The sequence below is a fragment of the Peribacillus cavernae genome, from assembly GCF_003989135.1.
Lineage (GTDB): Bacteria > Bacillota > Bacilli > Bacillales > DSM-1321 > Peribacillus > Peribacillus cavernae.
Window position 1 is genome coordinate 1 of the sequence record NZ_RYZZ01000042.1, and the last position, 57,671, is coordinate 57,671.

A 57,671-nucleotide genomic window follows, 5' to 3' on the forward strand; every position below is an offset into this window, starting at 1 on the left:
TCTCCCCCTGTGAGAGTAGGACGTCGCCAAGCAAAATGGAAAGACCAGTCGATGAGGCTGGTCTTTTTTGATGTTTCAAGCATGCAGGAGTAAAAAGCATGATAGAGACTTCTGTTCGAGGTGGGAACCGAATACATGAAGCTAATAGTAGTCCGTTTTCAGATTTAAGAGCGATAGGCCAAATGTATGAGCGATCATCGAAATTTATGATCGATTGTCGTTTTTCTAATAGGAAAATGAAAATATTGAGGAGAATTCCTATGGTTTGTGGAAGAAACCTTACCGGAATCCTACCATATTCCCAGTTAAGAGCGATTATTCAAGAGGTAAGAGCGATTATTCGGATTTAAGAGCGATCATCGAAGTTTATGATCGATCGTAGTTTTTCCAATAAGAAAAATGAAATATTGAGGAGAAGTCCTATGGGTTGTGGAAGAAAACCTTGTCGGAATACTACCGTTTCCCCATTTAAGAGCGATTATTCGGATTTAAGAGCGTTAATCCAAATGTAAGAGCGATCATCGAAATTTATGATCGATCGTCGTTTTTCCAATAAGAAAAGTGAAATATTGAGGAGAATTCCTATGGGTTGTGAAAGAAACCTTGCTGGAATCCTACCATTCTCCCAATTAAGAGCGATTATTCAGATTTATGATCGTTTAGGGGAATTTATGATCGGACAATTGATGATTTGGGCAGATTCATATTCCTCCACTAAATTGAATGGAGGAGGAGCAAGAAGTATGAGGACCGGAGCGAAGGAAGCTGACGAAGAGATCCGCCGCTCATCGCTATCCATGAGTCCGAACACGGAAGGTAAGCTCGAGCGCCGATGGTAGTTGGGGGGATTAAGGAGCTTCTCCTAAAACCGCCACATCCATGTGGCAACGGAGAAGTCAGCACATCCTGTGCAAGTCCTGTGAGATTAGGACGCCGCCAAGCAAAATGGAAAGACCAGTCGATGAGGCTGGTCTTTTTTTGATACATCAAAACCGAAGGTTGAGAAATACACGAAAGAAGTAGAATGCAACTACAAATAAAATAAAGAAAACGTAGACCTGGATGGGGAGGAGCAAGGAGGTCGAGGAAGCGAGAGAGCGAGGACCGGAGCGAAAGCGCACTTTTATGAGGTTCTGGAAGAAACCTTGCCGGAATACGAACCTTTTTACAGTTAAGAGCGATTATTCGGATTTAAGAGCGTTAATCCAGATTTATGATCGATCGCGGTTTTTCAAAAAAATGGTTGAATTCATCAGTCATTAGGTTGGACTATAGTGTTAGGTTGAAATCTGATGAGTGAAATTATGGCTACCGGGAAGTGTGAGTTTAAACCAGCAAACCTCTATACAATTTCATCGCAAACTTCTTCCTATGTTATACTACAGGTATAATCAGCCAGCTTAAGGCTTGTGCGGGAGGTTTGTTTATGGGATTGACAGATCGTGAAATACAGGTATGGAATGGGATTAGCGAGTGGGAAGAAAAGCTGTTTCAATATGAGCGGACCGATTTTGCCTCGCTTTATGACAAGTGGCTGGAGCAAGGTTTTTCACTGCTTCCTGAAGAGGCACAGAAACAATTTTTCGAGAAGCTTGATAGTTCGTTATTCCATTTACACGCAATGGTGCAAAGCTCTCAAATTCAGATGGATGCACGTGATCGAATTTTAGGAACGGCCCGGGTTTTTCATCAAGATATTTCAGCTATTTCCGATATGAAATCATTGACAATTGATCAGTTAAACTATATAGCAGAGCAGCAAATTGCAAAGCACAAGCTTTATTCGTTTGCGCAGGGTGGTGCAAGCGGCTTCGGCGGTTTCCTGCTTTTTGGCGGTGATATCGCGGCGATGGCTGTTATTAATGTTAGAGTCGTTCAACTTATTGCGATGTCTTATGGATATGAAGTAAATACTCCATATGAGATGATGATTGCCCTGAAGGTTTTTAATGTTGGGATGATTCCGAAACGCCTGCAGGGAATAGCATGGGAAACTCTTATACAAGAGACAAAGAATACGGAGAATTATTATTTTTACGAAGGAAATGAAGAGTTAACGAATGTATCCTGGCTTGAACAGCCAATGAAGCAGTTGTTAAAAGCAATGTCGATCACTGTTTTTCGTAAAAAGCTAATTCAGGGCGTTCCGCTCATTTCAATGGCGATTGGAGCGGGAACGAATTATCAATTGACACGGAAAGTGAGCGAGTTTGCCCAACGATATTATCAATACAGGCATTTGCACGATAAAAGAGAGGGACGGGAATGAGTGTAACAGAGCATAAAAAAGATGTGCCAAATCGGATACGCTGCATGGTTATTACCATAAGCGACACAAGGGATAAAGATACAGATAAAAGCGGAAAACAAATGATCGAGCTTTTACAGGCAAACGGGCATGGCGTGATTGAATATGAGATCGTAAAGGATGAGCGCGAAGAAATCCGAAAAGCGATTGTAAAGGGAACTGAAAGTATCGGAATCGATGTGATCCTGACGAATGGTGGAACAGGGATTGCTAAGCGAGATGTGACCATTGAAACGGTTAAGGAGCTTATCGATAAAGAAATCCCCGGGTTTGGTGAGTTGTTCCGAATGCTTAGCTATCAGGAGGATATCGGCTCTGCGGCTATTTTATCAAGGGCGGTAGCAGGTGTGGTACAGAATAAGGCGATCTTCTCCACCCCCGGCTCTACTGGTGCAGTACGGCTTGCCATGATCAAGCTGATCTTGCCGGAGTTAGGGCACGTTGTGAAGGAATTAAATAAGGATCTATGAAAGAAAAAGGCTCGGAGATTTTCCAAGCCTTTTTTTACGTATGCTTTTTTTCGGTTATACCCTGGTTAACCCGGTACCAGAGCCACAGGTCAACGATCGCGGATGCAAGATTGGCAATTTCCGAATTAAGCTGACAGGAAATAGCGAAGTCACTTTCATCAGAAAGCTGGTCCTGTTTGATATTTATTAGCTTTTCCAATTCTTTAATCCGGTCGGGAATGCTGCCCCTTATATTCTCCCATAACAATAGTATTTCCTGTTGTTCTGCCTCGCCGTATTCACTCCACTCTTTCGTAAATATCGGAACCGGAATCCCGAGCCGTTCATCAACTGAAAATATCTCCTTCATCACTTTGCTCCTAACCACTGCATAATATGGTAAGTGTACTATATTTATTTTCATACTTCTAGTATCATATTGCTTGACTCAATGGGCATGTTAATCTTAAAAAATCAGCAAAAACACCTTGCATTTCCAAATAAAAGCTGATAAAGTTTTAATCAGATGAATTGAATAAAAATAATGTAAAGTGAATTTTTATTCAAACAGGGAGGACGACTAGCATGGATAACAAAAAAATTGTTTTAGCTTATTCCGGAGGTTTAGATACTTCTGTGGCGATAAAGTGGTTGCAAGAACAAGGATATGATGTGGTGGCATGTTGCCTGGATGTTGGCGAAGGAAAGGATTTGGAGTTCATTAAAGAAAAAGCGTTGAAAGTAGGGGCTGTTAAATCCTACGTAATTGACGCTAAAGAAGAGTTTGCCAATGAATTTGCACTGGCAGCGCTGCAGGCTCATACATTATATGAAGGGAAATATCCGCTCGTCTCGGCCTTATCACGCCCGCTGATTGCCAAAAAGTTAGTTGAAGTAGCCGAAATGGAAAATGCGGTTGCCGTTGCTCATGGTTGCACTGGGAAAGGGAATGATCAAGTCCGTTTTGAAGTTTCCATCCAGGCTTTGAACCCAAATTTAAAGGTAGTGGCTCCTGTACGTGAATGGAACTGGTCACGTGAAGAAGAAATTCAATATGCCATGGATAATAACATCCCAATTCCGATTAATCTAGACAGCCCGTATTCGATTGACCAGAATCTATGGGGCCGTTCTAATGAGTGCGGTGTTCTGGAAGATCCATGGGCAGCACCGCCTGAGGGAGCTTATGAGCTTACTGCCAGCTTGGAAAAAACACCGGATATTCATGACATGATTGAAATTGGTTTCGAAAACGGTGTACCGGTCACATTGAACGATATTCCTTATACACTTACTGATTTAATCCTGGAACTAAACCAATTGGCAGGAAAGCATGGCGTTGGCAGAATCGACCATGTAGAAAACAGATTGGTCGGAATCAAATCCCGTGAAGTGTACGAGTGCCCTGGTGCGATCACATTAATTCAAGCGCATAAAGAACTTGAGGATATTACATTGGTAAAAGAAGTAGCCCATTTCAAACCTGTCATTGAAAAGAAACTGACAGAACTGATTTATGAGGGACTTTGGTTCTCGCCTTTAAAAGATGCATTAATGGCCTTTATAAAGCAGACACAACAGACAGTAACTGGTACGGTACGTGTAAAATTGTTCAAGGGCCATGCAATTGTGGAAGGAAGAAAATCAGATTATTCCTTGTATGATGAAAAGCTGGCAACCTATACCGCCAGTGATGAATTTGACCATAGTGCTGCTGTCGGATTTATCTCACTCTGGGGGCTTCCGACTAAGGTTTCAAGCATTGTAAACCAAAAGAAGGTGACAGTGTGAGCAAACTGTGGGGCGGGAGATTTACAAAATCTGCCGAAGAATGGGTAGATGAATTCGGGGCCTCGATATCTTTTGATCAGGAGCTCGTGATGGAGGATATCCAGGGAAGCCTTGCACATGTAACGATGTTGAAGAAATGCGGCATTCTTCCAGAAAGCGATGCTGAAAAAATTATCGAAGGCTTGGATGTTTTACAGGATAAAGCAGAAAACGGACAGCTATCTTTTTCGGTTGAGATGGAGGATATCCATCTCAACCTTGAGAGCATGCTGATTGCAGAAATCGGTCCGGTTGGAGGAAAACTTCATACCGGACGGAGCCGCAATGACCAGGTTGCAACCGATATGCATTTGTATTTGCGCAGCCAGACAGAAGAGGTCCTCATACTTTTAAATAGTTTGCAGGAAGCGATCCTGAATCAGGCAGAAAATCATATAGAAACATTGATTCCTGGATACACACATCTGCAGCGGGCCCAGCCTATTTCGTTCTCACATCATGTGATGGCCTATTTCTGGATGCTTGAGCGTGACAAGCAGCGCTTTACAGAAAGCTTGAAAAGAATTAATATCTCGCCGCTTGGGGCTGGCGCGCTTGCTGGTACTACGTTTCCGATTGACCGGGAATACACCGCCGAACTGCTTGAATTTGAAGGGATTTATGAAAATAGCCTTGACGCTGTCAGCGACCGTGATTTTATCCTTGAATTTCTAAGCAACAGCTCAACACTTATGATGCACCTATCGCGTTTCAGTGAAGAAGTCATTCTTTGGTCGAGCCAGGAATTTCAATTTATTGAACTGGATGATGCCTTTTCAACTGGAAGCAGTATCATGCCGCAAAAGAAAAATCCTGACATGGCGGAATTGATCCGCGGAAAAACAGGCCGTGTATATGGGAACCTAACCGGCATGCTCACGGTTTTGAAGGGCTTGCCGCTTGCTTATAATAAAGACATGCAAGAGGATAAAGAAGGAATGTTCGACACCGTCAAAACAGTGCTTGGATCTTTGAAAATATTCGAAGGCATGATCTCAACCATGAAGATCCGAACTGAAGTGATGGACAAGGCCACAAAATCCGACTTTTCCAACGCGACGGAGCTGGCGGATTATCTCGCTGCCAAAGGAATGCCATTCAGAGAAGCGCACGAAGTAGTAGGGAAGCTCGTCCTTTCCTGCGTACAGAAAAATTGTTATCTTGCAGATTTGACAATAGAACATTTTAAATCAGCCTCATCTCTTTTCGAGGAAGATATTTATACGGCCTTGAATCCGTATGAGGCAGTGAAACGCCGCAATAGTGCAGGCGGAACGGGGTTTGAACAGGTTAAATTGGCAATTGAAAAAGGAAAAAAACTTGTAGCAGAATACAAATAAGTTTTATTAAGTTGGGGATTTGGGAACACTTTTCTTTATATGAGCCTAATCCTAATAAGAGGGTAGAGTGAAACAGTCAGTGTCTGTTTTACTCTACCCTCTTTGTTTATTCTTCCTTTATTTCCAACTTCAGGATAAGCGGCTTAATTGTCAGACCTTGCACAAGAAGGGAGAATAAAACAATACTAAACGTAAGGATGAGCACATCATCCTGGCCTTTGTATGAATGGGGCAAGCTAAGTGCCAACGCTAAGGATAGGCTGCCTTTAAGACCTCCCCAGTTTAAAATAATCTTATGCTTTGGAGAGAAATCCTTCACAAATAGTAAGCTAGCGTACAATGCTACCGTTCTTCCAATTAAAACAATTAGTATCGCCACTACAATCACTTCCCACTTTTCAAACATATTGATGTTTCTTATCTCAAGCCCGATCATGAGGAAGATTAAAGAATTCCAACAAAATGGGTTATTAGTGGATGATAGCATTCTACCCACTTGATTTGTCTGATACTCATGAAGCCTTAAATTGAGGAAAACCATGGGAAGTATTTAGTGAAAATCAGGAACCGCAGGAACATTTTTTTGCAATTGTGACATTGATATATAAACGATATATTAAGAATTGTAAAACCCCATTGACAATAATCGGAAAGGGCATTATGATAAATTTCGTGAATTTCATTGTTGCAACTTTCTATTTTCAAGCGTGATCTCATAGCAAGCAAGGGGTTGCAGAAGCTCAAAGTTTATCAAAAAAATCGTAAAACAGCTTACGGAGATGCATGGCAAAATACATTTAAAAAGGTGGGTAATTATGGGGAATACATCTTGTAGATATGTTATTAATGCTGTAGGTAAAGGTGGAGAAACATATTTAACCCATTGTCAGGATAAACATGCGCTAAGGAAATGGATAGCAGACCATGAGGATAAGCTGGTAATGAATGAGTTAAAGATCGTTGATAAGAAAAAGCATCCATTCTTAAAATTGTTTTCTTTAAAAAGATAATATCACCTGAATTGGTACGCCATTCTAATCAGAATGGCGTTTTTACTTTTATGAATTTCGAAATGAAATATAGAAACAGAATAGAACGAGGAGGGGAGAGTAGATGACATTTTGGTTTATACGGACAAAAAGACAGAAATAGCATACTATATAAGTTGAAATAACCATTTCCTATTTCCGTTAAAGTTTTGGTGTCACTTTTATTGTTTTCGCGTCTTTTTTTCTAGTTTTGTCGTCTCTTGTAATTCCAAGTATTGACCGATTTATGTTAGATGCAATTCTTAATCTCAACTTATATAGTAAATAAACCAAACATGATGAGGCAGCTAAAGGGGCTTAGATAATGAAAATTGGGGTTCCTAAGGAAATCAAAAATAATGAAAACAGAGTGTCATTGGCCCCGTCAGGAGTGGTACACCTGGTTGATTCAGGACATGAGGTTTATATTGAAATCGGTTCCGGTCTTGGTTCGGGATTTAGAGATGAAGATTATACAGTTGCAGGTGCGTTCATGGTCCAGTCTGCCGCAGAGGCGTGGTCAAAAGAAATGGTGATGAAGGTCAAAGAGCCATTGGCAGAGGAATATAAATTTTTCAATGAAGGTTTGATTTTATTCACCTATCTTCACCTTGCACCTGAACCGGATTTGACAAAGGCATTGAGTGAGAAGAGAGTGACGGCTATTGCCTATGAAACGGTTCAGCTTCCAAACCGTTCCTTACCGCTTCTAACCCCAATGAGTGAAGTAGCCGGAAGAATGGCTCCGCAAATCGGTGCGCAGTTCCTCGAAAAGGTGTATGGCGGAAAAGGCATCCTTCTTTCTGGTGTACCTGGTGTCCGCAGGGGGAAGGTGACAATAATTGGAGGCGGAACAGCGGGAACAAATGCGGCAAAAATCGCCGTTGGCCTTGGGGCAGATGTTACGATACTCGATGTCAATCCAGACAGGCTGCGCAAGCTTGATGATATATTCAGAAATGACCTTACTGCGATGATGTCTAATCCGTATAATATTGCTGAATCTGTAAAGAACTCCGATTTGGTGATCGGTGCTGTTTTAATACCGGGGGCCAGGGCGCCGAAGCTTGTGACAGAAGACATGATAAAGGAAATGGCGCCAGGCTCTGTCATTGTTGATATAGCAATCGATCAGGGAGGCATTTTCGAAACGACCGATAAAATGACAACCCATGATAACCCAACATACGAAAAGCATTCAGTCATTCATTATGCGGTGCCAAATATGCCGGGGGCCGTCCCGAGAACGTCCACCATCGCTTTGACAAACGTGACCGTACCTTACGCGCTGCAGATTGCCAATAAAGGAGTAAAGCGGGCAACCCTTGAAAATGAGGCCCTGCTATTGGGGTGCAATACAATCAGCGGATATGTCACCTATCAGGCTGTGGCCGAGGCACATAGCATGGAATATAAAGACGCGAAGAGAACAATCGAGCAATTACCTGAATAAACTACCTCCACTTACCGCTATGGGTTGATTTGATTTATATAGCTGATTCGAGAAATAGGCTTTTTTCATCTTTTCCCACATACTCCAGAAAAACATGCTACCTTATATTTATTTTATATCTCAAACATATGTTCTGTCAAGTGTTACCTTGGACTACCAAAAAGCAGCCCCTCTCCACCTTCGCTACGCTTAGAGGAGGGGGCTTCTCGGCTATTATTTAATGATTTGCAGTGTTTTTGGATATTTCGTTAATACTTCAAAACCATTTTCGGTGATTAAGATATCATCCTCAATCCGGACACCTGCAACATTCGGTACATAGATACCCGGTTCGATCGTGTAAACCATCCCTGGTCGTAAAATCAACGGATTGGTTTCGGTCAACGACGGATATTCATGGACGCTGATGCCCAGCCCGTGGCCAAGGCGGTGCGGGAAATAGTCTCCATAGCCCTTTTCGGCGATTAATCTCCGTGCGGTCAAATCGATTTCAGAGCAAGAGGTGCCTGCGAGACTTGCTGTGACAGCAGTTTCCTGTGCTCTTAACACCGTTTCATATATCTCACGCTGCTTGTCATTGATATCTCCATAAGCAACCGTCCTTGTAATATCGGAGCAATAGCCTTCATAAACAACCCCAAGGTCAAATAGCACCAAGTCCCCGCGCTGAACCTTCGTCGTGCCGGGTGTACCGTGGGGTGAAGCGGCGTTCTTTCCAGTCAGGACCATCGTTGAAAAAGACATTTCGTTAATTCCTGCTTTTTTTAGTTCAAATTCGATTGCCGCAAGGATTTCCATTTCTGTTTTGCCCTCATTGATTTCACTTACGCCAACTTCAATCGCATAATCGGCAAGTCGGCATGCCTCACGGATTTTCATCATTTCTTCTTCTGTTTTGATCATGCGGAGCTGCCGCAGTTTTTCTTCTGCAGAAACAAATTCAGGAACAGAAAAGACCACATTTACTTTTTCATAACGTTCGACATTCATATGTTCTTTCTCAATCGCAATCCTCTTTATTGTCAGCGAACGGTTTTCCACAGATTGTTTAATTTGCTCCCATGGGTCTTCAATGTCCGTATAGCCAATGATTTCAGCATCCCAGCCGGATTCCTTCGCTTCTGCTGCTTCCATTTTTGGAACGACGAGAAACGGTTCGGCATCCTGGAAGACAGCTAATGCAAGCAATCGTTCATGGGGATTGCTCAAATATCCGCTAAGATAGAAGACATTTTCAGGTGCTGTAATCAGCGCGGCATCAATCGTATTTTGGTTTAACCATTCCTTAACTGCTTCCATTCTTTGGTTCATAGATAAACTCCTTCACTATTACCGTATAAAACGACCTTATCAATAAGAAAATCAATTGTAAACTGTTAGATATTTTGGAAAAAGGGTAGAAAAAGAAAGTGTGCATCTTTTTTAGAGGATTATCCGCATATCATAAAGAATTATATTTTAGTGTACACAAAGAAGGGAGAATGAATATGAAAGTTTCTTATCATGGACATTCCGTCATTAAAATTGAGACGAATGGAAAAACAATTTTATTGGATCCGTTTATTACCGGAAATGAATTAACGGATCTGAAAGTGGAAGACGTGAAACCAGATGTAATTATTCTGACCCATGGGCATGGTGACCATCTCGGGGACACGGTCGAATTGGCAAAAAAGAATGGCTCTTTGGTAATCGGCACTGCCGAGATGGCGGCGTACATAGGCTTCCAGGGTGTGGAAAAAACACATGCGATGCACATTGGCGGTTCCTATGAGTTTGATTTCGGCAAAGTAAAGCTTACACCCGCCTTTCACGGCAGCGGCTTTATTACGGATGATAACCAAATCATCTATTTGGGGATGCCGGCCGGGGTCTTATTTATGGCAGAAGGCAAAACAGTATATCACGCAGGCGACACGGGTGTTTTTTCCGATATGAAATTAATTGGGGAAAGGCACCCAATTGATCTGGCCTTTTTGCCAATCGGCGATAACTTTACGATGGGACCTGAGGATGCCGCGCTTGCAGCCAAATTCTTAAATCCGAAACAGGTTGTCCCGATTCATTACAATACGTTCCCTCCTATTAAGCAGGACCCGCATAAGTATGTCGAGATGCTTGATGAGGGAATTGGGAAGGTCTTGGAAGCCGGGGAATCGGTTGAATTATAGCCGATACCTTCCTGTAGGGGGTTACTCTGCACCGGCAAGCATATGGATCAATCTTTCATGAAAATATGGATCAACAGCCAGGGAATCTAATCGTCCTGGCTGTTTTTATTGCGGATAAAAAGTCTGCCATTGGTGACTTGCATCGACGAAACAGGGTGTAATACTACCAACGAAGATATAAGGGCGTGGCACTATTAGTCAACATGCCTTTTTACAGAACGTCTTCGCTTTTCTAATCGGCGCCGTCTTTTTGAAGGTAGACGAGCATAAAATAGAGCGCAGGAATATCGAAAGGAGGGATGATTATTGAAGCAAAGATTATTACTTTGTCTGCTGTTAATTGGCGTGATGCTTTATTATGCGGTACCAAGGCTTTCGTTTACTGGAACAGACCTGGAAAGCCTATTTGCTGCCAGCTGGCTGCTCCTTGCCCTGTTTGCCGCTGCCGGCAACCTGACAGGGATGCTTTATGCCCCCGGTAAGCGTAAGAATGCCGGAGCGGCAAAAAAGCAGCAAGTGCGTAAAAGAATCCATTATTATCAGTAGTTGCGTTGAATAGCCAATTCTTTCCCCTTATAATGAAGGGAAAGGAAATTCGCGAAAAGGGTGAAGGACTTGGCTACTAAGCATGAACAAATATTAAAATATATCGATGGACTGCCGGTTGGCGAGAAAATTTCCGTACGCCAGATTGCAAAAGCTTTGATTGTAAGTGAAGGAACCGCATACCGGGCCATAAAGGATGCGGAGAATAAAGGATACGTATCTACCATTGAGAGGGTAGGTACGATCAGGATTGAACGGAAGAAAAAAGAAAATATCGAAAAGCTTACGTTTGCAGAGGTAGTTAACATCGTGGACGGTCAAGTTTTGGGCGGACGCGCCGGACTTCATAAAACGTTAAATAAATTTGTAATCGGCGCCATGAAACTGGAGGCAATGATGAGATACACGGGTGCGGGAAATTTATTGATCGTCGGCAACCGGGACCAGGCCCACGAACTGGCATTAAAAGCGGGAGCCGCTGTTTTAATAACCGGTGGCTTTGACATGGAAGAACAGGTGAAAAAGCTTGCCGATGAACTGCAGATGCCGGTCATTTCCACCAGCTACGATACGTTTACTGTGGCGACGATGATCAACCGTGCCATCTATGATCAGCTGATTAAGAAGGAAATTCTACTGGTGGAGGATATCCTGACACCGATTCATGAAACCATCTTCTTACAAACCGCTGATCCCATTTCGGTATGGCTTGAGCACAATAAAGAAACAAAGCACAGCCGCTTCCCTGTCGTGGATGAAAACATGAAGATACAGGGGATGATCACATCTAAGGACGTCATGGGAGAAGACGAAAATATCCCGATTGAAAAAGTGATGACCAAAAACCCGATGGCGGTAGGTCTAAAGACAAGTGTGGCATCCAGCGCTCACACGATGGTTTGGGAAGGTATTGAGCTGCTTCCCGTTGTCAATGACAATCATATGCTGCAGGGGATTATCAGCCGGCAAGACGTTTTAAAGGCATTGCAAATGAGCCAGAGGCAGCCCCAGGTTGGGGAAACGATCGATGATATTATTACAGGCCAGCTGTCCATGAACGAAAACCAGACCAAGGGTGAGGAAATATACCGGTATGGAGTGTCCCCGCAGATGACCAATTATCTCGGTACGCTTTCCTACGGCGTATTTACGACCATCGTCACCGAAGTCGCCAATAGGGTACTTAGAAGCTATAAACGCGGCGACCTCGTCGTTGAGAATACTACAATCTATTTTATTAGACCGGTGCAGATTGACAGCATGCTTCAAATCATTCCAAAGGTACTCGAAGTCGGCAGAAAGGTCGGGAAAGTGGATATCGAGGTTTACAATGAAGGTAAGCTTGTCGGAAAAGCGATGATGACCTGCCAGCTCCTTGACCGATCATAAGTTATACTTTCCTATCCTTTTAAAAAACACCGGGCACAGCCCGGTGTTTTTTAACTAAGAATTTTTTGATACGTATTCCGCTTCTTCAATGGCATGGGGAAGATAGAATCTGTAAGCTTTATAACCGCCATATATGCTGAACGCGCCAATTACGATGAAAATCGCGGCAACAAAATACGTTATTTTTGTTTGATACAAAAAAAGCTGATTGATTCCGAAAAGGGCGACAAACAGACCTAAGGCAATCGAGGATTTCGCGGAAAGCCACTTTTTCTCCATCGGAAGATGCGTCCTGAAAAATTTAACTTTATAAAAAATATAGAACATGAGCGAAATGACAATTAAAATGGCAAATAACAACATGATGAATAGGCCCCCATTTTCCGAAAGTACCATTATATTGTAACGGGAAATCAACGAGAAAGCCACCATTAAAAGAGATCTTAAAGGAGCTCCCTCTTTCCATTCTTTTCTTTTTTTGCTTAAATAGACTTATAAGATAGGTTTACAAAAGGAGACATTTTTATGAAAGCGGAAATTTTAAAAGAGATAGAGCGTTATGAAACGATCATCATCCATCGGCATGTCCGTCCAGATCCCGATGCTTACGGATCGCAATGCGGCCTCGGTGAAATCCTGAAAACCTCCTTTCCGGAGAAGAATATTTATCTGGCAGGAAAACAGGAAGAATCGCTGAACTATTTAAAAAGGCTTGATACCATTTCTGATGATACATACAAAGGTGCCCTGGTCATCGTCTGTGACACAGCAAATACAGCACGTATTTGTGACAGGCGCTACACCCAGGGTGATAAGCTGATAAAAATCGACCATCATCCAAATGAAGATCCATACGGGGATTTGTTGTGGGTTGACGAGGATGCCAGCTCAACAAGCGAAATGATTTACGAATTCTACCTATCTGGAAAGGATAAGGGATTGAAGATGAGCGATGAAGCCGCCAGGTTATTATTTGCGGGGATTGTCGGCGATACGGGGCGGTTTTTATTCGCCAGTACAACGGAAAAAACGTTCAGTTATGCCGGCGAGCTGATTCAATACGATTTCTCCCGGCCGGAATTATTCAATGGGATGTATGACGTGGATGAAAATATAACCCGATTAAACGGGTATGTTCTGCAAAATTTTGAAATCCTTGAATGCGGTATCGGAAAAATGGTGATAACGAAGGATATTATGCGGAAATTTAACACAACCCCAGCGGAAGCCTCGTTGCTAGTAAGCGCTCTCGGCTCTGTAAAAGGGGTCAAGGCCTGGGCCTTCTTTATCGAAGAAGAAAAAGAAATCCGTGTACGTCTTCGTTCCAAGGGCCCTGTCATTAACGGAGTTGCCAGGAAGTATAATGGCGGCGGGCACCCTCTGGCTGCCGGTGCCTCGATTTACTCATGGGACAGGGTAGATGAGGTGCTAAAAGATTTAGAGGATGTGTGCCGATAGTAATATCCGGCTTTCAAGGGCCTTGCCGTAGCGACAGGCCCCTTGAAAAACATACTGTGATCTGGATTCAGCTGGTTATAAACGTACCAGGCGGACTTCTATATTCATGTTTGTGTAAAAAAGTATTTCAGCCACCTCTAATTTGTAGCGCTTTTTGTTAATCTCAATAACCTTGTTTTCAATCGATTTTTTTAACAATGCTTTTCCGTTATATATCGTCTCTACATCTTTGGCAATAAGGGAAGCAAAATCATCATGGATGGCATCTTCAGCTTCTGCTATGCTTAAATGGTCCAAACGATACCTGCTGCCATTTAAAATGGCAACTTGAACTTCTTGAACCTTCAGTTTTCTTTCTGCTTCTTCGTTTAACTTTTCATAGTCCTCTTCCCAGATTTCATTTCTATCCATGAGATCTCCAATAACTTCCTTCTGATTAGATATTTTCTGGATCTGTTTTTCTTGAAGGATGCCGAACATATACAGGAAAACGAGCCAGCCGATTATCCCGCCGATTGCTACCCCGGCAAAGAAACGCTGCCACCCCGGTTCCCGATAATATGGAGGCACCCTCATGATGAAATATGCTCCTGGGTCAGCCAGTAAATCAGCAATGCCCCTGTTTGGGCACCTCCTAAAGCAGAGAGGATCAATAGAAATTGCTTAATAATATCCTTTGTTTCTCCATTAAAGAGCCCTCGTTCAAAAACATAGACTGTGTCAAATGTACCGCCTATGGCGGCAATAATAGCCCAAATTCTCAGGGAATCTGATAACCTGGATATGACTGTAAGCGGCGCCTGCCCTGTAAAAAAGGCACCCAGAGCGCCAATAAGCGAACCTCCCAGCAGCACACCAAGGGATATGAAATAACTGTTAGCAAAGGCGGGGAAAAATGCCTCCTTCATCGCTATCATCCTTTTGTAAAATATTTGTTCAAAGATAAGTATAGCTTTTTCAATGAGTACTGGTGTCGCGCAAGCAGCCCAGCCCCGACGCACAGGACGTGCTAGTGCCGACGAAGACATAAGGAAGTGGCGATCTTAGTCGGTCTCGAGGTCATAAGCCAGCTCCCTACAGAAGGCAAAAAACGCCTTCTTTCGGGATCTGTCTTATGCTTGTCGGACTTGCGCAGGGATGCGCTGACGTCGGTGTTCGCCACAGGACGCGGCGGTTCTTAGTCGACGTTCCTTTTTACATGGCGCTTGCGCTTTTCTTAAAAGATAAGAAAGTATAACTTTTTGAACTAAGCCAAGGACCGGTGACGGTTTTTCTTATATGGTTATATATATGGACAATCCTGAACACATATGATTGCCATGGAAAAATAGCATGATTTTTAAAATGAGAACATATTTTCTTTTTCAACGATTAGGCTCTATAATGAAAGCAAGAAAGCTTTGAAAAGGTGTGAGGAAAACGTGTTCATTCATCTCCATATCCAAAGCGCGTACAGTTTATTATCAAGTACAGTAAGAATAGATGAACTGGTGTCACAAGCGAAAGTGAAGGGCTTTTCAAGTCTTGCTTTAACTGACAGAAATGTGATGTACGGTTCCCTTTATTTTTATAAAGAATGCAAGAAGCAGGGCATTAAGCCTATTATCGGATTGATTGCCGATGTTCTTGATGGCCAGGGTGAGCCATACCCGCTTATTCTTTTGGCCAGGAATAACAGGGGCTATCAGAACCTGTTGAAAATCAGCAGTGCGATTAAAACAAAGGCCTCGGAAGGGCTTCCTTTAAAATGGCTCAAAGCCTATTCAGGCGGACTTATTTCCATTTCACCGGGGGCAGGGGGAAGGATTGAGACATACCTGGCACAGGGGATGCTTGAGCAGGCCAAAGAAACTGCGCTATTATATCAAAGCATGTTCGGGGAAAAATCCTTTTATCTATCGATGCAGCGTCTTTCGCTGCCGGGTGAAGAAGAAGCCGCAGGGCTTGTGAAGCTTCTTTCCGAAGAAACGGGCATACCGATGGCAGCTACAAACCCTGTCTTTTATTTAGACGAGAAAGACGCTCTTGCCAGGGAAGTACTCGTGGCGGTCAAAAACGGCGAAAAATTGGCAGATGAAAATCGTCTTGGACCTGCTTCGGGCGAGTATTATCTGAAAACTGGAAATGAAATGGCCGAGACCTTTAAGAAATATCCTAATTTGCTGGAAAATACTCTGAAGATAGCGGAACAATGTGAGGTCAGTATCCCATTTAACCGGTCATTGCTGCCAAAATATCCTGTCGACGGTGACATGACAGCGGATGAAATGCTCACTGCTGCCTGCAGGGACGGTTTGAAAAAAAGAGATCACAATCCGCCTGCTGCCTACGAAGAAAGGCTTGATTATGAATTATCGATCATCAAAAAAATGAAATTCAGCGATTATTTCCTCATTGTCTGGGATTTTATGAAATATGCACGGCAAAACCAGATCCTGACCGGACCGGGCCGGGGATCTGCGGCAGGTTCGATGGTCGCGTATGTCCTGGAGATTACTGATGTCGACCCGATCAAGCATAACCTGCTGTTCGAAAGATTCCTCAACCCCGAACGGATCAGCATGCCAGATATCGATATTGATTTTCCAGACAACCGAAGAGAGGAAGTCATTTCGTACGTCGCCTCGAAGTATGGAGAGCTCCATGTGGCCCAGATCATTACATTCGGTACCCTTGCCGCCAAAGCGGCCCTGCGTGATACCGGACGTGTATTCGGTTTAAATCCCGGGGAACAGGAAAGACTGTCAAAAATGATCCCGTCAAGGCTGGGCATTGCCTTAAGTGACGCCTACAAAGAATCGAAAGCATTGCGCGAATTTGTGAACGAAAGCGAGTTAAACAAGTCCATGTTCGAAACGGCATTAAAAATTGAAGGGCTGCCACGCCATACGTCTACCCATGCAGCCGGTGTCGTCATCAGCGATATGCCGCTGACGGATATTATCGCGATACAGGAAGGGCATGAAGGCGTTCATCTTACTCAATTTCCGATGGATCTACTTGAAGAGCTAGGGCTGCTTAAGATGGATTTTCTTGGGCTCCGGAATTTGACCCTTCTAGATAACATCCTGACTGCAATCCAAAAGGGAACCGGACAGAGAATAGATATTGCCTCGATTCCTGGCGATGATGAAAGCACGTTCCGGCTCTTGAGCAAAGGGGAAACAACCGGTGTGTTCCAGTTCGAATCTGAGGGGATCAGAAAAGTCATCATGAAGCTTGCGCCCACCCGTTTCGAAGACATTGTCGCGGTAAATGCTTTATACCGTCCAGGGCCCATGGAAAACATCCCCCTTTTTATCGAACGTAAACACGGGCTTAAGCCGATTGATTATTTGCATCCCGCATTGAAGCCAATTCTTGAGGATACTTACGGGGTCATTGTCTATCAGGAGCAAATTATGCAAATCGCCTCCACTTTGGCCGGCTTTACGCTTGGGGAAGCAGACTTGCTTCGCCGCGCTGTATCAAAGAAAAAGAAAGAAATTCTCGACAAGGAGAGAGCCCACTTCGTCAATGGGGCGAAAGCACAGGGATATCAACAGGAAATTGCCAATGAAGTGTATGACAGTATCGTCCGGTTCGCAAACTATGGCTTTAACCGCAGTCATGCGGTGGCTTATAGTTTTATCGCCTATCAATTGGCCTTTCTGAAAGCCCATTTCCCGAAATTTTTCATGGCTGCGCTGTTGACTTCGGTAATTGGAAATGAAGATAAAATTGCACAGTATGTTAGGGAAGCGAAGGAACACGGAATAGCTGTCCTGCCCCCCTCGATTAACAAAAGCATCTTTTCGTTTCAAGTTGAAAGTGAAGGGATCCGTTTCAGTCTTGCAGCGATAAAAGGAGTAGGCGGAGCGGTTCTGAAGGAAGTTTTTCACACAAGAAGGCAAAAGGTGTTTGATGATTTATTTGACTTCTGCCTGCGGGTCTCCAGTAAAATTGTCAACAGAAAAATATTGGATGCCTTCGTTTATTCAGGTGCCTTTGATGAATTCGGCGAGGATCGCAAGACTTTGCTTGCCAGCCTTGACATCGCATTGCATCATGCTGAACTTGTCAAACCGGGTGATGATCAATTCGACCTTTTTGCCCAGGATGAGTTCTCCCTGAAACCAAAATATACAACCGTGGACCCGATGGGTATGGAGGATAAGCTTTTTCATGAAAAAAGTGTACTTGGCCTCTATTTATCGAATCATCCATTGGCTGCATATCGGCCGACTTTTCAGCACTTCGGTGCGGTAACAATAGACAAAGCCTTACTAAAAACGGAAACAAAGGCTCTTTTGGGAGCGTATATCACATCGAGTAAAAACATCCGTACCAAAAAGGGTGAAGTGATGGCATTCCTTTCGCTTAGTGATGAGGGCGGCGATCTTGAAGCGGTCATTTTCCCGAATGTGTACAAAAAGCAGATGCAGCTCTTCGATAAAGGGAATATCGCGTTGTTTGGCGGTACGTTAGAGGAACGGGACGGCAAGAAGCAACTGATCGTCCAGGAAGCCTTCCCGCTTGAGGATCTGAAACGAATGAAAGAGGAAGAGACATCACGCCTGTTTATTAAAATTGAAAAAGCGAAGCAGACCGTCCCGACTCTGCAAAAAATTAAACAGATATTACTGCATCATAAGGGAACAACAAAAGTTATGCTCTATTACGAAAGTGAAGATCGTTATATACAGCTGTCAATCTGGGATTGGATCACGCCGTCACCGGCACTTTTGCAGAAACTAAAGCAAATTGCAGGTGAAATGAACGTTGTGTTAAAAAAAGAATAATTGTGACAACACAGCGAGTTATGTTATATTGAAGGAAGACTATCGTGGTCTGACCACTTTTTTAGCGAACGGACATCAAATAGTAATTTTCTTACCGAATAGATTAGGGAGTGAAAAAATTGTCATTAAGAGAAGAAGCATTGCACATGCATCAGATGAATCAAGGAAAGCTGGAAACGGTCTCAAAGGTTCCAGTAAGGAATGCTGAGGATTTAAGCCTAGCCTATTCTCCGGGAGTGGCTGAGCCGTGTAAGGAAATCTATGATAAACCTGAAACGGTTTATGATTATACAATGAAAGGGAATACGGTTGCCGTTGTTTCGGACGGAACTGCTGTGCTGGGACTTGGAAACATCGGTCCTGAAGCAGCTCTGCCGGTGATGGAGGGAAAAGCGGTCCTATTCAAAAGCTTTGCAGGAGTCGATGCTTTTCCAATCTGTCTAAAAACAACGGATGTGGATAAAATTGTAGATACTGTCAAACTGCTGGAACCTACATTCGGCGGAGTGAATCTGGAGGATATTGCGGCTCCGAACTGCTTCGTCATCGAAGAACGGTTAAAAAAAGAAACGAATATCCCTGTTTTCCATGATGATCAACATGGAACCGCAATTGTTACCGTCGCAGGACTTGTAAATGCGCTGCGGATTGTCGGCAAATCGATGTCCGAGATTAAAGTCGTTGCAAGCGGTGCCGGCGCTGCGGGAATTGCAATCATTAAGCTTCTGTATAATTATGGAGTAAGAGATATTATTATGTGCGATTCAAAAGGAGCGGTCTTTGAAGGACGTACATACGGCATGAATGAAATTAAAGACCAGATTGCAAAAGTCACAAATCGGGATAGAGTTGAAGGGAGCCTTAAGGAAGTCATCAAAGGAGCGGATGTGTTTGTCGGAGTATCCGTGGCCGGCGCATTGACGAAAGAAATGGTCGCATCCATGAATATCGATCCGATTATTTTTGCAATGGCTAATCCAGATCCGGAAATTATGCCGGAGGACGCAAAAGCTGCCGGTGCAAAAGTGGTTGGTACGGGAAGATCCGATTTTCCAAACCAGGTGAACAACGTCCTTGCCTTTCCAGGGATTTTCCGCGGCGCATTGGACGTGCGCGCTACCCACATCAATGAAAAAATGAAGGTAGCGGCTGTCAACGCGATTGCACGGTTAATAACAGAAGCTGAGCTGCATGAAGACTATGTCATTCCTGCACCTTTTGATGAGAGAGTCGCTCCTGAAGTGGCAGCGGCAGTGGCCAAGGCGGCCATGGAAACAGGTGTTGCCAGACTCAAGGTCGATCCAGAAGATGTAAAGGAAAAAACGAGGAAGCTTGCGAGCATTGGAAAAAGCGAGTGATGTACGTTTGAACAATTCCAATCCCTCATCGAAAATATATTTGGATATTGTTGAGAAACTCAGGAATATGATTGAAGTGGACGGGCTGCTGCCCGGAGACAAAATATCTTCTGAACGGGAATTATCCGAGCGCCTGAACGTGGGGCGCTCCTCCGTTCGTGAAGCGTTGCGTGCTCTGGAACTGTTAGGGCTCATTGAGACACGCAGAGGTGAAGGGACATTCATTAAGGATTTTCAGGAGCACAGGCTTGTGGAACTGCTTGGAGCTTTTTTTCTGCAAAATTCGAAGATAAAGGAAGATTTAATAGAAACCAAACAGTTTATCGAAAAGGACTGCTTGAGGATTGTCGTCCAGTCTGCATCTAATGACGAATTGGAGCTGTTGTTGCATTGGGCGCAGAAGAACTGGTTTGATGATGATTTATTCTTCCAAAAAATCGCAGAACTGAATCGCAACAAACTGATTGAAAGAATCTGGCGCATCGTTAACAGCTATTCAAAAGCTTCTTTTAGGGCGGATCAAACAGTTGATCACAAAACATACATACGTCTCATCGATGCCCTGTTGGAACGGGATGAACAAAAAGTGCTGGATATTTATTGCCAGGATATTAGAAATATGTCGAAAAAGGACTGACATGGTTTTACACGATTTTTATCTGCCATTTGGTATAGTTAAGGACAAGTGTCAATGGAAATGAGAATGAGCGGCAAAGGGGGATCCATCTTGCTTAAAGAGCTGTTTACAAAATCGAAAAAGAAGAAATACGCAACGATTCCTTCCGAGCGGGATAAGCAGGATGTACCTGAAGGAATAATGACTAAATGCCCGAACTGCAAAAAGATTATGTATACAAAAGAGCTGGTGAAGAATGCCAAAGTCTGCCTGCATTGCGGCCATCACCATACCATGACGGCTGATGAAAGAATAGAGAGCCTTTTTGAACCAGGCAGCTTTACCGAATTGGACGAAGGTCTTCTAACTGCTAATCCACTTGATTTTCCGGATTATATGGATAAAATCGAAAAAGATCGTGAGAAATCAGATTTAAATGAAGCTGTAGTTACTGGTGTCGGGAAAATTGGAGGACATGAGCTTGCGGTCGCGGTCATGGATTCCCGCTTCCGGATGGGAAGCATGGGTTCTGTGGTCGGCGAAAAAATAACCCGAGCGATTGAAAAAGCAGGTGAATCAGGGATTCCGTTCCTTATCTTTACAGCATCCGGTGGAGCCCGAATGCAGGAGGGAGTACTCAGCCTTATGCAGATGGCAAAGACAAGTGCTGCCCTGAAAATGTTCAGTGATGGGGGCGGCCTGATTGTTTCGGTCATGACGCATCCTACCACAGGCGGTGTTTCGGCAAGCTTTGCGTCATTAGGCGATATCAATTTAGCCGAACCAGGCGCGTTAATCGGTTTTGCCGGTAGAAGGATTATTGAACAAACGATCAGGGAAGAACTGCCTGATGATTTCCAGACGGCTGAGTTTTTAATGAAGCACGGTCAATTGGATGCAGTTGTTTCCAGATTAGATATGAAGGAAAAACTGGAAAATATTCTGGAAATTCATGTTCCGGGTGGTGAATGGGTATGATCGGAGAACTAGAATTCGAACGTCCGATAACAGATCTTCGAAAAAAGATCGATGAATTAAGGGAAATCACGAAAGATGCCGATGTCGATTTATCAGCTGAAATAGGAAGGCTGGAAAACCGTCTCGAAAGGCTTGAGGCCGACATCTACGAAAATATGAAGCCTTGGGATCGGGTACAGGTTGCGAGACACCCTGCACGTCCTACGACTCTTGATTATATCTCTCAGTTGTTTACCGATTTCTTTGAACTGCACGGTGACAGGTATTACGGAGACGATGAGGCAATCGTTGGCGGAATTGCAAAGTTTGAAGGCTATCCGGTAACGGTCATCGGCCATCAAAGAGGCAAGGATACCAAAGAAAATCTTCGGCGCAATTTCGGGATGCCGCATCCTGAAGGATACCGAAAAGCGTTGCGGCTGATGAAGCAGGCGGAAAAATTCCACCGTCCGGTCATATGTTTTATTGACACGAAAGGGGCCTATCCCGGTAAAGCGGCAGAAGAGCGTGGACAGAGTGAGGCAATTGCCAGAAACTTATTTGAAATGGCAGGTCTGAAGGTACCGATCATTTGTATTGTCATCGGTGAAGGGGGGAGCGGCGGTGCCCTGGCCCTCGGCGTCGGCGACAGGATTCACATGCTGGAGAATTCCACTTATTCGGTCATTTCGCCGGAAGGAGCGGCTGCTTTGCTCTGGAAGGACTCCACACAGGCGAAACGGGCCGCAGAAACAATGAAAATCACCGCTCCTGATTTGAAGGAGCTTGGCGTCGTCGATGAAATCATTCCCGAGGAAAAAGGCGGGGCCCATCGGAATGTAAAAGGGCAGGCCGATGCGATTCGTACCGTTCTTAAACAGTCCATGACCGAGCTGCTTACCTTAGATGAGGAAGAGCTTATCAATAAAAGATATCTGAAATACAAACGAATCGGGAAGTATTCGTTAGAAGAACAATTTTCAGGGATCAAATAAACGTGTTGCCGAAAAGGCACACGTTTTTTCATAAAGAAGTATTTGCAAAATTACTTAGAAAAAACAGTTTGTTTACAAATTCGAGATGAAAACGCTTAAGATAGAGGAATTCCAGATAATGAGGATAAAAGGTTTACGAATTTGCCCATCTATTCTAGAATGAAAGCGCGGAAGCCAAAAAGTAATGATTATATAAGCGGTTATCAAATAAGATAGGTAAAGTTTGTCTATATTAAGAAGTAGTTATTCAACGACAAAGAGTGAATTCACTCGCTCAAACCATATGTTAATAGCTTAGCAATTTATTGGTGTTTACATGTTATGATGAGGTGACTTTTGATGAAAAGATTAGGTGTACTTACCAGCGGAGGGGATTCCCCGGGAATGAACGCAGTAATTCGTGCTGTAGTTCGTAAGGCCATTTACCAGGATCTTGAAGTGTATGGGATCTATCACGGCTACCAGGGGTTGATAGAAGGAGAAATTAAGAAGCTTGAAATCGGTTCAGTCGGTGATATCATTCACAGAGGCGGAACAATGCTTCATTCCGCACGCTGCCTGGAATTCAAAACAGAAGAAGGGCAATTGAAGGGAATCGAACAATTAAATAAACATGGAATTGAAGGTTTGGTCATTATTGGCGGAGATGGTTCTTACCGTGGAGCAAAAGCATTGACAGAGAGAGGATATCCTTGCGTCGGAGTACCGGGCACCATTGACAACGACATTCCGGGCACAGATTTTACCATTGGTTTCGATACAGCGTTAAACACTGTCATTGATGCAATCGATAAAATTCGTGACACAGCCACCTCCCACGAAAGAACATATTTAATTGAAGTCATGGGACGCAATGCGGGAGATATCGCGCTTTGGGCCGGACTTGCCGGGGGAGCTGAGACGATTCTCGTTCCTGAATACAATTACAATATGGAAGACATTATCGCCAGGCTAAAACGTGGAAACGAACGCGGAAAAAAACACAGCATCATTATCGTTGCCGAAGGAGTAGGCAGCGCAGTTGACTTTTCTAAAAAAATAGAAGAAACGACTGGATATGAAACCCGTGTCACTGTACTTGGCCATGTTCAGCGCGGAGGCTCTCCTACTGCTTCGGACCGTGTCCTTGCCAGCAGATTAGGCGCGCTTGCAGTGGAGCTCTTAATGGAAGGCAAAGGAGGCAGGGCAGTTGGAATCGAAAAAAACCGCCTCGTCGATTATGACATCATCGAAGCCCTTGCCATGCCTCATAATATCGATAAAAAAATGTATGACCTTTCCACGGAATTGTCTATTTAACAAGAAAAGCGGAAGCGCCTTGTAAAAAGGAACGTNNGTCCTGTGGCGAACGTCGACGTCAGCGCATCCTGCACAAGTCCGACAAGCATAAGACGAGCATCTGTATGGGGAGTGGTTTTCTCCCCATCAGATGATTGGCTTATGACCCGAAGCCGAGACGAAGATCGCCACGTCCTTATGTCTTCGTCGGCACTAGCACGTCCTGTGCGTCGGGGCTAGGCTGCTTCCGCAAATATATACTTTTCCCTTAAAGAATATTTTTTTTAGAAATCAGGAGGTTATAAAACATGCGCAAGACAAAAATCGTATGTACCATCGGCCCTGCAAGTGAAAGTATTGAAAAGCTGACGGAACTGATCGAAGCAGGGATGAATGTTTCCCGATTAAACTTTTCCCATGGCAGCCATGAAGAGCATGCAAAGAGAATCGTCTCCATCCGTGAGGCGGTCCAAAGCACCGGAGAGCAGGTAGCTATTCTTTTGGATACAAAAGGTCCGGAAATCCGTACAAATAACATGGAAAACGATTCGATCGAACTAAAAACCGGATCTGATGTGATTGTATCGATGACAGAGGTTCTCGGAACTCCAGAAAAATTCTCGATTACATATGAAGGACTGATAGACGACGTCCATGTCGGCTCCAAAATCTTATTGGATGATGGATTGATTGGACTTGAAGTGACAGGCGTCAACAGGGATCGCAAAGAAATTTTGACAAAGGTACTGAACAGCGGGACGCTTAAAAATAAGAAGGGCGTGAATGTGCCCGGAGTTTCTGTAAAGCTTCCCGGAATCACCGAAAAGGACGCACAGGACATCATTTTCGGGATTGGACAGGGCATCGATTTCATTGCTGCTTCTTTTGTACGCCGTGCATCTGACGTGCTTGAAATCCGTGAACTTCTTGAAGAACACAATGCAGGCCATATCCAAATCATTCCGAAGATTGAGAATCAGGAGGGTGTCGACAGTATAGACGAAATCCTCGAAGTCTCCGATGGTTTGATGGTGGCCCGCGGGGATTTAGGCGTGGAAATTCCTGCCGAGGAAGTACCGCTTGTTCAGAAGCAACTAATCAAGAAATGCAATACGCTTGGAAAGCCGGTCATTACTGCGACTCAAATGCTTGATTCGATGCAGCGGAACCCCCGTCCTACTAGGGCAGAGGCCAGTGATGTAGCCAATGCGATTTTCGATGGAACGGATGCAATCATGCTTTCCGGTGAAACAGCTGCGGGGTCCTACCCGGTCGAAGCGGTTCAAACGATGCATAATATTGCTTCCCGTGCTGAATCAGCCTTGAACCATAAAGATATCTTATCAAGAAGAAGCAGGGATAATGGATACAATGTTACAGACGCGATAGGCCAGTCGGTCGCCCACACTGCTTTAGATCTTAAAGTTGGGGCGATCATTACTCCGACTGAAAGCGGCCATACGGCCCGGATGATCTCAAAGTATCGTCCGAAAGCACCGATTATCGCGGTTACAGCTAAGGAACATGTTATAAGACGTCTTGCGCTGGTATGGGGCGTGTATCCGCAAATGGGTACAGAAGCCAAGACGACGGATGAAATGCTCGAATCAGCCATTGATGCCAGCTTGAACTCCGATCTCGTTAACCATGGCGATCTTGTCGTCATCACTGCAGGCGTCCCTGTAGGCGAGGCCGGAACGACAAACTTGATGAAAATTCACTTGCTTGGCGATATTCTGTTAAAAGCGCAGGGCGTAGGAAGAAGATCTGCCAAAGGACAAGCTGTCGTTGCCAGGACGGCTGCCGAAGCAATCGAAAAAGTTACGGAAGGTTCTGTGCTTGTTACGATCGCATCCGATAAAGATATGATGGCGGCAATTGAAAAGTGTTCAGCTCTGATTACAGAGGAAGGCGGTTTAACAAGCCATGCGGCTGTAGTCGGCATCAATCTGGGAATACCGGTCATCGTAGGCGCAGATCACGCTACTGCCACTTTGAAAGATGGGCAGAACATTACGGTTGATGCGAGCCGCGGCATTATCTACAACGGGCATGCGAGCGTTTTGTAAGGTGAACTACTGGAAATTAGAATTTTCTCTGTTGATTGCTGTATAATGAATAGGTAGAGACCTTTCATTATGACTGGTGTCTAGCTTGGACGTATAAGGATGTACTAGTGCCGACGAAGACATAAGGACGTGGCGGGTGTTAGTCGGCGTTCCTTAATACAAAACAAGACGCTTCCGCTTTTCTTATTGGAGGAATGCAGATGAGATACTTGTTGCTTTTGTTAATCGTAATCCCTGCTGTTGAAATTGCTGTTCTATTATTATCTGGAAGAACGATCGGAGTCTGGCCTACGCTGCTCCTTATTATTTCAACAGGCCTGATTGGAGCATTCCTGGCAAAACAGCAAGGTTTGGAAACGCTAAGAAAGGCCCAGGAACAAATGAGATATGGGCAGCTTCCCGGAGATGCATTGCTTGATGGGATATGCATTCTCATCGGAGGGACATTCCTGCTAACACCGGGTTTCGTCTCGGATCTCATCGGGCTCGTCTTGCTCCTGCCACCTACCCGGAAAATAATCAAGCCTGTGCTGTTGAAGATGATCAGAAACATGATCGATAAACGCAAGATAACTATCATAAGATAAAAAGACCTGGCTGAATAACTGCCAGGTCTTTTTATTTTCATTTAGACAAAAAATAATTATTTAAAATTGTTAGAAAACTAGTGACAAACTAAAAAGTGTTGTTATATAATACAAATAGGATAAATAACACCTGTATTATAACATTAGGACTAGGAGGAATTATACGATGAGACAAGAAAAAGCTAAAAGATTAGAAGAAAATTGGAGAAGTGACGAACGCTGGAATGGCATTGAACGGCCATATAGTGGAGAAGATGTGGTCCGTTTAAGGGGTTCGGTTGAAATTGAACATACATTAGCGCGCCGCGGTTCGGAAAAACTCTGGAACTTGATCAATACGGAAGACTTTGTTAATGCTCTTGGGGCACTGACTGGTAACCAGGCGATGCAACAGGTAAAAGCCGGGCTTAAAGCCATATATTTAAGCGGCTGGCAGGTTGCAGCCGACGCCAATCTGTCAGGGAATATGTATCCGGACCAAAGCTTATATCCGGCCAACAGCGTGCCTCAGGTCGTTAAACGGATTAATCAGGCCCTTCAACGCGCTGACCAAATCCATTACATGGAAGGAAATGAAGAAATCGATTGGTTTGCCCCGATTGTTGCCGATGCTGAAGCAGGCTTTGGAGGCCAATTGAATGTATTTGAACTGATGAAAGGCATGATTGAAGCGGGAACTGCAGGCGTCCACTTTGAAGACCAGCTTTCATCAGAGAAAAAATGCGGCCACTTGGGAGGCAAGGTACTTCTTCCTACACAAACAGCCGTACGTAACCTGATTGCCGCACGCTTTGCAGCAGATGTCATGGGAGTGCCTACAGTGTTAGTTGCGCGTACGGATGCTGATGCCGCCGATTTAATTACAAGCGATATTGATCCGGTTGATGCGCCATTTATTACGGGAGAGCGCACTGCAGAAGGATTTTATAGAACAAAGGCTGGTTTGGATCAGGCGATTGCCAGAGGACTCGCTTATGCACCATATGCTGACTTGGTCTGGTGTGAAACTTCTGAACCAAATCTTGAACAGGCACGCCGTTTTGCTGAAGCAATCCATGAAAAATTCCCTGGTAAGCTCCTTGCCTATAACTGTTCCCCTTCCTTTAACTGGAAGGCGAAGTTAGACGACGAAACCATTGCTAGCTTTCAGAAAGAGCTTGGCAAATTGGGGTACAAGTTCCAATTCGTAACACTTGCCGGATTCCATGCCCTTAACCACGGTATGTTTGAATTGGCGCGTAAATATAAAGACGATGGCATGGCAGCTTATTCTGAGTTGCAGCAAGCAGAATTCGCAAGTGAAAAATTTGGCTATACAGCTACAAGGCATCAACGTGAAGTCGGTACCGGCTATTTTGATGAGGTTGCCCAGGTGGTGGCAGGAGGAACATCTTCCATAACAGCCCTTAAAGGCTCCACTGAAGCAGAGCAATTCAATACTGAAAGCAAAGAAGGAGTAAAAGCATAAAAGAAAAGCCGTCCCATGGCGATCAGGCCAGGGGCGGCTTTATTTTTTATTGTAAAGGAAACTATAGATTTAATTTTATGTGGATAACTTAATTGTGGTTATCTGCATCCAGCTCCGACGTACAAGGATGTACTAGTGCCGACGTCGTCACAGGACGTGGCGGTTCTTAGTCGACGTTCCTTTATACAAGGCGTTTCCGCTTTTCTTATTGAGGGACAGATCTGTATTATGCCTTATGAACAGGATTCTTTCCGATTATGAAATTCCAAATATCTTTAAATATATTCGCACGGATCAAGGTGTTTATAATGACAAGCACAACCGGACCGGCAATCAGTCCAAGAAAGCCGATTAATTTAAAACCAACAAACAAAGCGACAAGAGTGGCCAGCGGGTCAAGCCCAATGCTTGAGGATAAAACTTTTGGCTCCATTAATTGACGTTGGACGATGACTACCGCATACAATACTCCAAGACCAATCGCAAGACTTGTATTCCCGGTAATTGCTTCAAAAATAATCCACGGCACAAACACCGTGCCTGTACCTAAATAGGGCAGGATATCAACAAGACCGCAAATTAACGCGATTGTTATCGCATATTCAACTTTCAAGATGAGCAGACCGATCAGCACGATAATCGATGTAAGTGAAATCAAGGTGAATTGGGCCCGGATAAATCCAAATAGCGCTTTTTTTAAATCGTCAATAACACGTTTGAAACTGAAGAACACTTTTTCTGGCAATACTTTTCCACTGAAGCGAGAAAGGCGGTACCAGTCCTTGCTGATAAAGAAGGTTGCCAGTAAAGAGAAAATCAAGACTGTTGCTGCATTTGGGAACCAGCCGATGATGGCAGGTACATTTTGAAAAAAGCCCTGAATGAAGTTCCCTGCCGTGGAACCAATTTTCTGGCCGACATTTTGAATATTTGCCATGATTGTGTCCTGCTGCTGACCATCCAGGTTGTTAAAAAGGTTTGCAATCCTGTTATATAAGGGTAAAACTTGTCCGGCGATAAATTGTTCAATAAAATTAACAAGCGTCTCTATATGATCAGGGACAACCCCGCCCAAATATTCAGCACCGGAAACGATCTCTGCGACTAACAGCGTAATCAAGCCCGCAAAAACCGACAGGATTAAAAGTAGAGAGATAAATACTGCCAGTCCCCTAGGCATCCTGGTCTTTTTTTTCAAAAAATTAACGAGAGGGTTCATGAAAAAAGCAAACATGACCGCGATGATAAATGGATAGGTATACTTGGATAAATAGAAAAGCGCCGCCAGACTCAGTATGATGATTCCAATAACAAAAATGCATCGGAGAAACCGGTTTAAATATACAGGATTCAATATTTCCCCCCCCCCATAGGGTATTCTATTTCTTAATCTATCTAGCTAGAATAAGAAAAGAAAATTTCATCTATCATGAAAGATTCAATCTGTTTGATTATCGGCTGCTTTATTTACTTATATTGTTTCTTTTATTATGCTAAGATAGCAAGATTGAAATGTCAGGAGAATGAGAATGAATGGACCTGTTCTTTTTTTACTTATGTTGGCTGTGATTGGACTATTGGCAAAAAACACTTCGCTTTTGGCTGCGGCCGGTGCGCTCCTGCTGCTTAAAGTAACCGGGCTGGATACAAAGGTTTTTCCTTATTTGGAGTCGAAAGGGATTAATTTAGGGGTGACGATTATAACGATTGCCGTGTTAGTCCCGATAGCAAATGGATCTATCGGCTTTAAAGAATTAAGCGATGCGATTAAGTCCCCATACGCCTGGATAGCCCTGGCGTCCGGAATTGCTGTAGCTTTAATTGCAAAAAGCGGACTAACTTTACTCGCATCCGCCCCGCATATCACGACCGCGCTGGTTCTTGGGACGATTCTTGCTGTGGCTTTATTTAAAGGGGTCGCTGTCGGGCCATTGGTCGGTGCAGGCATCGCTTATCTTTGCATGCAAATATTTACTTTTATCAAATAAAAAGGCAGGGCATGACATACAGAATATTCAAGCTCCCCCATTGAAGTATATTTTCTGCTGTATTTTTCTAATAAAATAATAATTTTTTCACATTTTGTGTGCTTTTCATTCCCAAAAATCCGATAATTGTTTATAATAGTCTTGTAGCTAACCCTTACGTAAATTTAATGATAAAGTATAATCTGTATAGTAGATACGGGAAACATTAATCCTTTATCTCAAGGGGGAGTTACCCGATCAAGTGTTCGATAGAGTGTTTTGATAATATATCTTTAGGGTAAAGTAAGTGGTGGCAATAGAAAGATGCGACTTTTGATTCATATTTATCTATTGGCAACGTTTTCACCCAAAAATGTGTTCCTTCTGTCATTACATAGTGGACGGGCTAGGTCTAAGTCCCCTGCCATCTTGGAAGCGTTCTATCTTAAACTAAAAAATGGGCTAAGGGGAATATTCAAGAAAAGGAGAGGTTTTTCTATGTCAGCAACAAAAGGTCTGGAAGGTATAGTTGCAACAACTTCATCTATCAGTTCAATCATCGACGATACTTTAACTTACGTCGGGTATGATATTGATGATCTTGCCGAAAACGCAACGTTTGAGGAAGTAATTTACTTATTATGGCACCGCAGTCTTCCGAATAAAAGTCAATTGGAAGAACTCACGAAGCAGCTTGCGGAGAATGCCAGCCTTCCCAAAGAAGTGCTTGAACATTTCAATATGTATCAAATCGATAAAGTACACCCAATGGCAGCCCTTCGTTCTGCTATTTCACTGCTAGGTCTTTACGACGAGGAAGCAGACGAGATGAATACGGAAGCCAACTACCGTAAAGCGATCCGTATCCAGGCTAAACTCCCTTCAGTTGTGACGGCTTTTGCACGTGTGCGAAAAGGCCTTGAGCCTGTCGCTCCCCGCACTGATCTTAGTTTTGCTGCTAACTTTTTATACATGCTGAGCGGAAAAGAACCGACTGCAATCGAAGAGGAAGCTTTCAATAAGGCTTTGGTCCTTCATGCAGATCATGAGTTAAACGCATCTACGTTTACAGCCCGCGTTTGCGTTGCCACCTTATCGGATATTTATTCAGGTGTCACCGCTGCCATCGGGGCATTGAAAGGGCCTCTGCATGGCGGTGCCAATGAAGCCGTTATGAAGATGCTTACTGAGATTGGCTCTGTAGAAAACGTGGATTCTTATATAAATGCTAAATTAGAGAACAAGGAAAAAATCATGGGTTTTGGCCATCGTGTATATCAGCAAGGCGATCCGCGCGCCAAGCATTTAAAAGAAATGTCGCAGAAATTGACTGAAATTACCGGCCAGCCTAAATATTATGATATGTCGATAAAGATTGAGGACCTGGTTACTTCACAGAAACACCTTCCTCCAAATGTGGATTTTTATTCTGCATCTGTGTACCACAGCCTTGGCATTGACCATGATCTCTTCACGCCAATTTTCGCTGTGAGCCGCGCATCTGGCTGGTTAGCACATATTCTGGAGCAATACGAAAATAATCGCTTAATCCGTCCGCGTGCCGAATATACAGGTCCGGGAATGCAAAAATACGTCCCAATTGAAAAAAGATAAATTTTTTGTTTTTTAATTTGGCGATTATATAGTAAATTAATAATTGTGAGATAAGAGGTTAGCTGGCTTGCATGAGCCACTAACCTTTGAATTTGAATTGGAGGTAACGTAATGACACAAGGTGAAAAGATTACAGTAGAGAATGGTTCATTAAACGTTCCAAACAACCCGATCATTCCTTTCATCGAAGGGGACGGCATCGGCTCGGACATTTGGGCAGCGGCTTCGCGTGTATTGGAAGCGGCAGTGGACAAGGCTTATAACGGGGAAAAGAAAATTTCCTGGAAAGAAGTCCTTGCAGGAGAAAAGGCATACAACCAGACAGGGGAATGGCTTCCAAAGGAAACTTTGGACGTGATTCGCGAATATTTCATCGCCATTAAAGGCCCCCTTACAACTCCAATTGGCGGCGGAATCCGTTCATTGAACGTAGCGCTGCGCCAGGAGCTTGATCTATTCACATGCTTGCGTCCTGTACGCTATTTTGACGGGGTTCCTTCTCCAGTTAAACGCCCTGAAGACACTGACATGGTTATCTTCCGTGAAAATACTGAAGATATTTATGCTGGTATTGAATATGCAAAAGGCTCTGATGAAGTGAAGAAGTTAATCGACTTCCTTCAAAATGAGATGGGCGTTTCCAAAATACGTTTCCCTGAAACGTCCGGTATCGGCATCAAGCCTGTTTCTGAAGAAGGCACAAAACGCCTTGTACGAGCTGCGATCAACTATGCGATCAAAGAAGGCCGCAAGTCGGTTACTTTAGTACATAAAGGCAATATCATGAAGTTCACTGAAGGCGCATTTAAGAGCTGGGGATACGAACTTGCTGAACAGGAATTTGGCGACAAAGTGTTCACATGGGACCAGTATGACCGTCTCAAAGAAGAGCAAAGCACAGAAGCTGCAAACAAAGCGCAAGCTGATGCTGAAGCAGCAGGCAAAATCATCATCAAGGATTCCATTGCCGATATCTTCTTACAGCAAATCCTGACACGTCCGAAAGAATTTGATGTAGTAGCAACGATGAATTTAAATGGCGACTACATTTCCGACGCTCTTGCTGCACAGGTTGGCGGCATCGGGATCGCTCCTGGAGCCAACATCAACTATGAAACGGGACATGCTATTTTTGAAGCAACCCACGGCACTGCGCCAAAATACGCTGGACAGGATAAGGTAAACCCGTCTTCTGTTCTTCTTTCAGGTGTGTTAATGCTTGAACACCTTGGCTGGAACGAAGCAGCTAAAATGATTACGAACTCAGTTGAGAAGACAATCTCCTCTAAAGTTGTAACTTACGACTTCGCACGTCTAATGGAAGGCGCAACTGAAGTCAAGTGTTCTGAATTCGCTGATGAACTGATTAAGAATCTTTAATCAAGAAAAGCGGAAGGTCTAAAAAGAACGATAACTAATTTAGTAAAGAGAGCTCCCGACGGAAGCCAAGCTTAACGGCTTTCATTCGGGAGGCCTTTAATTGTTGGATTTTTTGAAATAGAACGTCTGCAAGAGAGGGCAATAATGAATGATCTTTACATAATTTGAGGAGGTACAATCTTGTCTATGAAACGAAAAAAAATCTCTGTTATCGGTGGCGGATTTACAGGTGCCACTACTGCCTTTTTATTAGCTCAAAAAGAACTTGGCGATGTTGTACTGGTTGACATTCCGCAAGCGGAAAACCCTACGAAGGGTAAAGCGCTTGATATGCTTGAGGCGAGTCCTGTTCAAGGTTTTGACGCTAACATTACGGGCACGTCAAACTACGAAGATACTGCCGATTCAGATATCGTGATCATCACTGCCGGCATTGCCCGCAAACCTGGCATGAGCCGCGACGATTTGGTGCAAACAAACCAAAAGGTTATGAAATCAGTGACGCAGGAAATTGTAAAACATTCTCCAAACACAACGATTGTCGTACTTACTAATCCGGTTGATGCGATGACTTATACGGTATTTAAAGAATCCGGCTTCCCGAAAAACCGTGTAATCGGACAGTCCGGTGTCCTTGATACAGCCCGTTTCCGCACATTTGTTGCACAGGAGCTAAACCTTTCCGTCAAAGATGTTACAGGCTTCGTTTTAGGAGGACACGGCGATGATATGGTGCCGCTTGTACGCTACTCCTATGCTGGAGGAATCCCATTGGAAACCCTAATTCCACAGGACCGTTTAGAAGCAATCGTTGAACGCACGCGCAAAGGCGGCGGTGAAATCGTCAACCTTCTAGGAAACGGAAGTGCGTATTACGCCCCTGCTGCTTCCCTTGTTGAAATGGCTGAAGCTATTCTTAAAGACCAGCGCCGCGTTATCCCTGTTATTGCTTATCTTGAAGGGGAATATGGGTTTGACGGCATCTATCTTGGCGTTCCTACAATCCTAGGGGCTGGTGGTATCGAACAAATCATCGAACTTGAATTAGCCGGAGATGAAAAGGCGGCACTTGCTAAATCCGCCGAATCAGTAAAAAGCGTAATGCAGGTTCTTCAGTAATTTAGAAACGTGGATACTTTAATAAAATAGGAAGAGGATGCCCAAGGAGATAAGATAGAAGCTATTTTAGTACCTTCTTTTGGGCACCCTCTTTTTTCAACATTGAGTGGAAGGTATTATTACAGAGGCGGTTCCTTTCTACAGATAGTATTCTTGATAACTTTTAAAATGAAAGCCCTGCCATTTTCCTGGCAGGGTTTTTATAGTTTTAAAAAAGATCGGGAACAAATAATAATCAGGTGAAAAAGTTTTCCTCTTCCCGTTTTTTCTTTATAATGAAAATGGATGAAGGCTTTAAGGTTGGGTGCAAGGGGTAATATATATTCAGGAGGAAGCCATGTCTAAGAAAATTCTCGTTGTCGATGATGAAAAATCAATACTGACCCTGCTTCAATATAATTTGGAACAGGCTGGCTTTTCCGTTGTGACAGCAATGGATGGGGAAGAAGGCAAAAACCTTGCGATCGAGAAAAATCCGGATTTGATCGTGTTGGATTTAATGCTTCCAAAACTGGATGGCATCGAGGTATGCAAGCAGCTTCGCCAGCAGAAAATAATGGTACCCATTCTTATGCTGACGGCAAAAGATGATGAGTTTGATAAAGTCCTTGGTCTTGAGCTGGGCGCTGATGATTATATGACAAAGCCATTCAGCCCCCGTGAGGTAGTGGCACGGATTAAAGCGATTCTCAGGCGTTCCCAAATCCAAGCAGAATTAAAGGAAAGCGGGGGGGCTGATGAGGAAGGTGAGCTGCTGAAGTTCGGCGGCTTACGGATTTATCCGGATCGGTATGAAGCTTATTTCGATGGAGACCTGCTTGAACTGACTCCCAAGGAATTCGAATTGCTGCTTTACCTTGCGAAACATAAGGGAAGGGTGCTAACAAGGGACCAGTTGTTAAGTGCAGTCTGGAACTATGACTTTGCGGGTGATACTCGGATTGTTGATGTGCACATCTCTCATCTTCGTGAAAAAATTGAACATAATACAAAAAAACCGCTCTATATTAAAACGATTCGTGGTCTGGGCTATAAGCTAGAGGAGCCGAAAAGGGAATGACAAAATTCAGGACCAGGCTTCTTTTGGTATTAATTAGCCTTATTCTTATCGTTCTGATAGCAGCGGGCCTCCTATTGGGCCAATTATTTAAAAGCTATTATGTGAACATCTTTAATGAGAGAGTCCAAAAAGAAACAGTCTTTATATCGAATTACATAAAAGAAAATGGCGGGATCGCCGTTTTTTTAAAGGATGGCAGAAAAGCTGAACTAAATGCTTTGATTGATTCCCATTTTACAATTTTAGCTGCAGACGGCACGGTGTTATATGATTCCAACGTCAACAAAAAAAATAACCCTGAGAGCCATGCAGCCCTTTTGGACCGAATCGGGGAGAATATAGGTTCCAATCAGGAAGGATATGAATTGGTCGACGGCTCCTCTGACCTTCACTATTACTGGAAGTCGATTGAAAAGGGCGATGATGTGGAAGGGTATGTTGTCCTGGGAAATGAAATGGGAGACATCAAACAGGTCAATCGGCAAATATGGTGGATTTTAATTGGCTGCCTTGGCGCAGCCCTGATTGTTATTATCATGCTCGGAAGCCAGATTGCCGCAAGATATACCCGGCCGATTGAAGCGGCTACCACAACGGCAATTGAACTGGCAAAAGGAAATTACCGTGCCCGTGCCTATGAGGAGCGTTCCAATGAAGCTGGAATGCTAAATACGTCCCTTAACATTCTCGCGAGAAACCTCCAGGAAATGGAGGTTGCCAGGGAAATGCAGCAAGACCGTCTTGAAACCCTGATTGAAAATATCGGGAGTAGTGTCTTGCTGATCGATAACAAAGGCTATGTAACACTGATAAATCGTGAATATAAAGAGCTTTTTCAAGTCGAAGCCTCTAATTTTCTTTATAGGGTGTATTATGAGGTAATCAAGCACAAAGAAATTATCCACATTATTGAAGAAATTTTTATAACCGAAAAAAGCATTAAGCGCCAGCTGCGGATACCATTAGAGATTGACCGAAAACATTTCGAGGTGTACGGTGCGCCGATTATCGGGAACCACGATGAATGGAAAGGAATTCTAGTTGTATTTCACGATATCACAGAATTGAAGAAGCTTGAGCAAATGCGGAAAGACTTTGTAGCCAATGTTTCCCATGAATTGAAAACACCGATCACTTCAATAAAGGGATTTTCAGAGACTTTATTGGACGGGGCCATGAAGGACGAGGAAGCACTGCAGAACTTTTTATCAATCATTCTGAAGGAAAGCGACCGGTTGCAGGCACTGATTCAAGAGCTTCTGGATTTATCTAAGATTGAACAGCAGGAATTTGTCCTGAATCTTGAAACTCTAAACTTATGCCAACTGCTTGAAGAAACATGCGCAATCCTTCAAGGGAAGGCAGATGAAAAAAACATTTCGCTTACCCTGTATGCTCCGGATCATCCTATGCAGGTAAAAGGCGATTCTTACCGGGTTAAGCAAATCTTCATCAACCTGATTACAAACGCGCTGAACTATACCGTAAAAGGCGGTACTGTGGATATAAGAATAACCGGGGAAAAACAATTTGTAAAAGTCGCAGTACAGGATAGCGGAATTGGAATCGAGAAAGCGGAATTGCCGCGTATTTTTGAACGCTTTTACAGAGTGGATAAAGCAAGGAGCAGAAATTCGGGAGGCACAGGCCTTGGACTTGCGATTGTAAAGCATATTGTCGAAGCCCATAAAGGAAAAATCACCGTAAACAGCGAACCGGGCAAAGGCACAACATTCACGGTTTTCTTTAACCGGAAATAACAAATCTTTTGGATGAATAAAGGAAGGCTTAAGACAATTTACATGAATTTTACAATTTATTCAATCCTTCTTAATATCATAAGCTTACAATTACTTATGAAAACCCCTTCATCCAGGGAGCCGAAAAAGGTGAGGACACGACCCCGTCCTTGCCTTTTTCATTTTTGGCGTGCATATTAAGCCGTTACCTCTCCTTACCATTTTATAAGAGAACGAAGATTGGTTAGAATTTGTTTTTTTACTGCCCTTACAGCACAGATTTGAACCTCCAAGAGGGGTTATGGAAATGGCTTAAACAGTCTGCTCCCATGCAAAGGCCGTTATTTTTCTTTCCTAATCCTCTCATGGTAGAATATAAGGAAGAAAATAACGGCTATTTGTTTTTGTTGGAACGGATTTACTTAATGACAGGGGGACTTTGATTTGGGTAAGAAATTAGTGCTGATTGATGGAAATAGTATTGCATATCGTGCTTTTTTTGCATTGCCGCTCCTTAATAATGATAAAGGAATCCATACGAATTCCGTTTATGGCTTTACGATGATGCTTAATAAAATCCTCGAGGAAGAAAAACCGACACACATGCTGGTTGCTTTTGATGCCGGGAAAACGACGTTTCGGCACGCCTCGTATAAAGAATACAAAGGAGGCCGCCAAAAGACTCCGCCCGAACTCTCTGAACAATTTCCATTCATCCGCGAGTTATTGGATCACTTCGGCATTTCCCGCTATGAGCTGGACAACTATGAAGCGGACGATATTATCGGGACCCTCTCCCTAAAGGCAGAAAAGGAAGGTTATGACGTGAGGGTCATTTCAGGTGATAAGGACTTGACCCAGCTTTCCTCGCCGACGATCACTGTTGGTATCACAAGAAAAGGGATTACCGATATTGAGGATTATACTCCTGAACATATTCAGGAAAAGTACGGGATTGGCCCGCATCAGATTATCGATATGAAAGGTCTGATGGGAGATGCCTCCGATAATATCCCCGGGATTCCGGGTGTCGGTGAAAAGACGGCCCTAAAGCTTCTGCACCAATTTGGAACGGTGGAAAAGCTTTTGGAATCCATCGATGAAGTCAGCGGAAAAAAACTAAAGGAAAAAATAAAAGAACACAAAGAATCGGCGGTGCTGAGCAAACAGCTTGCAACGATTACAAGGGAAGCCCCGCTAGAAATAACCGTGGATGATACCGTCTATACCGGGATGGATACAGGGAAGGTTGTTTCTTTCTATAAAGATCTTGGCTTCCAGTCCTTGCTTGAAAAATTGGGAGACGCGGGAGAACCTGCAGCGGAAATGGTTCAGGAAGATATTGCGTTTGAAAAAGTGGATGAAGTCACTGCCAGTTTGTTTGCAGATGAGAACTCGCTATATATTGAAATACTGGAGGATAACTATTATCGTGCCGATATCATCGGCATTTCCGTTTCTAATGATCATGGAAACTTTTATATCCCTACTGAAACGGCTCTGGCTTCCGAGGAATTCAAACAATGGGCCGGTGATGAAACGAAGAAGAAAACGGTGTTTGATGCCAAGCGTGCAGTGGTCGCCTTAAGAAGAAGAGGCATCGAACTTCAGGGAATCAGTCTTGATATTTTCCTTGCCTCCTATATATTGAATCCTTCAGATTCGGTTGAAGATGTAGCGGCGATAACGAAATCACAGCGCGGGACACAGCTTCAGCCGGATGATGTTTTTTACGGGAAGGGTGCAAAACGTTCCATTCCTGACGAATCACAGCTAAGTGAACATCTCGCCCGGAAATCACAGGCTATATTTTCCTTAAAAGATCCAATTATTAAATCGTTAGAGAAAAACAAACAGTATCAACTATTTACCGAACTGGAACTGCCTTTGGCACTGATTTTGGCAGAAATGGAAATTCAGGGCGTCAAAATGGATGTCGGCCGCCTGAAGGAAATGGGAACGGAATTAACTATGAGGCTCAAAGCGATTGAAGAGAAGATTCATCAGCTGGCAGGGGAGGCATTTAATATAAATTCGCCCAAACAGCTTGGCGTTATTTTATTTGAAAAGTTGAACCTTCCCGCTGTTAAGAAAACAAAGACAGGATATTCGACGTCAGCTGATGTTCTCGAAAAGCTTGAGAGCGAGCATGAAATGGTCAGGGAAATCCTGCATTATCGCCAGCTCGGGAAACTGCAGTCCACCTATATTGAAGGCCTGTTGAAGGTAGTTGACGAGAAGACATGCAAAGTCCATACCCGCTTTAACCAGGCGCTGACGGCAACAGGCCGTTTAAGCTCGACTGACCCTAATCTGCAAAACATCCCGATCCGTCTTGACGAAGGGAGAAAAATCAGACAGGCCTTCATTCCTTCTGAAAAGGATTGGATCATGTTTGCAGCAGACTATTCGCAAATCGAGCTTAGGGTGCTCGCGCATATCGCCAATGATGAAGGGTTGGTCGAGGCATTTAGGACGGATATGGACATCCATACGAAAACGGCTATGGATGTATTTCATGTTTCCAAAGACGAGGTCACTTCAAATATGCGCCGCCATGCTAAAGCGGTAAATTTTGGAATTGTATATGGGATTAGTGATTATGGTTTATCCCAGAGCCTTTCGATTACCAGAAAAGAAGCTGGCCAATTTATCGACCAGTACTTAAAAAGCTTTCCCGGGGTCCAGGATTATATGAAGGAAAGCATCCAGGAAGCAAAGCAAAAAGGCTATTCAACGACCTTGCTTCAAAGAAGGCGATATATCCCCGAAATTACGAGTCGTAATTTCAATTTACGAAGCTTTGCGGAAAGAACGGCTATGAATACACCAATCCAGGGAAGTGCCGCCGATATCATCAAGCTGGCGATGATTAATATGAGTGAGCGGCTAAAGGAAGAAAACCTGAAAGCACGCCTGCTGCTCCAGGTCCATGATGAACTGATTTTTGAAGCCCCTCCAGAGGAACTGGAAGCTTTAATGAAAATTGTCCCGGAAGAAATGGAAAGGGCAATTGAATTAAATGTACCTTTGAAGGTGGACTACGCGTACGGGCCGACATGGTTTGACGCGAAGTAGAAAAACGGAAGCGCCTAAAAGGAACGACGACTAAGAGCACCACGTCCTGTGGCGACGTTGGCACTAGTACAACTATGTACGTCGAAGTTAGACAAATAAAGGAACAGAGGTGGCAGTATGCCTGAGCTTCCAGAAGTAGAAACAGTCAGGAAAACGTTAGTACAGCTTGTGATCGGCAAAACGATACAGGAAGTTTCGGTATTTTGGCCGAAAATCATCAAAGCACCTGAACAGCCTGAACAGTTCACGGATGCACTTATTGGGCAAACGATCGAGGCTATCGGACGCCGCGGCAAGTTTTTAATCTTTTACCTTGATGATTATGCAATGGTTTCGCATTTGCGGATGGAAGGGAAGTATGGAGTCTTCGTTAAGGCAGAGCCTTATGATAAGCATACCCATGTGATCTTTTCTTTCACCGACGGGACCGAGCTGCGCTATCGGGATGTCCGTAAATTCGGGACGATGCATTTATTTGCAAAAGGAGAGGAGCATGTTAACCTCCCGTTGCTTCACCTTGGACCCGAACCGTTGTCAGCGGAATTTACTGTCGGGCATTTGAAGGAAAAGCTTTCAAAAACCAGCCGCAAAATCAAACCTGTGCTGCTTGATCAAACCGTGGTCGTTGGCATCGGAAATATTTATGTCGATGAATCCCTGTTCCGTTCCGGTATACACCCGGAACGGATTGCATCTTCGTTGACGCCTGTCGAAATCGGTGTGTTGCATAAAGAAATAAAAGCTACCTTGTCCGAAGCAGTTGAAAAAGGAGGCAGTACGATCCGTTCCTATGTCAATTCGCAGGGACAGATTGGCATGTTCCAGCTGGAACTGTTTGTTTACGGACGTAAGGGAGAGGAATGCAAGCGTTGCGGAACGCCGCTTGAAAAGCATGTCGTTGGAGGCAGAGGGACGACAATCTGCCCTTCCTGCCAGCGGACTGATAAATAGAGGGTGATTTGACTCTCCTTCTTACAATGCGCTTGCGCTTTTCTAAACACATCGGATTTGCTCCTTCCATATACTATCCTAGTTTCTGTGAGGAAGGAGCCGTTTTTACGATGTGGCTACAGCTTTTGTTCTTAGCTTTTGCCGTCAGCATTGACGGGTTCAGCGTTGGATTAACATTTGGGATGAGAAACATGAAGATTCCCTTTAAGTCAATTGCCGTTATTTCCTGCTGTTCGGCATTAAGTCTAGGTATTGCGATGATGGTAGGAGAATTTATCGGGCAGTTTATCTCAACTGCAGCTGCTGAAAAAACCGGCGGAATTATTTTAATCATTTTGGGATGCTGGGTTTTATATCAATATTTTAGGCCGGAAAAGCAAATAGAAGATCAAGTTACCGAAAAAGTGATTTTTAATTTTGAAATAAAATCCCTGGGCGTAGCGATTAACATCCTTCAGAAACCGCTGACTGCCGATTTTGATAAATCGGGTACGATAAATGGAGTGGAAGCGCTTGTGTTGGGTTTCGCACTCTCACTTGATGCTTTTGGGGCCGGTATTGGAGCGGCAATGTTGGGGATTTCACCTTTTATTTTATCAATATGCATTGCGATTATGAGCTCATTATTTATTTTTGCCGGCCTTCTGAGCGGAAAAATCTTATCGTCGAGCAAACTTGTACAGCGAATGTCTTTTCTTCCAGGAGTTTTACTAATGATTATTGGTTTTATGAAGCTTTAAAAAGAGATGTAGAAGGAGCCGCGTATGAGACAGGTAATTGGGATAACCGGAGGTATCGCAAGCGGGAAAAGCAGTGTCAGCCAGTTTATTAGGGATGATTTAGGGTTTACCATCATTGATGCTGATCTTGCATCAAGGGAAGTAGTTGAACCAGGTGAAAAGGCCTACAACAAAATAGTTGAATCTTTCGGCCCGCAAATCCTGCTCGATGAGGAAACAATCGACCGGGCAAAATTAGGAGCGATTATTTTTAACGATACGGAGAAAAGACTCCTTTTAAACAGCATTGTTCATCCGGCTGTAAGGAAGCGGATGATTGCTCTGAAGGATGCAGCTTTTGAACGGGAAGAGGAAACGGTTTTCATGGATATTCCTTTGCTCTTTGAAAGCAAGCTGACCACCATGGTTGATAAAACGTTGGTAGTTTATGTAGATAAACGAGTGCAAATCGAGCGCTTAATGAAGCGGAATGATTATTCTGAAGCTGAAGCGTTGGCAAGGATTGCTTCGCAAATGCCGCTTTCGGAAAAGAAAGCATTAGCCGATGCAGTGATCGATAATAATGGCGATTTTGAAGACACGATACTGCAGGTGAGACAGGTCCTGCTTGATTGGAACGTGAATAACGCAGAATAGGGAGGTATCAAAAGAAGTTGCTGTTACTTCTTTTAAATAAAAACAATCAATAAAAATTAAAATGAAGTATCCGCGCAGTGTACGGATGCTTTTATTAAATTAAGACAACTTTTTTTATAGATAAATTTTTTAAAAAATAAGCGCTTTTATCATCACAGTTCTTATCCAATATGTTATACTAATTATATAATATCTCATAAAAGTATAACATTAATTCGGGAGGGACCGAAAAATGAAAGCACGAATAGCAATTAATGGTTTTGGAAGAATCGGAAGAATGGTTTTTCGAAAAGCAATCATGGAAGAAAATCTGGATATCGTCGCAATTAATGCAAGCTATCCTGCTGAGACCTTAGCTCACTTAATTAAATATGACACGAACCACGGTAGATTTGAAGGGGAAGTAATTCCTGAGGACGGTGCCATCATTATAAATGGCCACCGCGTTCAGTTAATAAGCAATCGCGATCCTTCGCTGCTGCCATGGAAAGAAATGAATATAGATATCGTTATCGAAGCTACTGGAAAATTTAATGATCGGGAAAAAGCAGCCCTTCATTTGGAAGCTGGTGCTAGAAAAGTAATTTTAACTGCACCGGGCAAAAATGAAGACGTTACCATTGTGATGGGCGTAAATGAAGAAGCACTTGACATTGATAAGCACTTCGTCATTTCCAATGCTTCCTGTACGACAAACTGTCTTGCACCGGTTGCAAAAGTGCTGGATGATCAGTTCGGAATTGAAAACGGTTTGATGACTACCGTCCATGCTTATACAAATGACCAGAACAATATCGATAATCCACATAAAGATTTGCGGCGGGCACGTGCATGCGGCCAAAGCATCATCCCAACATCTACCGGCGCAGCTAAAGCGTTGGCTCTTGTGCTGCCCGGGTTGAAAGGCAAGCTGCACGGTATGGCATTGCGTGTGCCGACACCCAATGTATCACTTGTCGATTTAGTTGTTGACTTGAAGCAGGAAGTTACAATCGATCAAATCAATGAGGCTTTCGAAACGGCATCAAACGGCTCGTTAAAGGGAATTCTTGAGTTCACAACTGAGCCGCTTGTATCAATTGATTTCAATACCAATCCGCATTCTGCGATCATTGACGGCTTATCGACGATAGTAATTGGTGAAAGAAAAGTAAAAGTGCTCGCATGGTATGACAATGAGTGGGGCTATTCATGCAGGGTCGTTGACCTTGTAAATTATGTTGCCCAAGAAATGTTGACCTTGAAAGAAATGAAAGTTGGCTAATAGAAAAGCGGAAGCGCCTTGTAAAAAGGAACGTCGACTAAGATCCGCCACGTCCTGTGGCGAACGTCGACGTCAGCGCATCCTGCGCAAGTCCGACAAGCATAAGACGAGCAGCTGTATGGGGAGTGGTTTCCTCCCCATCAGATGATCGGCTTATGACCTCGAGGGGCTAGGCGCTGGAGCTGGACATCATAGAAAAGCGGAAGCGCCTTGTAAAACTTTCTAAGTACAAAAAGTTATCCTTTGTTTAACAAAGGTAATCTGAGCTCCTGCAGGCCGCAGCGGGCTTTTTTACATTGGCAGCTGAAGGATATCAGCCAAAAACATCCTCTAAAAATTTCAGTAGATATGTTGCAAAAAAAAATTAAACAAAGTATACTATGATTCGTGAACTTAATCACTTAGTTTCATGATGGCTACTTAAAGGGTTAGGACCTCTTTGGACTAACTTTCCCCCGTGGTAGTTATTACTTTAAGGCACAGAATTCTTAATCATGTTAAGGGGGAACTTGAACATGGAAACAATGGGTAGACATGTAATTTCAGAACTCTGGGGTTGTGACTTCGAAAAATTAAACGATATGGATTTAATTGAAAAAATATTTGTAGATGCTGCATTGAAATCCGGTGCAGAGATTCGCGAGGTGGCCTTCCACAAATTTGCTCCACAAGGAGTAAGTGGTGTGGTAATTATTTCCGAATCACATTTAACCATTCATAGCTTTCCAGAACATGGATACGCAAGCATTGATGTTTATACTTGCGGAGATTTAAATCCAAACATTGCTGCAGATTACATTGCAGAAGCTTTAAATGCCGAGACGCGAGAAAATATTGAACTTCCGCGCGGGATGGGTCCGATCCAAGTGAATAAAAGCAAAGTGAATGCGTTGTAAGAAGTGAAACCTTAAGAGATGTAGAAATTGCTGCATCTCTTTTTTGATACAAAGAAAAGCGGAAGCGCCTTGTTCAGCCCCGACAAGCATAAGACGAGCACAGAAAGAAGGCGTTCTTTCCTTCTTACTGTGATTGGCTTATGACCTCGAGGGGCTAGGCGCTGGAGCTGGACATCATAGAAAAGCGGAAGCGCCTTTTTAAAGGATCTGACTCTTGCAGATGAGTCAGATCCTTTTGCATCGACACCGAATTGTTTATATAATGTGCCTAAGAAGGATGATGGCATTTGGGATTTTTTACAGTTATAGCACTGAGATACAGTCGGCAATGTGAAACAAATGAAAATCATGCCGATGAATGGTTGAGGACCCACTACTATAAGGCAAGGGTAGAGCAAACGCTTATTTTCCTTCTTGTACTGCCGAGCTGTTTTTTATAAGATGAAGATATACAACTTTATTCTCTCGTCAGGCAGCAAAATGGACCCGAGGGATCATTATTGAACACGGAGCTGATAATTATGAAATGCCCGTCCTGCCAATATAACGGAACACGGGTATTGGATTCCCGTCCGGTTGATGAAAGCCGGTCAATCCGCCGCCGAAGAGAGTGCGAAGTATGCGGCTACCGTTTTACGACATTTGAAAAGGTTGAGGAAATCCCTCTCATTGTAGTAAAAAAGGAAGGGACTCGTGAAGAATTCAGCAGGGATAAAATATTGCGCGGATTAATCAAGGCTTGCGAAAAACGCCCTGTACCTTTAAAAGAATTAGAAGACATTACAAATGATGTAGAAAAAGAATTACGGAATCAAGGGATTTCTGAAGTGAAAAGCGACAGCATTGGTGAAATGGTCATGGACAGGCTTGCAAAAGTGGACGAAGTCGCGTATGTCAGGTTTGCCTCTGTTTACCGCCAGTTTAAAGATATTAATGTATTTATTGACGAGTTAAAGGACCTGATTGATAAAGAAAGAAAGTAGAGCTAAAGATTTACTTTGGCTCTTTTTTAGCTCAGGTGAAGGCCTGGCATCGGCAGTTTGCAAGGAAAGGTTTGAATGGATATGTCAAAGCACTGGCAGGAACTGCTTCCTGTTGACCGGTATATGGTATCGTCCGCTGGATTGCTCCACGATTATGATCGGAAAGTAATAACGCTCTTGTATCAACCTTTAATTGGTCCGATCTGTATCAGCTTGTACATGACGCTTTGGAGTGAATTGGAGGAAAACCGGCTTTGGTCGCAATCTTCCCTGCATTATAATCTAATGAATACAATGGGTTTGAAATTGAGTGATATCTATGAATCAAGAAAAAAGCTGGAAGGCATTGGACTTTTAGATGTTTATAAAAAAAAATCGGAAGAAGAAAATCAGTTTGTCTATGAATTGAATCCGCCGCTCTCTCCGGAACAGTTTTTTACTGATGGAATGTTGAATATTTATTTGTACAAAAAAGTAGGTAAGGTACAATTCGGCCGATTGAAAAATTTCTTCTGTGATGAAATTGTTTCAATGGAGGAATATCAGCCGGTAACCAAGACATTTACAGAGGTGTTTGCTTCCGACCATCTGGACAGCTTATATGTTTCAGATGAAACGTTGGAAGAGTTAAAGCCCGAAGCAAATTTTAAACCTATTGGAAGGACCCAGGCCAAAGCTCTTGGTGGTTTTCATGATACATTTGATTTTGACTTGCTGTTTGCCGGGATTAAGAATTCGCTTGTCCCCAAAAAAGCATTTACACAAAATGTACTGGATACGATCGCTAAGCTGGCTTTTTTATATGGGATAGACGTATTTCAAATGCAAAAGCTGGTCATCGGCTCGGTTAATGTGGAAAATGAAATTGATATAGAAGATTTGCGGAAGGCAGCTCGCGATTGGTATCAGATAGAATATCATAACGAGATGCCGTCACTCTCGGACCGCGTTCAGCCTGTGATTTATCACTCACAGACGGAAGGGCCGAACACGAAGGAAGAAGAATTGATCCGCCACCTGGAAACCGTGTCTCCCCGTGAAAGACTATTACAGCTTTCCGGTGGTGCAGAGCCTTCAAAATCAGACCTGCAGATCATTGAAGGCATCATGTTGAATCAAAACCTTAATCCAGGAGTAATTAATGTCCTGATTGAGTATGTGATGATTAAAACGGATATGAAGCTGACTAAAGGGTATGTCGAGAAAATTGCAGGCCACTGGGCACGTAAGAAGATTGTCACAGTGAAAGAAGCGATGGAGATGGCGAAGAGCGAACATCGTCAATACCAGTCCTGGGCCCAGGGGAAAAAGGAAAATAAGTCCAGCGCAAAAAAAGCGATCCGGACGGAAATCGTTCCGGATTGGATGAACAAGGAGCAGGCGCTGTCTAAGGATGAAAACAAAGAGAAACCTGAAAATAAAGAACTCGATGAACGGAAACGGCAAATCGAGGAAAGACTTAATAAGCTGAAAAGCAGGGGGTGAACCTGAAGTGCAGAGAATAAGTGACGCTTTAAATAAACTCGCTAATAATATCCAATTCCAACATAGATATGAGCATGTAAAAAATGAAGTATTAAATGATGAAGAGATCCAGCTTTTCTTACATGAAAACAGCTCGCGGATAACATCGGAAATGATTGAAAAAAGCTTGTCGAAGCTGTACGAGTTTTCTTCTCAAAGCAAGAACTGCGGGAAATGCCCCAATTTGGATGGCTGCATCAATATGATGGAGGGATATCATCCAAAGCTCCTTGTTCAGGGAAATACAATCGACTTGCATTATGAAATATGCCCGCGAAAAAGCATTTATGATGAAAAAAGAAAGCATGAAAGACTGATCCAGAGCTTGTATGTACCAAAGGATATTTTATCAGCTTCCCTTGGTGACTTCTATCAGACAGACACAGCGGGAGGCCGCATAGAAGCAATCGAAAAAGCGACAACCTTTGTGGAAGAGTATGCTCCCGGCAAAAAGCAAAAAGGCCTTTATTTGCATGGAAGCTTCGGCGTCGGAAAGACGTATTTACTCGGTGCGATTGCCAATGAACTTGCCGAAAATCAAATTTCTTCATTGATTGTATATGTTCCGGATTTTTTGCGGGAAATTAAAGCATCGATAGGTGATAACACGATAAATGACAAAATCGAAATGACGAAAAAGGCTCCTGTCCTCATGCTTGATGACTTTGGCGCGGAAACGATGAGCAGTTGGACAAGGGATGAAGTAATTGGGCCGATTCTCCAGTTCCGTATGCTTGAAAACCTGCCTACCTTCTTCACCTCTAACTTTGATTTCGGAGGCCTGCAAAATCATTTGACCTTCTCGCAGCGCGGGGAAAAGGAAGAAGTAAAAGCAGCCCGTATTATGGAACGTATCCAATACCTGGCAGAACCACTGCAGCTAACAGGTGAAAATCGGCGTCGTTAGGAAAAGCCGGGCTATCCCTGGCTTTTCTTCATAACAGCAATGACTTGCGCTTCTAAACCGCTGGATAACCCCATATACATATGAGCAGGACAGGTTTAGGGGGAGTTTTGTTGGTACAAATCCATTTTCAATCGGAAACCGAAGCGTTGAAACTGCTTGAATACGTTTCTGTCCACCCTTTGGGGACAGAACTCAATGAATATATCCAATTTCAGCCTGAACAAGGTTTATTTGTCACCATTCAAGATAAATATCCAAACAATTTATTGTCTTTATTAAGCGATGTTTTTTATTCATTTTTATTGGAGGACAAATTACTGAACCGGCTCGAAATGATTCTACGGCATAAATTCTTTTACCGGGAACGTGAGGAAATCGATGACATCATCGAGATAGCCTGTTCAATCATCGAAGGTGGAGATAAGCAGCGAATTTTTGAAAGAGAAAGGAAGATTATCGGTGAAGGGCTTCAATCCTTCCTTGCCCAAAAAGTTTCCTTTTCCTTTGATTCGTTTGCCACTTTCCGGTTAAAATCATTTTATGATTCCCTGCAGGGTTATGTGGAAGCTGCCATCGATGAATATAAGCTCGAACAGGATTACCAGAGCTTCATTGCAACACTTCGGGATCTCCTCTATGAGCGTGAGCCGAAAATGGAAATCGTTCACTTGCTCCATAGAAATGGGTATCACTTTTTTGATGAAGGCTTTAGAAGATTGGGTAAATACGAGATTTTTAAGATGATCGATAAGAAACTGCTAGCGGAAAACCCGATATATATCGATTCAACAGCACTAGCGCCGCTAATTTCGATTGCTCCCTATCATCTTAATCTTTACACAGATGAAGCTGAGGACGGCCTTGTGCAAACAATTACAAGGATTTTTGAAGAAAGAACGGTCATTTTGCCTATCGCTTCATTTAATGGTGATCCTCCCGCTGGAAAAGACGGGCTGGAGTAGCTGTTTGTCGCTGAAAGATGCACGGTTCTGGAGTGCATCCGATCGTTTTTTTTCTGAAAATAGACCTTGATTTTCTGTACATAACAAATTATAATTTCCTACATACTATCAAATATATTATTCTAAAAGTTATGATGAGGACATGAGTATTCTATAAGCGGTTTGCAGAGAGGGAAGACACGGCTGAAAGCTTCCTAATACGTGTAGAACACTTACCGCCTCTAAACTTCAGCTATGAAAGCAGGTCGCGAGTATTGGCTGACGGGAAGCTGCCGTTATTAGCCACGAGTGTCATTTTGCCATCTAAGCGGCAAGATGAAACGAGGGTGGAACCGCGGGTTATGATTTTTCATACGTAAGCTCGTCCCTGTTTTGATACAGGGGCGGGCTTTTTCTGTTTTCAGGCTAATCTTTGCCCCTGGCACAAGAAACTACAAAATATTGAAGGAGTGAAACGGTATGTCTGAAATGATCAAGATGACTTTCCCCGATGGAGCAGTGAAGGAGTTCGCCAGGGTGACGACTACAGGAGATATTGCTGCATCGATCAGCCCCGGCCTCAAGAAAAAGTCGATCGCGGGGAAACTAAACGGGCAATTATATGATTTGAAACGGCCGATCGAAGCTGACGGTTCAATTGAAATCATTACCCAGGACAGTAAAGAAGCTTTAGAAATCCTTCGCCACAGTACAGCACATTTAATGGCTCAGGCGATAAAGCGGCTCTATAAACATGCGAAATTTGGAGTGGGCCCGGTTATCGAAGGCGGCTTTTACTATGATATCGATCTTGAAGAATCATTGACTCCTGAAGATCTGCCAAAGATTGAAAAGGAAATGAAAAAAATCGTCAATGAAAACCTGGAAGTGATCCGCATTGAAGTAAGCCGCGACAAAGCAGAAAGACGATTCAAGGAGATCGGTGATGAGTACAAGCTTGAATTGATCGACGCCATCCCGGCTGATGAACAGGTAACCATTTATGAGCAGGGCGAGTTTTTTGACCTTTGCCGCGGCATTCACGTGCCATCAACCGGAAAAATCAAGGAATTCAAATTGCTGAGCATTGCCGGTGCCTACTGGAGAGGCGACAGCGATAACAAAATGCTCCAGCGGATATACGGAACTGCCTTCTTCAAGAAAGAGGATCTTGAAAACCATCTTCGCCTGCTAGAAGAAGCGAAGGAACGCGACCATCGTAAGCTTGGTAAAGAGCTCAACCTGTTTACCAATTCACAGCTGGTAGGACAGGGGCTTCCATTATGGCTGCCAAAAGGGGCGACAATCCGCCGCGTGATCGAGCGTTATATCGTTGATAAAGAAGAACGTTTGGGCTATAACCATGTTTATACGCCAATTATGGGAAGCGTCGATCTGTACAAAACATCCGGTCACTGGGATCATTATCATGAAGACATGTTTCCGGTCATGGACATGGATAATGAACAGCTTGTTCTACGGCCGATGAATTGCCCGCACCATATGATGATTTATAAAAACAGCATCCATAGCTATCGTGAACTGCCGATCCGTATTGCCGAGCTTGGAACGCAGCACCGTTACGAAATGTCAGGCGCGCTGTCAGGCCTTCAGCGCGTCCGCGGGATGACTTTGAACGACGCGCATATCTTTGTCCGTCCTGATCAGATCAAGGACGAGTTTAAGCGAGTAGTGAACCTCGTTCTTGCGGTCTATAAAGATTTTAACTTTACGGATTATTCGTTCCGTCTGTCCTACCGCGATCCTCAGGATACTGAAAAGTATTATGATGACGATGCGATGTGGGAAAAAGCGCAGGGCATGCTAAAAGAAGCAATGGATGAGCTTGGACTTGACTATTTTGAAGCAGAAGGCGAAGCGGCATTCTACGGTCCAAAGCTTGACGTCCAGGTGCGTACTGCACTGGGGAAAGACGAAACGCTTTCCACTGTCCAGCTTGACTTCTTACTCCCTGAGCGCTTTGACTTAAGCTATGTAGGGGAAGACGGCAAGCCGCATCGTCCGGTGGTCATCCATCGCGGCGTTGTTTCAACAATGGAACGCTTTGTTGCCTTCCTGATAGAAGAATATAAAGGAGCGTTCCCAACGTGGCTTGCTCCCGTACAGGTTCAGGTGATCCCTGTTTCTCCTGAGGTTCATCTGGATTATGCGGCACAAGTACAGGAAAAGCTTCAAGCGGAAGGATTCCGTGTTGAGCTTGACCGGCGTGACGAAAAAGTCGGCTATAAAATCCGCGAAGCACAAATGCAGAAAATCCCTTATATGCTCGTTCTCGGTGATAACGAAAGCAAAGAGGGCAGTGTGAATGTGCGCAAATATGGCGAACAAAAATCCGAAACAATAGCTTTTGAAGACTTTATAAACTCACTTAAAGATGAAGTAAAACTTCTATCGAACAACAGAGAGAGCGGATTGTAAAAATGAATGAAGATGAACTTTCAGAAGTATTAATTGTTCACGTGGGTTTCTAAAACAAAAACATATTGCAAATATCGCTGAATTTTGATAAGATAAACTTTGTTGTGAAAAACAAGTAATGTATTTGACATATCATCTGTGTTTATGATATATTTTCTAAGGTGAATTGAATACTTGGTTTAGGAAAAGAAGAAGCACCCGCTTCTCACCTGATTGACGCTATATAAGCAGTTAGCAGGTTCATGATTTGATTATTTGGAATTTATTCTGTTTAGTCTATCTGTGTGGGTGCGTTACTAGCATCCACACTTTTTTATTGTTTGAAATAAATATTGTGACTGCAGATCATGGTGAGCGGTTAGTAATGATGGTACTACAGATATTTTCTAACGTTGTATTCGCTAAATATCCTTGGAGGTGGCTAACTATTAGTAAAGACATGATGGTAAACGAGGGCATCCGGGCCCGCGAACTTCGTCTAATTGACCAAAACGGTGAACAACTGGGAATAAAAACGAAATTCGAAGCGCTGGATATTGCCGCTCGTGCAAACCTTGATTTAGTATTAGTTGCTGCGAACGCAAAGCCTCCGGTAGCCCGTATCATGGACTACGGAAAGTTCCGCTTCGAGCAGCAGAAGAAAGATAAAGAAGCCCGTAAGAATCAAAAAATCATCAGTTTGAAAGAGGTTCGTTTGAGCCCGACAATTGAAGAACATGATTTCAATACCAAGCTCCGCAATGCGATCAAGTTTCTTGAAAATGGAGATAAAGTTAAGGCTTCTATCCGTTTTAAAGGACGCGCAATCACGCATAAGGAAATCGGCCAGCGTGTATTGGACCGTTTCTCTGCAGCATGCAAAGAAGTGGCTACGATTGAAACCCATCCAAAAATGGACGGGCGCAGCATGTTCTTAATCTTAGCATCGAAAAACGAAAAGTAATTGTAAGGAGGAGGAATACCTTATGCCTAAAATGAAAACTCACCGCGGATCTGCAAAGCGTTTCAAGAAAACAGGATCCGGAAAACTTAAGCGTTCTCACGCTTACACAAGCCACTTATTTGCTAACAAATCTACTAAAGCTAAGCGTAAGCTACGCAAAGCCAGCCTAGTGAGCAAGGGTGACTTCAAACGCATTCGCCATATGTTAGACAATATCAAGTAATATCGACTCGTCGATTTATATAGGAGGGAAATAACATGCCACGTGTAAAAGGCGGTACTGTTACTCGCAAACGTCGTAAAAAAGTTCTGAAATTAGCCAAAGGTTATTATGGTTCCAAACATACATTATATAAAGTTGCCAACCAGCAAGTAATGAAATCTTTAATGTATGCATTCCGCGATCGTCGCCAGAAAAAGCGCGACTTCCGCAAACTTTGGATCACTCGCATCAACGCAGCTGCACGCATCAATGGCCTTTCTTACAGCCGTTTAATGCATGGCTTGAAGCTTGCCGACATCGAAGTGAACCGTAAAATGTTAGCTGAACTGGCAATCGCTGACGAGCAGGCATTTGCTCAATTAGCAACCGCAGCTAAACAGAAATTGGAAAAATAAAATACATGTAAGCATAAAGCCATTCTCCCTGCCGAGGATGGCTTTTTACATATCAATGAGGGGGAAATGATATGTCTGCAATATGGTTCTATTTTCTTATCATCAATTGCTTTGCCTTTTTTACAATGAAAAGAGACAAAAGAAAAGCTGAGAAACACCAGTATCGAATCAGCGAGAAAACACTCTGGCTGCTGGCCTGGATTGGCGGAGCGACAGGGTCGACTGCTGGTATGTTTTTGTTTCGGCATAAAACAAAGCACGCTTCCTTCAGAATCGGTTTCCCGTTTTTGATGATCATCCAGCTTGCTATTGTGATATACATAGTGGTCTAGTAGTCATATATATATCTTCCAGCGTATATGCTTGTAGTAGCTTCTTTGAGACAGCATCATAGAGGAGGAAGACCATGAATGAGGAACTTTCATTTATAGTAGGGTTTATCGGGGCAAGCAGCATCTTAGCGCCTTTTATATTCGTGACTCTCCATCTGCTAAGGCAATTTTTATTCATTCCGGTTGCGATTATCTGTATTTCGGGCGGTATATTGTTCGGACCGGCGGCAGGAACCATTTATTCAATCCTGGGTCTTACCTTATCCAGTCTCTTATTTTACCTGGTAATCCGAAAGTTCCCGAAAACGATGGAGCGGCTGTTGAAATTGAAAAATAAATTATTTGGCCGCCGTAATCTGAATGTGGGACAAATTACCGTATTAAGACTCATTCCTTTTGTCCATTATCATCTGCTCTCACTCTGTTTGATGGAGAAAAAGCAGGGATTAAAGAATTTTGCTTATTACTCTTTTTTAACTAACATTCCGCTTGCTTTCTTCTATACTGTGTTTGGGAGCTATATCTCCGAATTCAGTCCAACGATGATCGTTATTCTTTTGTTTTCCTTAACAGTATTGCTGTATTTGATGAGAGAAAAATATACGGTCATTACCTGGAAAGAGTTCTTTCAGACTGCGAATGATCAAAAATAGAAGCCTGAATGAATTTGGTTAGTAAATGACCTCATCGAAAAACATCTCCAAAATGACAATGAATAAACGCTTGGATTACAGCGTTATCCAAGCGTTTTCGTTCTGTTATAGTTCCAAAAGCTCCTTAACAGGACTTTTCCAATCGATTTGCGCAATTGGATAACGAGCTTTTATGAATGATTCTAATTTTAGGAAATCATCCCGATCCAGTCCGTGCAGCGCCGTGATGTTTTTAGGCCAGACAATGATAGAGACGACCTCGAAGGAGTTATTGATGACCTCAGCATATTTCTCGCCTTCAAAGAGGATACCATGATAGGTAAGCAGAAAATTTTTGCGGACATTAGCGGTGTCATCCAGAATATAAAATTTTTTTTGTTCAAGGGCGAGCTTCAGTTTACGCCTCGGGCTTTTTATAAACCTGATGGCAGAATAAATAAGGAAAATAAAGAGAAGAAAAATGAATAATCGCAATAACAAGATCACGGAGGCACCTCCTCAACAAATACGTAGCTTCTCTTATCTACGTTCCGGTTTTCAATTTGTTTCAATAATTTGATATAATTTCAGTGAGAAATAAAGAGAGTAGTGAGGAAAATGAATACGGAAAAGTTATTTGAGATGCAGGCCGCTTTAGATCGGCATATTGAATCCAAGCACGAGGTAACCAAGAAAAATCTGGTTGAAAGAAAAATCCTTGCCCTTCTGGTTGAAGTCGGAGAATTGGCAAATGAAACAAGATGTTTTAAATTCTGGAGTGTAAAAGGCTCATCCGCAGCGGAAACTATCCTGGAGGAATATGTGGATGGCATTCATTTTATTCTCTCTCTAGGAATTGAAGGATGCTTTCAGGGCACTGTTCCGGCATGGCATCCCGAAGACAGCAGCAGCCCGGATTTAACAGTCCAGTTTTTAGCCGTATATGAGACGATCACAGCATATCGCATAGAGCAAACCCCTAATACTTACTATAAAATCTGTGCGGAATATTTTAAACTTGGACAATTGCTCGGATTTACCGCCAAGGATGTAGAGACGGCTTATTTTGAGAAAAACAAGGTTAATTATCAGCGTCAAAAGCAGGGGTATTAAGCAAATGGAATACATCCAAAAAGGAGGAGTTTCGTGACTGGATTAGATCAAACACTAACGATGCTGAAAGATCTTACTGATGCTAAGGGAATTCCCGGCAATGAAAGCGAAGTAAGAAAGGTAATGACAAAATACATATCGCCATATGCCGATGAGATCACCACAGACAGTTTAGGAAGTTTAATCGCTAAAAAAACCGGCCGGGAAAACGGTCCGAAGATTGTTGTTTCCGGACATCTCGACGAAGTTGGCTTTATGATTACCCAAATAGACGATAAAGGGTTTTTACGCTTTCAGCCCATGGGTGGCTGGTGGTCCCAGGTTATGCTTGCACAACGAGTGACGATTGTGACAAGAAAAGGAGATGTGACAGGGGTTATCGGCTCCAAGCCGCCGCATATCCTAACTGTGGAAGCAAGAAAAAAGCCGGTCGAAATCAAAGATATGTTCATCGATATCGGCGCGGCCAGCAGGGAAGAAGTCCATGAGTGGGGAGTCCGTCCCGGAGATATGGCTGTCCCTTATTTTGAATTTACGGTCATGAACAATGAGAAAATGCTGCTGGCAAAGGCATGGGATAACCGGATTGGCTGTGCCATCGCCATTGACGTATTGAAGCACCTAAAAGGGACGGATCATCCTAACATTGTTTACGGTGTAGGGGCTGTGCAGGAGGAAGTCGGCTTTCGCGGCGCGCGCACTTCCACGTTCAAGATTAACCCGGATATCGGTTTTGCAGTGGACGTCGGCATTGCCGGCGATACACCGGGTGTAACCGAACGTGAAGCGTTGGGGAAGATGGGCAAAGGGCCGCAAGTTGTTGTTTATGATGCATCGATGGTTTCCCACAAAGGGCTACGGGATTTAGTAACGGATACAGCAGATGAATCGAATATCCCATATCAGTACGAATCGATTCCCGGCGGTGGGACCGATGCAGGTGCCATTCACTTAACCGCGAACGGGGTTCCGGCGCTGGCCATTACGATTGCAACAAGGTACATCCATTCCCATGCAGCGATGCTCCACCGTGATGACTATGAAAACACGGTAAAATTAATTGTCGAAGTCATTAAGAAACTTGATCGTGAAACTGTCGATCGAATTACGTTTGAATAAGAGAAAAAAGCGGTCCTTCACGGGGCCGTTTTTGCTTAAAAATCTATTGTATTCTTTGAGATACGGAAATTCCTTTTTTATCATAATAAAGAAGTTGAATTTAGATATTGCCGAGGAAACATATTATTAGAAGAAAGAGACCCAGCCGGGGTTTTTTTCGTAAGGAAAAGGAGCCGAAGCTTGCCATGGGCAAAAGTTTTATCAATTTTTGCCTATTCACAAAACATTTATCTGTTTAGGGGGTTGTTGTCTGCGGGTATAGTTTAACAAGACCCATAAAGAGATTGAGGAGGAGTTAACATGGAAAAAACAATGTATGGAGTTTTTGATTCCACTTCTGAAGTGATACAGGCGATTCAAGCACTAAAAGCAAAAGGTTTTGAGGGAGAAGATATTACAGTTATTGCCGACAAAGTGGAAACATTGAACCTTGCAGATTATAAAAAAACAGCAGGCGTTAATACAGTAACCAATACACCAGAAGATGACGGCTTCATGGATAAGGTGATGAGATTTTTCATGAATGAAGGCACCTATGGACTTGAAGACCGGCTGCATGCTTCGGGATTTTCGGACAGTGAAACGGCTGCATATGTAAATAATGTGGAGGAGGGCAAGATTTTAATACTGCTCGATTCTGATAAGGATCAAACTGTCCGTGACGGTTTTTTTGAAGGTGATCCTGATCCTGCTGCACTGGATGCGGCAGGAACCAACAGGGATGCAGCAATCCAAACTGGGGTAACCCGTAATCCTGATCCAAACCTCTTTCCTGAAGGGACAGCGGCTGTCCAGGAGACAACCGGAAATCTGAGCAGCAATAGGGACCGTTCCAAAACAGGTTATGTAGCATCTGCACGTACAGAAAAAGACCGAAAATTAACCGATCAAGAAAAACGGCTGCGCGAAAAACAAGATGAAGTTCAATTGGATAGTGAAGGAAATCCACAAGTTCAAGATGAACAATTGAAAAACAGAATCAATACTGACAACCTATAATCGATATAAAAAAAAAGCAATAGCCCGGTCTTGGGCTATTGCTTTTTTAAACCGCCTTCCAAAAGCTGGAGCATCTCATGTTTATCTTGTTCGGAAGAATGCTGCCAAATCACTTCAAATAATACACCGAGACCAGGAAGCATCTTCTCTTCGCCATTTTGAATCGCATCGACGATTGTGTCTTCCAACTGGTCTTGAGAATTTCCAGAAACGTTGTCGATAATCGCATTTCGAAGATTTAAGTTCATTGTTTTTCCTCCCATAGGATCATGATCACTCACATAAATATCATTTCACGGATTGGCATGCATTATGTATTAAAATTACGTTATAATAGGAAAATCAATGAAGGAATGAAGGAGAGTCCACCGTTGAAGTATATTGAAAGTGCAAAAAATCCAAGGGTCAAGCAATGGAAAAAGCTTTTAACGAAAAAAGAGCGTGATAAAACGGGCCGGTATTTAATTGAAGGCTTTCATCTTGTCGAAGAAGCGTTAAAGGAAGCCAGCCTTGTTCAGGCGGTTATCCTCAGTGAGGATGCAGAAGTCCCCGTACAATTCAAGCTCGAAGGTATTGAAGTGATTTATGCGGCAAAT

The 57,671-nt window shown here is 43.3% G+C and carries 55 protein-coding genes and 1 other annotated feature (1 of these 56 running past the window's edge); of the genes, 46 read left to right on the plus strand and 9 right to left on the minus strand.

What is annotated here, in order from left to right; all coding sequences use genetic code 11:
• Window positions 1–584 precede the first annotated feature (584 nt).
• The 3 genes from ELQ35_RS20135 (at window position 585) to ELQ35_RS20145 (ending at window position 2,778) form a co-directional block, all read left to right on the plus strand.
• A complete protein-coding gene (locus ELQ35_RS20135; protein WP_126866973.1) occupies window positions 585–839 on the plus strand; it encodes a hypothetical protein in 255 nt (84 codons plus the stop codon).
• Window positions 840–1,426: 587 nt separating this feature from the next.
• Window positions 1,427–2,269 (plus strand): EcsC family protein, encoded by an 843-nt coding sequence (locus ELQ35_RS20140; RefSeq protein ID WP_126866974.1) that lies wholly within the window; start codon window positions 1,427–1,429, stop codon window positions 2,267–2,269.
• Window positions 2,266–2,778: a MogA/MoaB family molybdenum cofactor biosynthesis protein gene (locus ELQ35_RS20145; protein WP_126866975.1), complete on the plus strand. Its 513-nt coding sequence runs from the start codon at window positions 2,266–2,268 to the stop codon at window positions 2,776–2,778. The genes ELQ35_RS20140 and ELQ35_RS20145 overlap by 4 nt, the downstream gene beginning before the upstream one ends.
• A gap of 34 nt (window positions 2,779–2,812) precedes the next feature.
• Here ELQ35_RS20145 and ELQ35_RS20150 read toward each other — a convergent pair whose 3' ends face one another.
• Complete coding sequence (locus ELQ35_RS20150) at window positions 2,813–3,127, minus strand: hypothetical protein (protein WP_126866976.1); 315 nt, start codon at window positions 3,125–3,127, stop codon at window positions 2,813–2,815.
• A 215-nt stretch (window positions 3,128–3,342) separates the two neighbouring features.
• Here ELQ35_RS20150 and ELQ35_RS20155 point away from each other — a divergent pair, with 215 nt between their 5' ends.
• Both ELQ35_RS20155 and argH read left to right on the plus strand, forming a co-directional pair.
• Entirely contained in the window at window positions 3,343–4,548 is a 1,206-nt protein-coding gene (locus tag ELQ35_RS20155) for an argininosuccinate synthase (protein ID WP_126866977.1), read from the plus strand.
• The gene (argH, locus tag ELQ35_RS20160; protein ID WP_126866978.1) at window positions 4,545–5,927 is read left to right on the plus strand and encodes an argininosuccinate lyase; all 1,383 of its coding nucleotides are present in this window, start codon (window positions 4,545–4,547) and stop codon (window positions 5,925–5,927) included. Before ELQ35_RS20155 ends, argH begins: the two co-directional genes overlap by 4 nt.
• Window positions 5,928–6,033: 106 nt before the next feature.
• On the opposite strand, the gene ELQ35_RS20165 is transcribed toward argH, so the two are convergent.
• A complete protein-coding gene (locus ELQ35_RS20165; RefSeq protein WP_126866979.1) occupies window positions 6,034–6,468 on the minus strand; it encodes a cation:proton antiporter domain-containing protein in 435 nt (144 codons plus the stop codon).
• A gap of 274 nt (window positions 6,469–6,742) precedes the next feature.
• Here ELQ35_RS20165 and ELQ35_RS20170 point away from each other — a divergent pair, with 274 nt between their 5' ends.
• Both ELQ35_RS20170 and ald read left to right on the plus strand, forming a co-directional pair.
• Window positions 6,743–6,937: a hypothetical protein gene (locus ELQ35_RS20170; protein WP_126866980.1), complete on the plus strand. Its 195-nt coding sequence runs from the start codon at window positions 6,743–6,745 to the stop codon at window positions 6,935–6,937.
• Between the two features lie 343 nt (window positions 6,938–7,280).
• Entirely contained in the window at window positions 7,281–8,408 is a 1,128-nt protein-coding gene (ald, locus tag ELQ35_RS20175; RefSeq protein ID WP_126866981.1) for an alanine dehydrogenase, read from the plus strand.
• A gap of 213 nt (window positions 8,409–8,621) precedes the next feature.
• Here ald and ELQ35_RS20180 read toward each other — a convergent pair whose 3' ends face one another.
• The gene (locus ELQ35_RS20180) at window positions 8,622–9,719 is read right to left on the minus strand and encodes a M24 family metallopeptidase (RefSeq protein WP_126866982.1); all 1,098 of its coding nucleotides are present in this window, start codon (window positions 9,717–9,719) and stop codon (window positions 8,622–8,624) included.
• A gap of 176 nt (window positions 9,720–9,895) precedes the next feature.
• Here ELQ35_RS20180 and ELQ35_RS20185 point away from each other — a divergent pair, with 176 nt between their 5' ends.
• From ELQ35_RS20185 to ELQ35_RS20195, 3 genes are all read left to right on the plus strand, one after another.
• Entirely contained in the window at window positions 9,896–10,579 is a 684-nt protein-coding gene (locus ELQ35_RS20185; protein ID WP_126866983.1) for a metal-dependent hydrolase, read from the plus strand.
• Window positions 10,580–10,885: 306 nt separating this feature from the next.
• Complete coding sequence (locus ELQ35_RS20190) at window positions 10,886–11,125, plus strand: hypothetical protein (RefSeq protein WP_246026155.1); 240 nt, start codon at window positions 10,886–10,888, stop codon at window positions 11,123–11,125.
• 69 nt (window positions 11,126–11,194) lie between these two features.
• Window positions 11,195–12,514, plus strand: coding sequence for a DRTGG domain-containing protein (locus ELQ35_RS20195; RefSeq protein WP_126866984.1), 1,320 nt, complete (start codon window positions 11,195–11,197; stop codon window positions 12,512–12,514).
• A gap of 54 nt (window positions 12,515–12,568) precedes the next feature.
• Here ELQ35_RS20195 and ELQ35_RS20200 read toward each other — a convergent pair whose 3' ends face one another.
• A complete protein-coding gene (locus ELQ35_RS20200) occupies window positions 12,569–12,877 on the minus strand; it encodes a YtpI family protein (RefSeq protein ID WP_126866985.1) in 309 nt (102 codons plus the stop codon).
• Window positions 12,878–13,039: 162 nt separating this feature from the next.
• Between ELQ35_RS20200 and ELQ35_RS20205 the strand changes: the two genes are divergently transcribed.
• Window positions 13,040–13,972 (plus strand): DHH family phosphoesterase, encoded by a 933-nt coding sequence (locus ELQ35_RS20205; RefSeq protein ID WP_126866986.1) that lies wholly within the window; start codon window positions 13,040–13,042, stop codon window positions 13,970–13,972.
• Window positions 13,973–14,047: 75 nt separating this feature from the next.
• Here ELQ35_RS20205 and ytrI read toward each other — a convergent pair whose 3' ends face one another.
• Entirely contained in the window at window positions 14,048–14,548 is a 501-nt protein-coding gene (ytrI, locus tag ELQ35_RS20210; RefSeq protein WP_126866987.1) for a sporulation membrane protein YtrI, read from the minus strand.
• Entirely contained in the window at window positions 14,545–14,880 is a 336-nt protein-coding gene (ytrH, locus tag ELQ35_RS20215) for a sporulation membrane protein YtrH (protein ID WP_185861843.1), read from the minus strand. Before ytrH ends, ytrI begins: the two co-directional genes overlap by 4 nt.
• Window positions 14,881–15,393: 513 nt before the next feature.
• On the opposite strand from ytrH, the gene dnaE reads away from it, so the two are divergent.
• The 9 genes from dnaE to aceA all read left to right on the plus strand — a co-directional run bounded on the left by dnaE (window position 15,394) and on the right by aceA (window position 28,081).
• On the plus strand, window positions 15,394–18,753 hold the full coding sequence (gene dnaE, locus ELQ35_RS20220; protein WP_126866988.1) for a DNA polymerase III subunit alpha: 3,360 nt from the start codon (window positions 15,394–15,396) through the stop codon (window positions 18,751–18,753).
• Window positions 18,754–18,872: 119 nt separating this feature from the next.
• Window positions 18,873–20,111, plus strand: a complete 1,239-nt coding sequence (ystJ, locus tag ELQ35_RS20225) for an NADP-dependent malic enzyme (RefSeq protein WP_126866989.1) — start codon at window positions 18,873–18,875, stop codon at window positions 20,109–20,111.
• A complete protein-coding gene (locus ELQ35_RS20230; protein WP_281278146.1) occupies window positions 20,095–20,748 on the plus strand; it encodes a FadR/GntR family transcriptional regulator in 654 nt (217 codons plus the stop codon). Before ystJ ends, ELQ35_RS20230 begins: the two co-directional genes overlap by 17 nt.
• A 90-nt stretch (window positions 20,749–20,838) precedes the next feature.
• Complete coding sequence (gene accD, locus ELQ35_RS20235; protein WP_126866990.1) at window positions 20,839–21,705, plus strand: acetyl-CoA carboxylase, carboxyltransferase subunit beta; 867 nt, start codon at window positions 20,839–20,841, stop codon at window positions 21,703–21,705.
• Window positions 21,702–22,679, plus strand: coding sequence for an acetyl-CoA carboxylase carboxyl transferase subunit alpha (accA, locus tag ELQ35_RS20240; protein ID WP_126866991.1), 978 nt, complete (start codon window positions 21,702–21,704; stop codon window positions 22,677–22,679). Before accD ends, accA begins: the two co-directional genes overlap by 4 nt.
• A 339-nt stretch (window positions 22,680–23,018) precedes the next feature.
• On the plus strand, window positions 23,019–23,978 hold the full coding sequence (gene pfkA, locus ELQ35_RS20245) for a 6-phosphofructokinase (RefSeq protein WP_126866992.1): 960 nt from the start codon (window positions 23,019–23,021) through the stop codon (window positions 23,976–23,978).
• A 287-nt stretch (window positions 23,979–24,265) separates the two neighbouring features.
• Window positions 24,266–26,026: a pyruvate kinase gene (gene pyk, locus ELQ35_RS20250; RefSeq protein WP_126866993.1), complete on the plus strand. Its 1,761-nt coding sequence runs from the start codon at window positions 24,266–24,268 to the stop codon at window positions 26,024–26,026.
• A gap of 200 nt (window positions 26,027–26,226) precedes the next feature.
• Window positions 26,227–26,613 (plus strand): FxsA family protein, encoded by a 387-nt coding sequence (locus ELQ35_RS20255; RefSeq protein WP_126866994.1) that lies wholly within the window; start codon window positions 26,227–26,229, stop codon window positions 26,611–26,613.
• A gap of 166 nt (window positions 26,614–26,779) precedes the next feature.
• Window positions 26,780–28,081 carry an isocitrate lyase gene (aceA, locus tag ELQ35_RS20260; protein WP_126866995.1) on the plus strand — a complete coding sequence of 434 codons (1,302 nt, stop codon included), beginning with the start codon at window positions 26,780–26,782 and terminating at the stop codon, window positions 28,079–28,081.
• A 226-nt stretch (window positions 28,082–28,307) separates the two neighbouring features.
• Here aceA and ytvI read toward each other — a convergent pair whose 3' ends face one another.
• Window positions 28,308–29,435 (minus strand): sporulation integral membrane protein YtvI, encoded by a 1,128-nt coding sequence (gene ytvI / locus ELQ35_RS20265; RefSeq protein WP_126866996.1) that lies wholly within the window; start codon window positions 29,433–29,435, stop codon window positions 28,308–28,310.
• A gap of 175 nt (window positions 29,436–29,610) precedes the next feature.
• Here ytvI and ELQ35_RS20270 point away from each other — a divergent pair, with 175 nt between their 5' ends.
• The 22 genes from ELQ35_RS20270 to ELQ35_RS20375 all read left to right on the plus strand — a co-directional run bounded on the left by ELQ35_RS20270 (window position 29,611) and on the right by ELQ35_RS20375 (window position 53,865).
• Window positions 29,611–30,069, plus strand: a complete 459-nt coding sequence (locus ELQ35_RS20270) for a DUF441 domain-containing protein (protein ID WP_126866997.1) — start codon at window positions 29,611–29,613, stop codon at window positions 30,067–30,069.
• Window positions 30,070–30,546: 477 nt separating this feature from the next.
• A complete protein-coding gene (citZ, locus tag ELQ35_RS20275; RefSeq protein WP_126866998.1) occupies window positions 30,547–31,662 on the plus strand; it encodes a citrate synthase in 1,116 nt (371 codons plus the stop codon).
• A 111-nt stretch (window positions 31,663–31,773) separates the two neighbouring features.
• Window positions 31,774–33,042 carry an NADP-dependent isocitrate dehydrogenase gene (gene icd / locus ELQ35_RS20280; RefSeq protein ID WP_126866999.1) on the plus strand — a complete coding sequence of 423 codons (1,269 nt, stop codon included), beginning with the start codon at window positions 31,774–31,776 and terminating at the stop codon, window positions 33,040–33,042.
• A 180-nt stretch (window positions 33,043–33,222) separates the two neighbouring features.
• On the plus strand, window positions 33,223–34,161 hold the full coding sequence (gene mdh, locus ELQ35_RS20285) for a malate dehydrogenase (protein ID WP_126867000.1): 939 nt from the start codon (window positions 33,223–33,225) through the stop codon (window positions 34,159–34,161).
• Window positions 34,162–34,498: 337 nt separating this feature from the next.
• On the plus strand, window positions 34,499–35,221 hold the full coding sequence (locus ELQ35_RS20290) for a response regulator transcription factor (protein ID WP_126867001.1): 723 nt from the start codon (window positions 34,499–34,501) through the stop codon (window positions 35,219–35,221).
• Window positions 35,218–36,981, plus strand: coding sequence for a two-component system histidine kinase PnpS (gene pnpS, locus ELQ35_RS20295; protein ID WP_126867002.1), 1,764 nt, complete (start codon window positions 35,218–35,220; stop codon window positions 36,979–36,981). Before ELQ35_RS20290 ends, pnpS begins: the two co-directional genes overlap by 4 nt.
• Window positions 36,982–37,404: 423 nt before the next feature.
• Entirely contained in the window at window positions 37,405–40,038 is a 2,634-nt protein-coding gene (gene polA / locus ELQ35_RS20300) for a DNA polymerase I (protein WP_126867003.1), read from the plus strand.
• A gap of 117 nt (window positions 40,039–40,155) precedes the next feature.
• A complete protein-coding gene (gene mutM / locus ELQ35_RS20305; protein ID WP_126867004.1) occupies window positions 40,156–40,989 on the plus strand; it encodes a DNA-formamidopyrimidine glycosylase in 834 nt (277 codons plus the stop codon).
• A 110-nt stretch (window positions 40,990–41,099) separates the two neighbouring features.
• Complete coding sequence (gene ytaF / locus ELQ35_RS20310; protein ID WP_126867005.1) at window positions 41,100–41,729, plus strand: sporulation membrane protein YtaF; 630 nt, start codon at window positions 41,100–41,102, stop codon at window positions 41,727–41,729.
• Between the two features lie 24 nt (window positions 41,730–41,753).
• Window positions 41,754–42,365, plus strand: coding sequence for a dephospho-CoA kinase (coaE, locus tag ELQ35_RS20315; RefSeq protein ID WP_126867006.1), 612 nt, complete (start codon window positions 41,754–41,756; stop codon window positions 42,363–42,365).
• 232 nt (window positions 42,366–42,597) lie between these two features.
• The gene (locus ELQ35_RS20320) at window positions 42,598–43,629 is read left to right on the plus strand and encodes a glyceraldehyde-3-phosphate dehydrogenase (RefSeq protein WP_126867007.1); all 1,032 of its coding nucleotides are present in this window, start codon (window positions 42,598–42,600) and stop codon (window positions 43,627–43,629) included.
• 515 nt (window positions 43,630–44,144) lie between these two features.
• Entirely contained in the window at window positions 44,145–44,525 is a 381-nt protein-coding gene (speD, locus tag ELQ35_RS20325) for an adenosylmethionine decarboxylase (RefSeq protein WP_126867008.1), read from the plus strand.
• A gap of 521 nt (window positions 44,526–45,046) precedes the next feature.
• Window positions 45,047–45,508: a transcriptional regulator NrdR gene (nrdR, locus tag ELQ35_RS20330; protein ID WP_126867009.1), complete on the plus strand. Its 462-nt coding sequence runs from the start codon at window positions 45,047–45,049 to the stop codon at window positions 45,506–45,508.
• A gap of 75 nt (window positions 45,509–45,583) precedes the next feature.
• Window positions 45,584–46,993 (plus strand): replication initiation and membrane attachment family protein, encoded by a 1,410-nt coding sequence (locus ELQ35_RS20335; RefSeq protein WP_246026156.1) that lies wholly within the window; start codon window positions 45,584–45,586, stop codon window positions 46,991–46,993.
• 7 nt (window positions 46,994–47,000) lie between these two features.
• On the plus strand, window positions 47,001–47,939 hold the full coding sequence (gene dnaI, locus ELQ35_RS20340) for a primosomal protein DnaI (protein ID WP_126867010.1): 939 nt from the start codon (window positions 47,001–47,003) through the stop codon (window positions 47,937–47,939).
• 110 nt (window positions 47,940–48,049) lie between these two features.
• Window positions 48,050–48,901, plus strand: coding sequence for a sporulation protein YtxC (ytxC, locus tag ELQ35_RS20345; protein ID WP_185861844.1), 852 nt, complete (start codon window positions 48,050–48,052; stop codon window positions 48,899–48,901).
• 459 nt (window positions 48,902–49,360) lie between these two features.
• Entirely contained in the window at window positions 49,361–51,319 is a 1,959-nt protein-coding gene (thrS, locus tag ELQ35_RS20350) for a threonine--tRNA ligase (RefSeq protein ID WP_126867012.1), read from the plus strand.
• Window positions 51,320–51,499: 180 nt separating this feature from the next.
• Window positions 51,500–51,640 (plus strand) — a sequence feature (ribosomal protein L20 leader region).
• A 46-nt stretch (window positions 51,641–51,686) separates the two neighbouring features.
• Window positions 51,687–52,262, plus strand: a complete 576-nt coding sequence (gene infC / locus ELQ35_RS20355; RefSeq protein WP_126867028.1) for a translation initiation factor IF-3 — start codon at window positions 51,687–51,689, stop codon at window positions 52,260–52,262.
• A gap of 22 nt (window positions 52,263–52,284) precedes the next feature.
• Window positions 52,285–52,485 (plus strand): 50S ribosomal protein L35, encoded by a 201-nt coding sequence (rpmI, locus tag ELQ35_RS20360; protein ID WP_028392188.1) that lies wholly within the window; start codon window positions 52,285–52,287, stop codon window positions 52,483–52,485.
• Window positions 52,486–52,520: 35 nt separating this feature from the next.
• Window positions 52,521–52,880, plus strand: a complete 360-nt coding sequence (rplT, locus tag ELQ35_RS20365; protein WP_126867013.1) for a 50S ribosomal protein L20 — start codon at window positions 52,521–52,523, stop codon at window positions 52,878–52,880.
• A 71-nt stretch (window positions 52,881–52,951) separates the two neighbouring features.
• A complete protein-coding gene (locus ELQ35_RS20370) occupies window positions 52,952–53,212 on the plus strand; it encodes a DUF1294 domain-containing protein (RefSeq protein ID WP_126867014.1) in 261 nt (86 codons plus the stop codon).
• Window positions 53,213–53,286: 74 nt separating this feature from the next.
• Window positions 53,287–53,865: a TVP38/TMEM64 family protein gene (locus ELQ35_RS20375; RefSeq protein ID WP_126867015.1), complete on the plus strand. Its 579-nt coding sequence runs from the start codon at window positions 53,287–53,289 to the stop codon at window positions 53,863–53,865.
• A 105-nt stretch (window positions 53,866–53,970) separates the two neighbouring features.
• On the opposite strand, the gene ELQ35_RS20380 is transcribed toward ELQ35_RS20375, so the two are convergent.
• The gene (locus ELQ35_RS20380) at window positions 53,971–54,351 is read right to left on the minus strand and encodes a sigma-w pathway protein ysdB (protein ID WP_126867016.1); all 381 of its coding nucleotides are present in this window, start codon (window positions 54,349–54,351) and stop codon (window positions 53,971–53,973) included.
• A gap of 111 nt (window positions 54,352–54,462) precedes the next feature.
• On the opposite strand from ELQ35_RS20380, the gene ELQ35_RS20385 reads away from it, so the two are divergent.
• The 3 genes from ELQ35_RS20385 (at window position 54,463) to ELQ35_RS20395 (ending at window position 57,075) form a co-directional block, all read left to right on the plus strand.
• The gene (locus ELQ35_RS20385; RefSeq protein WP_126867017.1) at window positions 54,463–54,957 is read left to right on the plus strand and encodes a dUTP diphosphatase; all 495 of its coding nucleotides are present in this window, start codon (window positions 54,463–54,465) and stop codon (window positions 54,955–54,957) included.
• Window positions 54,958–54,990: 33 nt separating this feature from the next.
• A complete protein-coding gene (locus ELQ35_RS20390) occupies window positions 54,991–56,076 on the plus strand; it encodes a M42 family metallopeptidase (RefSeq protein ID WP_126867018.1) in 1,086 nt (361 codons plus the stop codon).
• A 300-nt stretch (window positions 56,077–56,376) separates the two neighbouring features.
• Window positions 56,377–57,075, plus strand: coding sequence for a YflT domain-containing protein (locus ELQ35_RS20395; protein WP_126867019.1), 699 nt, complete (start codon window positions 56,377–56,379; stop codon window positions 57,073–57,075).
• A 35-nt stretch (window positions 57,076–57,110) separates the two neighbouring features.
• Here the strand turns inward: ELQ35_RS20395 and sspI are convergent, their stop codons facing one another.
• Entirely contained in the window at window positions 57,111–57,323 is a 213-nt protein-coding gene (sspI, locus tag ELQ35_RS20400; RefSeq protein ID WP_126867020.1) for a small acid-soluble spore protein SspI, read from the minus strand.
• A 123-nt stretch (window positions 57,324–57,446) separates the two neighbouring features.
• Between sspI and ELQ35_RS20405 the strand changes: the two genes are divergently transcribed.
• On the plus strand, window positions 57,447–57,671 hold the start of the coding sequence (locus ELQ35_RS20405; protein WP_126867021.1) for a TrmH family RNA methyltransferase. 531 nt of this gene lie beyond the right edge of the window; 225 of the gene's 756 nt are visible here — the first part of the coding sequence; it begins with the start codon at window positions 57,447–57,449; its stop codon lies beyond the right edge, outside the window.

What these genes read in the sequence shown, in the direction of transcription:
- ELQ35_RS20135 (WP_126866973.1), top strand. Translation starts at nt 585, where the DNA reads ATGGGTTGTGAAAGAAACCTTGCTGGAATCCTACCATTCTCCCAATTA.
- ELQ35_RS20140 (WP_126866974.1), top strand. Translation starts at nt 1,427, where the DNA reads ATGGGATTGACAGATCGTGAAATACAGGTATGGAATGGGATTAGCGAG.
- ELQ35_RS20145 (WP_126866975.1), top strand. Translation starts at nt 2,266, where the DNA reads ATGAGTGTAACAGAGCATAAAAAAGATGTGCCAAATCGGATACGCTGC.
- ELQ35_RS20150 (WP_126866976.1), bottom strand. Translation starts at nt 3,127, where the DNA reads ATGAAGGAGATATTTTCAGTTGATGAACGGCTCGGGATTCCGGTTCCG.
- ELQ35_RS20155 (WP_126866977.1), top strand. Translation starts at nt 3,343, where the DNA reads ATGGATAACAAAAAAATTGTTTTAGCTTATTCCGGAGGTTTAGATACT.
- ELQ35_RS20165 (WP_126866979.1), bottom strand. Translation starts at nt 6,468, where the DNA reads ATGGTTTTCCTCAATTTAAGGCTTCATGAGTATCAGACAAATCAAGTG.
- ELQ35_RS20170 (WP_126866980.1), top strand. Translation starts at nt 6,743, where the DNA reads ATGGGGAATACATCTTGTAGATATGTTATTAATGCTGTAGGTAAAGGT.
- ald (WP_126866981.1), top strand. Translation starts at nt 7,281, where the DNA reads ATGAAAATTGGGGTTCCTAAGGAAATCAAAAATAATGAAAACAGAGTG.
- ELQ35_RS20180 (WP_126866982.1), bottom strand. Translation starts at nt 9,719, where the DNA reads ATGAACCAAAGAATGGAAGCAGTTAAGGAATGGTTAAACCAAAATACG.
- ELQ35_RS20185 (WP_126866983.1), top strand. Translation starts at nt 9,896, where the DNA reads ATGAAAGTTTCTTATCATGGACATTCCGTCATTAAAATTGAGACGAAT.
- ELQ35_RS20200 (WP_126866985.1), bottom strand. Translation starts at nt 12,877, where the DNA reads ATGTTGTTATTTGCCATTTTAATTGTCATTTCGCTCATGTTCTATATT.
- ELQ35_RS20205 (WP_126866986.1), top strand. Translation starts at nt 13,040, where the DNA reads ATGAAAGCGGAAATTTTAAAAGAGATAGAGCGTTATGAAACGATCATC.
- ytrI (WP_126866987.1), bottom strand. Translation starts at nt 14,548, where the DNA reads ATGAGGGTGCCTCCATATTATCGGGAACCGGGGTGGCAGCGTTTCTTT.
- ytrH (WP_185861843.1), bottom strand. Translation starts at nt 14,880, where the DNA reads ATGAAGGAGGCATTTTTCCCCGCCTTTGCTAACAGTTATTTCATATCC.
- accA (WP_126866991.1), top strand. Translation starts at nt 21,702, where the DNA reads ATGATCGGAGAACTAGAATTCGAACGTCCGATAACAGATCTTCGAAAA.
- pfkA (WP_126866992.1), top strand. Translation starts at nt 23,019, where the DNA reads ATGAAAAGATTAGGTGTACTTACCAGCGGAGGGGATTCCCCGGGAATG.
- pyk (WP_126866993.1), top strand. Translation starts at nt 24,266, where the DNA reads ATGCGCAAGACAAAAATCGTATGTACCATCGGCCCTGCAAGTGAAAGT.
- ELQ35_RS20255 (WP_126866994.1), top strand. Translation starts at nt 26,227, where the DNA reads ATGAGATACTTGTTGCTTTTGTTAATCGTAATCCCTGCTGTTGAAATT.
- aceA (WP_126866995.1), top strand. Translation starts at nt 26,780, where the DNA reads ATGAGACAAGAAAAAGCTAAAAGATTAGAAGAAAATTGGAGAAGTGAC.
- ELQ35_RS20270 (WP_126866997.1), top strand. Translation starts at nt 29,611, where the DNA reads ATGAATGGACCTGTTCTTTTTTTACTTATGTTGGCTGTGATTGGACTA.
- citZ (WP_126866998.1), top strand. Translation starts at nt 30,547, where the DNA reads ATGTCAGCAACAAAAGGTCTGGAAGGTATAGTTGCAACAACTTCATCT.
- icd (WP_126866999.1), top strand. Translation starts at nt 31,774, where the DNA reads ATGACACAAGGTGAAAAGATTACAGTAGAGAATGGTTCATTAAACGTT.
- ELQ35_RS20290 (WP_126867001.1), top strand. Translation starts at nt 34,499, where the DNA reads ATGTCTAAGAAAATTCTCGTTGTCGATGATGAAAAATCAATACTGACC.
- pnpS (WP_126867002.1), top strand. Translation starts at nt 35,218, where the DNA reads ATGACAAAATTCAGGACCAGGCTTCTTTTGGTATTAATTAGCCTTATT.
- mutM (WP_126867004.1), top strand. Translation starts at nt 40,156, where the DNA reads ATGCCTGAGCTTCCAGAAGTAGAAACAGTCAGGAAAACGTTAGTACAG.
- ytaF (WP_126867005.1), top strand. Translation starts at nt 41,100, where the DNA reads ATGTGGCTACAGCTTTTGTTCTTAGCTTTTGCCGTCAGCATTGACGGG.
- coaE (WP_126867006.1), top strand. Translation starts at nt 41,754, where the DNA reads ATGAGACAGGTAATTGGGATAACCGGAGGTATCGCAAGCGGGAAAAGC.
- ELQ35_RS20320 (WP_126867007.1), top strand. Translation starts at nt 42,598, where the DNA reads ATGAAAGCACGAATAGCAATTAATGGTTTTGGAAGAATCGGAAGAATG.
- speD (WP_126867008.1), top strand. Translation starts at nt 44,145, where the DNA reads ATGGAAACAATGGGTAGACATGTAATTTCAGAACTCTGGGGTTGTGAC.
- nrdR (WP_126867009.1), top strand. Translation starts at nt 45,047, where the DNA reads ATGAAATGCCCGTCCTGCCAATATAACGGAACACGGGTATTGGATTCC.
- ELQ35_RS20335 (WP_246026156.1), top strand. Translation starts at nt 45,584, where the DNA reads ATGGATATGTCAAAGCACTGGCAGGAACTGCTTCCTGTTGACCGGTAT.
- thrS (WP_126867012.1), top strand. Translation starts at nt 49,361, where the DNA reads ATGTCTGAAATGATCAAGATGACTTTCCCCGATGGAGCAGTGAAGGAG.
- infC (WP_126867028.1), top strand. Translation starts at nt 51,687, where the DNA reads ATGGTACTACAGATATTTTCTAACGTTGTATTCGCTAAATATCCTTGG.
- rpmI (WP_028392188.1), top strand. Translation starts at nt 52,285, where the DNA reads ATGCCTAAAATGAAAACTCACCGCGGATCTGCAAAGCGTTTCAAGAAA.
- rplT (WP_126867013.1), top strand. Translation starts at nt 52,521, where the DNA reads ATGCCACGTGTAAAAGGCGGTACTGTTACTCGCAAACGTCGTAAAAAA.
- ELQ35_RS20370 (WP_126867014.1), top strand. Translation starts at nt 52,952, where the DNA reads ATGTCTGCAATATGGTTCTATTTTCTTATCATCAATTGCTTTGCCTTT.
- ELQ35_RS20375 (WP_126867015.1), top strand. Translation starts at nt 53,287, where the DNA reads ATGAATGAGGAACTTTCATTTATAGTAGGGTTTATCGGGGCAAGCAGC.
- ELQ35_RS20385 (WP_126867017.1), top strand. Translation starts at nt 54,463, where the DNA reads ATGAATACGGAAAAGTTATTTGAGATGCAGGCCGCTTTAGATCGGCAT.
- ELQ35_RS20395 (WP_126867019.1), top strand. Translation starts at nt 56,377, where the DNA reads ATGGAAAAAACAATGTATGGAGTTTTTGATTCCACTTCTGAAGTGATA.
- sspI (WP_126867020.1), bottom strand. Translation starts at nt 57,323, where the DNA reads ATGAACTTAAATCTTCGAAATGCGATTATCGACAACGTTTCTGGAAAT.